Source organism: Kineococcus sp. NPDC059986, from assembly GCF_040702905.1.
GTDB lineage: Bacteria > Actinomycetota > Actinomycetes > Actinomycetales > Kineococcaceae > Kineococcus.
This window is the reverse complement of the sequence record NZ_JBFBND010000031.1, coordinates 1-53,053: the sequence shown is the minus strand read 5'-3', so window position 1 is coordinate 53,053 and position 53,053 is coordinate 1. Positions and strand designations below refer to the sequence as shown.

The window sequence follows — 53,053 nt, the reverse complement described above, 5'->3', positions numbered from 1 at the left end:
GTCCCCATCGCCGACCTCGCCTCCGCCGTGCGCCGCAACGTCATCGCCTCCGTCGAGCGCATGACCGGCCTGCAGGTCACCGAGGTCAACCTCGAAGTCTCCGACGTCCACCTGCCCGAGGACGACGACGACGAGGCCGAGAAGCACGTCGCGCGGGTCCAGTGACCAGCCCCGACACCACCCCGGGCCCTGCGGCCCTCGGCGAGCGGCCCACGGTCGAGGACCTGGCCGACGACCTCGCCGTCGTCGTCCGCGCCGTCCCCGGGGTGAGCGACCTCCACCCCGGTGCCCTCGGCGAGATCGGCACCTACCTGCCCGGCCGCCGCGTCGCCGGCATCCGCCTGCGCGACGAGGTGTTCGGCTCCGACGGTTCCGTCCGGTACCCCGTCGAGGTGCACGTCGTCCTCGCCGCGGGCGCCCCGATCCGGGAGACGGCCCAGGCCGTGCACGCGGCCGTCGACCAGCGGTTGGGTGCCGCCGGTCTCCACCCCGCCGTCCTCGTGAACGTCGCGGACATCGCCGCCGACCTGACGGCACCCACCGCCTGACCCGGGCCCACCGCCCGCACGGCCACGGGCCACGGGAGGTCCCACGGACCCCGTGGCCCACCCCACCCACCACTGCCTCTCGAGGAGTTCCCATGTCGTCGTCCACCACCGGTCTGCTGGCCGGTCTGCTGCTCGCTCTCATCGCCGGCACCGCCGGCGCCGGCTGGTTCCTGCTGGCGTTGCTGTTCGCCGCCATCGGCTACGGCATCGGCGCCCACCTCGAGGGCCGGATCGACCTCAGCTCGCTCATCCCGGGACGTAGCCGTGGCTGACACCCAGACCCTGCGCCCGCAGGGCACGACCGCCGCACCGCACACGACGGGAGCGGACGCGGGCACCCGCGGCCGCACCGACGTCGCCGACCGCGTCGCCGAGCGCATCGCGACCCACGCAGCCGCCGAGGTCCGCGGCAGCACCCGGACCGGCAACGGCTCCGGCGCCGCCGCGACCGGGACCGCCGACCAGGCCCGCAAGGCCGTCAGCGGTGCCGTCGACTCCGTCCTGGGTCGCTCGCTCCCGAGCGTCGACTGCACCCGCGCCGGTGACCGCGTCCGCGTGCACGTCCACGTCGCCGCCGTGTGGCCGACGCCGGCCGCCGACCTGGCCGCCTCCGTGCGCGACCACGTCCGGTCGCAGCTGCAGCGCCTCGGCGGCTACACGGTCGACGCGTGCGACGTCACCGTCGACCGCTACGTCCTGCCCCACCACGACACCGGAAGGAGGGTCCAGTGAGCACCCCCACCGACCTGACCAAGGACGCCCGGCCGTTGACCCCGGCCTCCGCGCCCACCGGCGCGGGCCGCATCGGGGCCATCGGTCCGGTCCTCGCCGTCCTGCTCCTCGCGGTCGCCGTGGTCCTGGGCCGGGAAGCCCTCGTCTCCTGGGGCACGCTGTCGGGCAGCAGCTGGCTGCAGCCCGCCGCCGGCGGACTGGACGGCCTGCAGCGCACCGCCCCCGTCGTCCTCGCGGTCGGGATCGTCGCGGTGGTCGTGGGGCTGTGGCTCCTCGTGAGCGCCTTCGCCCGCCGTTCGCGCCGCTCCCTGACCCTCAGCGGCGCCGGCGCCGGTGTCACCACCAGCACCCGCGACGTGGCCCGCCTCGCGACGAGCGCGGCCCTGGGCACCGACGGGGTCCTCAAGGCGAGCAGCTCCGCGACGCGGCGCTCCCTCGAGGTCCACGCGCAGGCCACCTCGCCGGACGTCCGCGGGCGGCTCGAGCAGTCGATCAACGCTCTCGTCAGCGGGCTGGACCCCCAGCCCCGCGTCAAGCTCCACGTGCACACGCCCCGCGCGGGCGGGAAGGACGGCGACCGATGAGCCGCAAGGTCCTGGGACTCGACCGGTTCCTGACGTTCCTGCTCGGGCTGGTCCTCCTCGTGGGCGGGGCCGCCGCCATCGCCTGGTGGGGCGGTTGGCTGAAGCAGGTGTTCCCGGGGGTGGGCGACCGCCTCGGCTCCGGCGCCGGTGACGCCGTCCGCGCCGGCTGGTTCGCCGGCGCCGCTGCTGCCGCGGCGGTCGTCCTGGCCGTGCTGGCGATCTGGTGGCTGCTGGCCCACCTGCCGCGCCGCGGTACCGGCGACCTCACGCTGAGCGGGAGCGACGCCTCCGGCCGTCTGCGTCTGGACGCCGACAGCCCGGCCCGCACGGCCGCCGACCTGCTGGCGACCCACCCCGGTGTCCGCGCCGCCAAGGGCCGCACCCTGACCGACCGCGGGGAACTGGTCCTGGAACTGCGCGCCACCTGCGAACCGACGGCCGACCTGCACGAGGTGGCGGCCGCGGCGAACAGCATCAGCGCCCAGACCCGCTCGGTCCTCGGTCGTGACGACGTCCACGGTCGCGTGGTGCTGAGCATCGCCCGCAGCGACCGCAGCAGCCGCGTGCTCTGAGGCGCACCGCGCGCACCCCGCCGACGACGGACGCCGCGGTGGATCCCTAGAGGATCCCCGCGGCGTCGTCGTGTTCCCGGGCAGTTCCTCCGGGAGTTCCCGCGACCGTCAGCGCTGCACGAACGGCAGCAGCACGGCGTTCACCTCGGCAGCGTGGGTCCACAGCATGCCGTGCGGCGCACCGTCGATCTCGTGGTACTCCGCCTCGGGGAACGCCGCGTGGAACGGGCGTCCCGTCGCGTCGATGGGCAGGGTCCGGTCGGCGGTGCCGTGGGCGATGAGCGCGGGTTTCCCGCTCTCGCGCACCGCGGCCACGTCGGCGGTGAAGTCCTCGATCCAGGTGGGGACCACGGCGTGGGCGGCGACGGGCGCACTGCCGGCGGCGACGTTCCAGGACGCGTCGACGGCCTGCTGGGAGATCCGCGACCCGAGGTTCTCGTCGAGGTTGTAGAAGTCGGCGAAGAACGCCGTGAACCACGCGAAGCGGTCCTCGCGGGCCTGCGCGGCCAGCCCGTCGAACAGCGACTGGGGGACGCCCTGGCCGAGCATCCCCGGTTCCAGCGACGCGAGGAACGCGAACTTCGCGATCCGGTCGGTGCCGTGCAGACGGGCGTACCGCGCGAGTTCACCGGTGCCCATGGAGAAACCGACGAGCACGACGTCGCGCAGGTCGAGCGTCTCGAGCACCGTGTTCAGGTCACCGGCGAACGTGTCGTAGTCGTAGCCGGTCTCCACCTTGGACGAGCGGCCGAAACCTCGGCGGTCGTACGTGACGACGCGGTGGCCGGCTGCGAGGAGTTCGCGGCTCTGCCGTTCCCAGGACGATCCGTCGAGGGGGTAACCGTGGATCAGCACGACGGGCTGACCGGTGCCGTGGTCCTCGTAGTACAGCTCGACGGGGGTCGAGCCCTCCTGGCCGACGGTGATGGAACCCATGGTCGTCTCCCTCGTGGACGTCTGCTCACTTCGCGGAGAACGAGCGTTCTCCGCCGATGACCAGTACAGTAGAGAACGTTGGTTCTCAGCGCAAGGGGGTAGGCCGTGACCGAGGCGACGACCGACCGGGACCGCGTCGTCGCGGCCGCCGACCGGCTCTTCTACGCCCGCGGGGTGCAGTCCGTGGGGATGGACGCCGTGCGGACCGAGGCCGGTCTGCCGCTCAAACGGCTCTACGCGGCCTTCGGGTCGAAGGACGAGCTCGTCGTGGCGGTCCTGGCGCACCGCAGCCGGACGTGGGACGACGGCGTCGCCGGGGCCTCGGCGGGGGCGAGGACCCCCCGCGAGCGCCTGCTCGCCGTCTACGACTTCCTCGACGGCTGGTTCGGCAGCGACGACTTCCGGGGCTGCGCGTTCATCAACGCCTACGGCGAGCTCGGCGGGGTCTCACCGGCTGTGGCACAGGCCGTCCGGGACCAGAAGCAGGCGTTCGCGCGCTACGTCGAGGACCTCGTGGCCGACCTCGGGGCCGACCGGTCCCTGGCGGCCCAGCTCGTGCTGCTCGCCGAGGGAGCCCAGACGACGGCGGCCATCACCGGGGCCGACCGCGTCGCGGACCACGCGCGGGCCGCAGCGGAGGTGCTCATCGACGCCGCGGTCAGGCGGGACCGGGCGTCCTGACCGGTCGCCCCGAGAGCCGGACGTCCCCGCCGACGACCTCGACCTCGTCGACGTCGAGCCGCAGGGCGTCCGCGATCGTCCCGACCCCGGCGGGCCCCAGCGCGGCCCGGCCCTCGCCCAGCAGCGCGGGGGCGACGTAGGCGACGACGCGGTCGACGAGACCGGCCTGCAGGAAGGCCCCGGCCAGGGTCGGACCCCCCTCGAGCAGGACGGACACGACACCGCGGGAGTGCAACTCCCGCAACAGGTCCCGCGGCGTGGCCGCCGTCGAGACGTGGGTGGGCGCGACGTCGTCGAGGATGCGGGCGGTCGCGGGGACGCGACCCCGCCGGTCGAGGACGACGCGCAGCGGCTGACGCTCGTCGAGCACGCCCTCGGCGGAGCGCGCGGTGAGGTGCGGGTCGTCGGCCAGCACCGTCCCGGACCCGGCGACGATGGCGTCCACGCGCCGGCGCAGGTCGTGCACCTGCGCGCGCGAGGCCTCCGAGGAGATCCACCGGCTCGTCCCGTCGGCCGCGGCGGAACGCCCGTCGAGCGTCGCGGCGAACTTCCACAGGACGTGCGGACGGCCGTGCCGCGCGGCCGTCAGCCACGCCTCGTTGACCCGTTCGGCCTCCTCGGCCAGGACACCGGCGACGACCTCGACCCCCGCGGCCCGCAACCGGTGGGCGCCGCCGCCCTGCACGGCGCCGGGATCGGAGACGGCGTAGACGACGCGACGGATCCCCGCGCGCAGCAGGGCGTCCACGCAGGGACCGGTCCGCCCGGAGTGGTTGCAGGGTTCCAGCGTGACGTAGGCCGTCCCGCCGGCCGCCCGCTCGCCCGCGCCGGCGAGCGCGTTGACCTCCGCGTGCGGACCCCCGGCCCGCTCGTGCCACCCCTCCCCCACGACCGTGCCGTCGGCCGCGACGACGACGCACCCGACGACCGGGTTCGGGGAGGTCGTCCCGAACCCGTGCTGGGCCAGGCCGACGGCGCGCCGGACGAACTGCTCGTCGACCGGGTCGGCCGGCAGGGGAGGAACCACCGTCAGCCCGCCAGGTCCAGGGTGTGGGCGGTGTGGTCCCGCTTGGCGCGCAGGTACCGCGCGTTCGCCGCCGACAGGTGCACACCCGTGGGAACCCGGCGCTCCACGACGATGCCGTGGTCGGCGAGCTGGTCGGCCTTGTCGGGGTTGTTGCTCAGCAGGGCGATGCCCTCCACGTCGAGCGCGGCCAGCATCTGCGCGGCGACGGTGTAGTCGCGTTCGTCCTCGCCCCGGCCGAGCGCCACGTTGGCCTCGTAGGTGTCCAGGCCGCTGTCCTGCAGCGCGTAGGCGTCGAGCTTGGCGTACAGGCCGATGCCCCGGCCCTCCTGGCGCAGGTACAGCAGGACGCCGCCGGCGGTGGAGATGCGCTCGACGGCCTCGCGGAACTGCGGACCGCAGTCGCAGCGCTCGGAGCCGAAGACGTCCCCGGTGAGGCACTCGCTGTGCGGGCGCACGAGCGGGGTCCGACCCTGCCAGTTCCCCAGCGAGAGGGCGAGGTGCTCCTTGCCGTCGACGAGCCCGTCGAAGGTGTGGACGCGGGCCGTCGTGCGGTAGCCGTCCGCGAAGCGCAGCGGGACGTCGACGGCGGTGCGGACGGTCGCGACGGGTGTCTGGGTCACGATCTGTTCCTCTCAGGAGACCTGCAGGGAACGCTTCGCGAACCCCATCTGGAAGTCGTCGATGACGGTCTTCGGCCGGGCGGCCGGGTCGGTCGCCGCGCCCAGTGTGATGAACAGCGGCGTGTAGTGCTCGACGGTGGGGTGCGCGTACGGCATCCCGGGGGCGTGTCGGAAGTCGGCCAGCGCGTCGACGTCGCCCCGGTCGAGACCGTCGGCGACCCAGGCGTCGAACTCCCGCGACCAGGTCGGCACGTCGTTGTACAAGAACATCTCCCGGGTCGCGAACTGCAGACCGTGCGTCATGAACCCCGAACCGACGACGAGCACCCCCTGTTCCCGCAGGGGGCGCAGCCGGCGGCCCAGCTGCAGCAGCCGGACCGGGTCGTGCGTCGGCATGCTGAGCTGCAACACGGGGATGTCGGCGTCCGGGTACATGACCTTGAGCGGGACCCAGGCCCCGTGGTCCAGACCCCGGGTGGCCGTGTGCAGCGGTTCGTCGTCCGGCAGGAGCGAGGCGACCAGGCCCGCGAGCGCCGTGGCGTCGGGGGTGTCGTAGCGCATGCGGAAGTACCGGGGGTGGAAGCCGCTGAAGTCGTGGACGAGCGGGGTGGCGGCCTCGGGGGAGCTGAGCACAGCCCGTTCGGACTCCCAGTGCGCGCTGACGATGAGCACGCCGCGGGGCCGGGGCAGGGACACCGCCCAGTCCGAGAGCTGCCGGATCCACAGCGGGTCGTCGAAGACGGGCGGGGCGCCGTGGCTGACGTAGAGCGCGGGGAGGGGGCCGTCGGCCGGCGTCCAGTCGCGCAGCGCGGGTCGCCCGGCCGCCAGGAAGTCGTCGTACGCGCCGCCCGGGACGGCGGGGGTCATGATCGACACCGGGGTCCTCCCTCTCCTCGTGACTTGATGCTTCAATCGACAGTAGAGCCGAGGACTTGAAGCGTCAAGCATTGGGAGGTGTCCGTGGACCCGCAGTGGCTCGACGACCAGGAGCAGGCCGCCTGGCGCCGGCTCGTCGGCGTCATGACGGCCCTGCCGGCGGCGCTCGACAGCCAGCTCCAGCGGGAGTCGGGGCTCACGCACTTCGAGTACTGGGTGCTGTCGGCCCTCTCCGAGACCCCCGACCGCACGCTGCGCATGGGGTGCCTGGCCGGCATGGCCAACGGCTCCCTGTCCCGCCTGTCGCACGTGGCCGGCCGCCTGGAACGGCGCGGCCTGCTGGAGCGGCGCCCGGACCCCGCCGACGGACGCTTCACCCTCGCGACGCTCACCGGGACCGGCTGGGAGGTGGTGGCCGCAGCCGCCCCGGGACACGTCCGCGCCGTGCGGCGCCTGGTGTTCGACGCCCTGACGCCGGAGCAGACGACCCTGCTGGCCGAGGTCGGCGACCGGGTGCTGCGCACGGTGGAGGCCGAGCGGTCGCCGTGAGCGGGCGGTACGTTCGAGGGGTGGAAGAGCCGCAGGGACGAGCGTTGCGAGCGATCAGCTACAACCTCCACGAAGGACGGGCGACGGCCGAGCTGGCGGCCCTGGCCGAGGTCCACGGCGTCGACGCGCTGTGCCTGCAGGAGTGCGACACGCTCCGGCTTCCCGAGACCGTGGGCCCGCTCGTGCTGGCCGGCGCCACCCAGCGCAACCGCCTCGGCCTGGCGCTCTACTACCGCCCCGACCGGCTGCGCGCCCACGGCCACGAGCTGCGACCGCTGCGCCGCTCCATGCACGACCGCTTCCTGTCCCCCGCGCACGAGCGGCTGCTCGCGGTCCGCTTCGAGGACCTGCAGGACGACGGGGCGCTGCTGACGCTCGCCTCGATCCACACCGCGCCGCTGTCGGCGACGAACGCCATGCGACGCCACCAGATCACCGAGGCCCTCGGCGCCATCCGCTCCGCGGCCCACGGCACGGCGGCGCTGGTCGTCGGGGACTTCAACTACCCCTGGTTCGCGAGCTCGCTGGCGCGCCGGCTGTCCGAGCAGGGGTTCGAGGTCTCGCACAGCGACCTGCCGACGTACGTGCGGCGCCGGTTCCGCGGCCACTTCGACTTCGCGATCTCCGAGGGCATGCACATCGAGAGCGTGAAGACGTTGCAGCAGGCCGGGTCCGACCACCTGCCGGTCCTCGTCGAGGCCCGGGTCAAGGCCCCCGTCCCCGCCTGACGGGCGGTCGGGCGGGCCGTCCCGAAACACCCCGGCGCCGTCGTCACAGCTGCCACACTGGCCTCTCCCGCACCAGCTCCTGGAGGCCTCCGTGTTCCGCTCCACCCTGCGCCGCAGCGCCCTGGCCCCGGTGGCCGCGGCCGCGGTGGCCGTCACCACCCTGGGCCTGGCGGGCACCGCGTCGGCCGCACCGGCCGCCGGCTTCGAGACGCTGACACCGGTCTGCTCCGCGCAGCTGCCGATCACCCACCCCGGCTGCGTCGCGGGCACCACGTACCGCGGGGCTCCCCTGCCCGACGGGACGCCCAACCAGATCGTCCAGCTCAGCGGGGACGACCGCTTCGCGACGGCGACGACCATCGCCGAGCACGGGTTCCCCGAGGCCGACGCGGCCGTCCTGGTCAGCGGCGAGGACCGGCACCTCGTCGACGCGCTGTCCGCGGGGCCGCTGGCCCGCAGCCTCGCCGCGCCCGTGCTGCTCGGCACGCGCGACGCCGTCCCGGCCGCCACGGCCGCCTACCTGCAGAAGCACCAGGTGAAGGCCGTGCTGCTCGTCGGCGGGACGGACGCGCTGGGCGAGGCCACGACGGGTCGCCTGCAGGCGCTGGGCGTCACGAGCGTCGCGCGCGTCGCCGGCGCCGACCGGTACGCCACCTCCCGCGCCCTCGTCGCCCTCATGCCGAAGGCCACCCACGGCTGGGTCGCCTCCGGCGAGGACGCCCACCTCGTCGACGCGCTCGCCGCGGCCGGACCGGCGGCCCGCCTCGCCGAACCGCTGATGCTCGTCGCGGACGCCGACCCGAAGCCCGCGGCCGCTGCGCTCACGGCCCTCGGCGTGACGTCGACGACCGTCGCGGGCGGCCCGGAGGGCGTTGCGCCCGAGGCGCTGGCCCCGCTGCCGACCCCGACGCGCGCCGCGGGCGCCGACCGCTACGGCACGGCGGCCGCGCTGGCCACGGAGTCGGTCGACCGGGGCGTGAACGCCGTCGACCTGCTCTTCGCCCCCGGGGTCACCGGTCACCTCGTCGACGCCCTCGCCGCGGGCCCCCTCGGCCGGGCCACGTTGCTCGCGGGCGACGTCGACTCCTCCTACGACGCCGTCGAGGCGTGGTTCGAGACGTACGACTCCGGTCGGGTCACCGCGGTGGGTGCGGTCGAGATCGAGGGCTGAGCCGCCCGGTGGGGGGTCAGGTCCGTGCGAGCAGTTCCAGCACCCGGTCCACGAACACGACCTGACCCTTCACCAGCTTCGACCGCGCCTCGTCGGGGGAGAACCACTGGGCGCGGTCGACCTCGGGGAACTGCGCCGTCCGTCCCGACCGGGGCGGCCACTCCATGCTGAAGGTCCCCGGGACGACCGCCGTCACGTCGAGGTCGGCCCGCCCCGTCCACACCGTGACGACCTTGCCGGAGGACTGGCGGGCCTGACCGAGGTCCACGAGGTCGACGACGGGAACGGGCAGCCCGAGTTCCTCGGAGAACTCCCGCCGCGCGGCGTCGAGGAGTTCCTCCCCCTCCTCCGGTTCCCCCTTCGGGATCGTCCAGGCGTGCTCGTCCTTGCGCTCCCACAGCGGCCCGCCCATGTGGGCGAGGAGGAGTTCGATCCCGGTCGCGGTTGCCCGGTGCAGCAGGACACCGGCGCTCTGCTTCGCCATCCGTGCAGTCTGCCCGCGGTCGGCGTCGTCAGTCCCGCTGCGGCACGTGCCGCAGCTCGGGCCCGTCGTACTCCGACAGCGGGCGGATGAGGGAGTTCGCGGCCCGCTGCTCGCGGACGTGGGCGGTCCAGCCGACGACGCGGGCGGCGACGAAGACGGGTGTGAAGAGGTCGGTGTCCAGGCCCAGCAGGTGGTACGCCGGACCCGCCGGGTAGTCGAGGTTCGGCTGGATGTCCTTCGCCTGCACCATCGCCGTCTCCAGGGCCTCCGAGAGCTCGAGCAGGTCCTCCCGGCCCCGGGCGGTCGCGAGCTCCTCCAGCGCGGCCTGCATGGTGGGGACGCGGGAGTCGCCGTGGCGGTAGACGCGGTGCCCGAAACCCATGACCTTGCGGCGGTTCTCCAGGGCGTCGGCGAGCCACGCGCGGGCCCGGTCGGGGGCGCCCTCGCCGGGACCGATCTCCTCGAACGCCGCCCAGACGGCCTCGTTGGCACCACCGTGCAGCGGGCCCTTCAGCGCACCGACGGCCGCGGTGACGGCCGAGTGCAGGTCCGACAGCGTGGACGTCACGACCCTCGCCGCGAACGTGGAGGCGTTGAAGGAGTGCTCGGCGTACAGCACGAGGGACGTCTCGAACGTGCGGACGGCCACCTCGTCGGGTTCCTCCCCGGTGACGGCCCACAGGAAGTGCGCGGCGTACCCGAGGTCATCGCGCGGGGCGGGCAGGTCCAGGCCGCGGCGTCGCCGCTGCGCGTAGGCGACGACGGCCGGCAGGGCGGCGAACAGGCGTTCGGCCTTGGCCAGTTCCGCGGCCGGGGAGTCGTCGGCCGCCTGCGGGTCCAGCGCCCCGAGGACGCTCACGGCGGTCCGCACGACGTCCATGGGGTGCGCCGACGTCGGCAGGTCGTCGACGACGCGGCGCACGCGGTCGTCGAGCGCGCGACCGGCGCGTTCCCGCGCCCGGAAGGCGTCCAGGGTCGCGGCGTCCGGCAGGTCGCCGTCCCACAGCAGCCGCGCGACCTCCTCGAACGAGCAGCGCGTCGCCAGCTCCTGCACCGGGTACCCGCGGTAGAGCAGCGAGTTCGTGTCGGGATCGACCTTCGACACGGCGGTCGTGTCGGCGACGACACCCGCCAGACCCTTGCGGACGGTCGGGTCGCTCATCCTCGGTTCCCTTCCAAGCTGAAGTCGTACACGGAGGAGTCGAAGTCGCCGTACCCGGCGTAGTCGACGAGGTCGTACAACTCGGCGCGCGTCTGCATCTGCCCCACGACGGGGTCGAGGGTTCCCGCGTCCTTCAGACCCGCCAGCGCCCGGTCGGCCGCCCCCATCGCCAGCCGCAGCAGGGACACCGGGTGGATGACGATGCGCACCCCGGCGTCGCGGAGCTGGTCGTGGGTGAACAGGTCGGACCGGCCGAACTCGGTCATGTTGGCCAGGACGGGCACCTCGAGCGCGGAGCAGATCGTCTCGAACTCCCCCAGGTCGGCCATCGCCTCGGCGAACACGACGTCCGCCCCGGCGTCGACGAGGGCCTTGGCCCGCCGGACGGTGGCGTCGAAACCCTCGACCCCGCGGACGTCGGTGCGGGCGACGACGAGGAAGTCCGGGTCGCGCCGCGCGTCGACCGCGGCCCGCACCCGGCGGACGGCGGTCGCCTCGTCGACGACCTGCTTGCCCTCCAGGTGTCCGCACCGCTTGGGGTTCACCTGGTCCTCGACGTGCAGCCCGGCGACGCCCGCGTCCTCCATCACCTGCACCGTGCGGGCGACGTTGAGCGGTTCCCCGAACCCCGTGTCGGCGTCGACGAGGACGGGCAGGTCGGTGACCCGCGCGATCTGCGCGGACCGGCCGGCGACCTCGGTGAGCGTCGTCAGCCCCACGTCGGGCAGACCGAGGTCGGCGGACAGGACGGCCCCGGAGACGTACACCCCTTCGAAACCGTGCCGCTGCACGAGCCGGCCGGACAGCGGGTTGAAGGCACCGGGGAACCGCAGCAGGTCCGTTCCGGCGAGGGCCTGGCGGAAGGCCGCGCGCTTGGCGCTCGGCGTCGTCGACGAGTACAGCACGGGGTTCTCCTCAGAACAGGCCGGCGGGCAACGGGACGGTCTCGAGCAGTTCCGGGGGCGCCACGACCTGCAGGTCGCGGACCTCCTCCGCCGTCAGCTCCGGGAGCCGGCGGGCGAGGGCGGTGAAGCGGGCGACCTCCTCGTCCGCCAGGACCCCGGCGGCGAGCGTGGCGAGCTTCGCCTCGTACTGGGACCGGGTGAACGGGTGGGCGCCGAGCGGGTGCGCGTCGGCGACGGCGATCTCGTCGACGATCGTCCGCCCGTCCGCGAGGCGCGCCTCGACGCGGGCGCCGAACGCCTTCCGGGCCGGGTCGGTCGCGTGGTAGCGCTCGGTCCACTCCGGGTCCTCGACGGTGGACACCTTGCGCCACAGGGCGACCGTGTCCGGCCGGCCGGCGCGGGCGGAGGCGTAGCTGTCGACGTGGTGCCAGCCCCCGTCCTGCAGGGCCACCGTGAAGATGTACGGGACGGAGTGGTCGAGGGTTTCCCGGCTGGCCGTCGGGTCGTACTTCTGCGGGTCGTTCGCGCCGGACCCGATGACGACGTGGGTGTGGTGGGAGGTGTGCAGGACGATGCTCTCGACGTTCTCCGGGTCCCGCAGTTCCGGGTGCTCGCGGTGCAGGCGCCGGGCGAGGTCGATGACGGCCTGCGCCTGGTACTCCGCCGAGTGCTCCTTGGTGTAGGTGTCGAGGATGGCCCGACGGGATTCCCCGGTTTCGGGCAGTCCCACGGTGTAGCGCGCCTCGGGACCGTCGAGGAGCCAGGCGATGACGCCGTCCTCCCCCTCGTAGATCGGCGCGGGGCTCGTCTGCCCCCGCATCGCGCGGTCCACGGCCTCGACGGCGACCTTGCCCGCGAACGCCGGGGCGTGCGCCTTCCACGTGGAGATGGCGCCCTTGCGGGACTGCCGCGTGGCCGTCGTCGTGTGCAGGGCCTGGCCGATCGCCTGGTGGACGACCTCGGTGCGCAACCCGAGCATCGTCCCCAACCCGGCCGCCACGGACGGACCGAGGTGGGCGACGTGGTCGATCTTGTGGCGGTGCAGGGAGATCGCCTTCACCAGGTCGACCTGCACCTCGTAGGCCGTGACGATCCCGCGCAGCAGCTGCTCGCCGTCGCACCCCACGTGCTGCGCGACCGCGAGCAGCGCGGGGACGTTGTCGCCCGGGTGGGAGTACTCGGCGGCGAGGAACGTGTCGTGGAAGTCGAGTTCGCGGACGGCGACGCCGTTGGCCCACGCGGCCCACTCCGGCGACGTGGTCTCCGTGGTCCCGACGATGCGCGCGCCCACCCCGCCGCGGGAGGGCGTGTGGTCGAGCGCCTGCGACCGGGCCGCGACCACCGGGGGCCGCAGCAGCGACGCGGCGCTGACGGCGGCGTTGTCGACGATCCGGTTGACGACCATCTCGGCGACGTCGTCGTCGACCGGGCCGCGGACGGCGGTCTCGTCCGTGGCGAGCCGGGCGAGCTGCCAGGCCAGTTCCGCCTCGCGGCCGAACTCCTCGTCGCTGCGGTGGACCCGGACCTCGTGCTGCTTCACGCGCTCTCCTCGTCGTTCTGCTGGTGGTGCGGGGTGGTGAGGTGTTCTCGGAAGTGCGACCGGCTGCGGTGCAGGTGGACGTGGACGGCGTGCGCGGCGAGGTCCGCGTCGCCCGCGGCGAGGGCCTCGGCGATGAGCTGGTGCTCGGAGGCCGCGGCGAGCAGCCGGGCGGGGTCGTGCCGGGCGAGGCGGCGGATGCGCACGAGGTGGGTGCGGACGTCGCTCAGCGCCCGGACCAGCCACGGGTTCGCGACGGCGTCGTCGACCGCGGCGTCGAACTCCGCCGTGACGGCGTAGTACCGGTCGAGCTCCCCCGCCCCGACGAGGGCCGCCGCGTGGCCGAACCGGTCGGCGAACTCCACGAAGACCACCCGCCCGGGCGCCCGGGCCGCGAGCCGCGCGGCCTTGACCTCCAGCGCCTCGCGCACGTCGTAGAGCTGGTCGAGGTCGGCGAGGTCGAGCGGGGCGACGACGAGCCCGCGGCCGCCGACGGGGCGCGCCAACCCGTCGTGGACGAGCTTGGCGAAGGCCTCCCGGACCGGGGTGCGGGAGACACCGAGCCGGGCGCTCTGCTCCAGCTCCGCCAGGACCGCACCGGGGGCCAGCTCGCCGTCCAGCACGTCGGCGCGCAGCCGGGCGTAGACCCGCTCCGTCGCCCCGCCACGCCGCTGTGCATGCACCGGACCACCATCAGCCCTCAAGGGCCCGACGTCAAGCGCTCTGTGCATGCAGAAGGAGAGCCTGCACCCCAGGTAGGTTCGTGGTGTGGACGAGGGCGACGAGACGACGGTCAGGGTGCGCACGGCGTTCGAGCGGGTGGTGCGCCTGCTGCCCGGGGACCCCCTGCTGAACCCACCCGCGACCGGTGAGCGCCTCGCCGCGGCCGAGGAGCACCTCGGGCAGCGCCTCCCCGACGACGTGCGCGCGCTCTACCGCCTCGCCGACGGCCAGGTGCAGTACGAGCACCCGGACCTGCTGCAGGCCGCGGGCCTCGTCGGCGGCGAACCGTTCCTGCCGCTGGCCAGGGTGTTGCTGCACTGGGACCAGTGGGCGGGTTTCGAGAGCGACATCAGCCTGGACGAGTTCGCGTCCTCGACCCCGGAGGGTTTCGTCCGGCCCCGCTACTCGGTGCGGGGGTGGATCCCGCTGACCCACGACGGCGGGGGGAACCACGTCGGCGTGGACCTCGACCCGGACGAGCGCGGCAGGGTCGGTCAGGTCATCACCTTCGGCCGGGACGACGAGGCGCACCGGGTCCTGGCGCCGTCGATCGGCTCCTACCTCGAGCAGCTCGCCGACCTGCTCGACCAGGGACTCGCGGTGCCCGGTGACGACGACGAGCCCTGGAGCCTGCGGGTGCCGCCGGGGACCTCCCCGCACGCGCTGTTCCGCGCGGAGGGGTAGCCAGTGGTCGACGTCGTCGTGGAGGTCGGGGACTGGGAACACGAGTGCTGCGGCCCCGCCTACGAGCGGGGGCAGGTGGTCGACCTCACCTGCATGGTCGTCACAACGCCCGAGGGCGCCACGGTCCTCGTCGAAACGCGTCACGAGATCGGCGTCCACTGGCCGCTGGAGCACGTGCGCGGTCGCGTGGTCGATCTCGAGGTGGTCTGTACGGACGGGACGTCGCAAGCGGTCCTGCGGGTTCCGGACGGCTCCTCACTGTGCGGCTTCGGAGAGGACGACGGACACCTCGAGGACCCGTGGACCGGGGAGGTCGTCGTGAGCTCGCGCAATGAGTTCCGCGTCACGGTGCGGGTGTCCGGAGACCGGGCGCCCGGCGCGCCGTCGTCGTACCGGGACTGATCGACCCCGGGTCAGGACAGGGGGTCGTCCTGGTGCTGCAGCCATCGCGCGAAGTGGGGCCCAGGACGGCCGTTCCATCGTTGTGCAGCGAGATGGCTGCAGCGCTGGCACGGGTCGCGCCGGGTCCCTCGACGACCTCGAACGGACCACGGTCGCCACCCGCACGGAGGACGGACACCGGGAACGCGTCGGGCCGTCGCAGGGGGTCACCGGAACACGACGGTGCTGTGCCCGTTCAGCAGGACCCGCTGCTGGCAGTGCCACTTCACCGCACGGGACAGCGCCAGCGCCTCCGCGTCCCGGCCCACCGTGGCGAGCGCGGTGGGGTCGTAGGTGTGGTCGATGCGGATGACCTCCTGCTCGATGATCGGGCCCTCGTCGAGGTCGGGCGTGACGTAGTGGGCCGTCGCGCCGACGAGCTTCACACCGCGGTCGAACGCCTGGTGGTAGGGCTTGGCCCCCTTGAAACCGGGCAGGAACGAGTGGTGGATGTTGATGGCCCGGGCCCGCAGCGCACGGCAGGCGTCGTCGGACAGGACCTGCATGTACCGCGCGAGGACGACGAGGTCGGCGTCGTGCTCGGTGACGAGTTCCAGCAGCCGCGCCTCCGCCTCGGGTTTGGTCGCCGCCGTCACCGGGACGTGGACGAACGGCAGACCCGCCGCCTCGGCCATCGGCCGCAGGTCCTCGTGGTTCGACACGACGGCGACGATGTCGCCGCCGAGGCTGCCGGACCGCCAGCGGAACAGCAGGTCGTTGAGGCAGTGCCCCATCTTCGACACCATGACGAGGATGCGCGGGGTGCGGTCGCCGCCGATCTGGAAGTCCATGTCGTACGAGGACGCCGTGGCGCCGAACTCCTGCGACATCCGGGCGACGTCGATGTCCCCCGAGACGGTGCTGAACGCCGTCCGCGAGAAGAACCTGCCGCTGCGGGCGTCGTCGAACTGCTGGTGCTCGGTGATGTCGCACCCGTGCTGGTACACGAAGGACGTGACGGCGTTGACGATGCCCGGCCGCTGGGCGCAACTGAGGGTCAGGACGGCATTGCTGGTCATGGCTGCTCCTCAGCACTCGACGATGTTCAGGGCGAGACCGCCGCGGGCGGTCTCCTTGTACTTGTCCTTCATGTCCGCGCCCGTCTCCCGCATGGTCTTGATGGCCTTGTCGAGGGTGACGTGGTGCTTGCCGTCGCCACGGACGGCCATCCGCGCGGCGGTGATGGCCTTGATGGACCCGACGGCGTTCCGCTCGATGCAGGGGATCTGCACGAGACCGCCAACCGGGTCGCAGGTGAGACCGAGGTTGTGCTCGATGCCGATCTCCGCGGCGTTCTCGACCTGCTGGGGAGTTCCGCCGATGATCTCGGCCAGACCGGCCGCGGCCATGGAACAGGCGGACCCCACCTCGCCCTGGCACCCGACCTCGGCGCCGGAGATGGAGGCGTTCTCCTTGAAGAGGATCCCGATGGCGGCCGCGGTGAGCAGGAACCGCACGACGGCGTCGTCGTCGAAACCGTCGAGGAACATCGCGCCGTAGTGCAGGACGGCCGGCACGATGCCCGCGGCTCCGTTCGTGGGCGCGGTGACGACGCGACCACCCGCCGCGTTCTCCTCGTTGACCGCGAGGGCGAACAACGTCACCCACTCCATGGCGCGCAGGGGGTCCCGCTCGTCGGCGTCGCTCTCGAGGCGCTCCTTCAGCGCCGCCGCGCGGCGCCGTACCTTCAGGCCGCCCGGGAGGGTTCCGGTCGTCGCCGCGCCCTTGTCCACGCACTCCTGCATGACCGACCAGATGTGCAGCAGGCCGCTGCGCACCTCCTCCTCCGGACGACGGACGAGCTCGTTGGCGAGCATCACGTCGCTGATCCGCAGCCCGGTGCGCTCGGTGATCGCCAGGAGCTGGTCACCCGTGGTGAACGGGTGCGGAACGGGCGTGGAGTCCGGCACCAGGACCGGCCGGCCCGCTTCGTCCTCGTCGAGGACGAAACCCCCGCCGACGGAGTAGTACTCCCGCCGGGCCACCTCGGCCCCGGCGGCGTCGACGGCCGTGAAGAGCATCCCGTTGCTGTGGAAGTCCAGGCGCTTGCGGCGGTGCAGCACGACGTCGTCGTCGACCGAGAAGTCGATCTCGTGCTTGCCGCCCAGGCTCAGCCTGCCCGTCGTGCGGACCGTCTGCACCATCGGGTCGGCGGCGACGGGGTCGACGAGGTGGGGTTCCTCACCGGCCAGGCCGAGGACGACGGCCTTGACGCTGCCGTGGCCGTGGCCCGTCGCGCCGAGGGAGCCGAACAGTTCGCAGCGCACGGCGGCGACGTCGGACAGGGTTCCCTCCGCGAGCAGCCGCTGGACGAAGAGGAACGCCGCCTTCATGGGGCCCACGGTGTGCGAACTGGACGGCCCGATCCCGACCTTGAAGAGGTCGAAGACGCTGATGCTCACGGGGTCAGCCGCGGATCCGCTGCATCTCGGGGTCGACGAGCGGTTCGGCCGTGACCGTGGCCGCGACCCGGCGCCCGAAGTACTCGATCTCGACGGAGGTCCCCACCGCGGTCGACGCGACGGGCAGCCAGGCGTAGGCGATCGGCTTGCCGATCGTGTGCCCGAACGCCGCGCTCGTCACGTAGCCCTGGACCTGACCGTCCACCGAGACCGGTTCGGACCCCAGCACCACGCTGGTCCCGTCGTCGACGGTGAGGCACGTCAGCTTGCGCGAGACCGTGTCCTCGCTGACGCCCTCGAGCGCGGGACCGCCGCGGAAGGAGTCCAGCGGGGACCGGACGGCGAAGCCGAGGCCCGCTTCGTACGGGTTGTGCTGCCCCGTCACGTCGGTCCCCCAGGACCGGTAGCCCTTCTCCAACCGGAGGCTGTTGAAGGCCGCGCGCCCGGCGGCGACGACGCCGAACTCCTGTCCGGCCTCGAACAGCACGTCCCAGAGCCGGCCGGCGACCTCGGCGCTGACGTAGATCTCCCAGCCCAGTTCCCCGACGTAGGACAACCGCATCGCGGTCACCGGGACGCCGCCGATCGTGGCGTTCTTGCTGCGGAAGTACTTCAGGCCCTCGTTGGTGAAGTCGTCGGTCGACAGCTTCTGCACGACGCGGCGGGCGTCCGGACCCCACAACCCGATGCAGGCGGTGCCACCGGTGGTGTCACGCACCTGGACGGGCCCGAACTCGTCGGCGTACCGCGCGGCCTGCTGCTCGAGGAACACGTCGTCCTGGTGGCCGTTGGCGCCGACCTGGAACACGTCGGCGCCGAGGCGGGCGACGGTCACGTCGCTGCGGACGCCACCGTCCTCCTCGAGGAAGAGCGTGTAGGTGACGGACCCGACGGACTTGTCCATCTTGGAGGTCGTGAGGCGCTCCAGGAGCGCGACGGCACCCGGCCCGGAGACCTCCAGGCGCTTGAGCGGCGTCATGTCGTACATCGCGACGGCGGTCCGGGTCTTCCACGCCTCCACCGCGGCCACCGGGGAGTGGAACTGGGCGGCCCAGGGTTCGCGGGCCGGCGGCTGCCACTCGGCGGGGAGTTCCTCGAGCAGCGCGGCGTTGGCCTCGTACCAGTGCGGCCGCTCCCAGCCCGCCGACTCCAGGAACACGGCGCCGAGGTCGCGCTGGCGGGAGTGGAACGGGCTGACCCGGACGTCGCGGGGAGACGTGCGGGGCTGCAGCGGGTGCAGGACGTCGTAGATCTCGACGAAGTTCTGCTGCGAGGTCTCGCTGACGTAGCTCTCGGCGAGCTGGACCTCTTCGAAGCGGTGGACGTCGAGGCCGTGCAGGTCGTACTCGGAGAACCCGTCGACGAGCGTCTGGGCCAGCGCCTTCGCCACCCCGGCGGAATGGGTCACCCAGACCGCTTCGGCGATGAGGAAACCCGCGACGTCGCGCGACTCACCCACGAGGGAACCGCCGTCGGGGGTGAAGGAGAAGATCCCGTTGAACCCCTCCTCGACCTTGGTGCCGCGCAACGCGGGCAGCAGGTCCTGGCTGTCCTCCCAGCTCGACGCGAAGTCCTCCTCGGTGAACGGCAGCATCGACGGCATGGCCGCCGCGGTGACCTCGCCCTCGGGGAGTTCGTCGAGGCGGACCGGCATGGGCCGGTGGGCGTAGGAACCGATGCCGATGCGGTCGACGTGCTCGCGGTAGTAGAGGTCCTCGTCCTGGTGGCGCAGGATGGGCAGCGAGGCCTCGGAGAGCTCGGAGTTCCTGCCCACGAGATCGGCGACCTGACCCGTCTTGGCGTACTGGTGCGCGAGCGGGAGCAGCGGCACCTTCATGCCCACGAGTTCCCCCACCTCCGGCCCCCAGAACCCCGCGCAGCTGACGACGACGTCGGCGGGCACCGTGCCCTCGGCGGTCCGGACGCCCGTGACCTTGCCGTGGGCGTGCTCGACGGCCACGACGCGCTGCAGACCGCGGAACTCGGCGCCGCGGGCGGTCGCGCGGCGCATGAGGGCGGTGACCGCGCGGTGCGCCTTGGCCAGGCCGTCGGTGCGCACGTGCAGACCGCCGAGGACCTTCTCGACGTCCAGGAGCGGGTGCAGCGCGAGGCACTCGGCCGGGCTGACCAGTTCAGCGCCCTGGACCCCCCACGACTTCGTCCACCCGAGCTTGCGCTGCAGGTCCGTGAGGCGTTCGGGGGTGGTCGCCACCTCGAGCCCGCCGACCTGGTTGAAGCACCACTGCCCGTCCACGTCGAGGCTCTTGAGCTTCTCGACCGTGTACTGCGCGAGGTGGGTCATGGTCCGCGAGGAGTTCGTCTGGAACACGAGCCCGGGGGCGTGGGAGGTGGACCCGCCCGCCAGCGGCAGCGGCCCCTGGTCCAGGACGGTCACCCGCGTCCAGCCCCGCTCGGTCAGCTCGTCGGCCAGGTTGGCGCCGACGATGCCGGCACCGATGATCACCACGCGTGGGGTCGTGCTCATGGGGGAACTCCTCCTCCGCCGGCTGGTTCCGGCTGGTCGGTCGTCGGGCGGTGCGGGGACGGGGCGTGGATCAGCCGAGCGGCCGGAACTCCAGGCACGCGTCGGCCAACCAGGCCGCCAGGTACCCCGCGAAGGACGTGCGGACGAGCACCTCGAAGTCGTCCCCCCGCTCGGACAGGGCCAGCAGGACGACACCCGCCTGCGACAGGGACACCTGCGCGCACGACCCGGGCGGGAAGGACCGCGGGTCGACGTCGAGCGACGTCCCGGACCGCAGGACGTCCCGGGCGTGCGGACCGTTCAGGCGCAGGACGACGCGCTGCGCGGAGACGTCCGTCGCGGCGCCCCCCACCGGCGCGAGGCGGGTTCGCAGCGACGCCTCGAGGTCCCACGGCGCGGCGTGCTCGTCCAGGACGAGCCACTCGTCAGGGCCGAGCCAGAGCACCTTGCCGGAACCCGTGGCGACCCAGGTGTTCGAGCGGGTGGGCAGGTCCACCCCGAGCTGCTCGGCGGCGGCGCGGGCCGCCGCGCTGCCGGAGGCCGCCCGCACGACGACCATCGCGACGAACGGGCGCACGCTCACGTGGCCCGCGGTGAGTTCCCGCAACTGCTCCGGGTCCGCGAACGGGTGGGTGCGGGCGAGGGCGGGGGTCGTCTCAGCCATCGCGGCGAGCTCCTTCGGGGTCGACGACGACGGGGCCGGTCACCTCGACGGCCACCAGGCGGTCGCCGACGGGGACGTGCAGGGTCTCCCCGTGCCGCGCCGATCCGCCCTTGAGGAGGGCGAGGGCGAACGGCCTCTCGAGGAAGGCGCTGCGGTAGCTGGAGGTGACGTGGCCCAGCATGGGCACGGGGGGCGGGGGCAACTGCCCGTCCGCCTGGAAGTCCACGACCTGGGACCCCTCGGGGAGCACCGTGTCCCGGTCCACCGGGAGCAGGGCCACGAGCTGCTTGCGGTCCGGACGCTGGTTCTCGGCGCGGGCGAAGGACCGCTTGCCGATGAAGTCCGGCTTCTTCTTCGACACGACCCACGACATCCCCAGGTCCTGCGGGGTGACGGTGCCGTCGGTGTCCTGGCCGATGATCGGGTACCCCTTCTCGGCGCGCAGGACGTGCATCGTCTCGGTGCCGTAGGGCGTGATGCCGAACCGCTCACCGGCCGCGACGAGCCGCTCCCAGACGGCCGCCGCGTACCAGCCGCTGACGTGCACCTCCCAGGCCAGCTCACCGGAGAAGCTGATGCGGGCCAGCCGCACCGGGACGCCCTCGAACTCGACGTCGCGCCACGCCATGAACTCGAACGCCTCGGCGGAGGCGTCGATCCCGAACACCTCGGCGACGACGTCGCGCGAGCGCGGCCCGACGACGGGGAAGGCCGCCCACTGCTCGGTGACGGAGGCGAGGTGCACGCGCAGCTCGGGCCACTCCGTCTGCAGCCACTCCTCCATCCAGTCCAGGACCTTCGCGGCCCCACCCGTGGTGGTCATCACGAGGAACCGGTCCTCGGCCACCCGCAGGACGGTGCCGTCGTCGAGGACCATGCCGTCGGCGCCGCACATGACGCCGTAGCGGACCTTGCCGACCTTGAGCGAACTCATGAGGTTCGTGTAGAGGCGGTCGAGGAACTCGCCCGCGTCGGGGCCCTGGACGTCGATCTTGCCCAGGGTGGACCCGTCGAGGATCCCGACGCCGGACCGGACGGCGGCGCACTCCCGCAGGACGGCGGTCTCCATGTCCTCCCCGGCCAGCGGGTAGTACCGGGGACGCTTCCACTGCCCGACGTCCTCGAAGACGGCGCCGTGCAGCACGTGCCAGTCGTGCACGACCGTGGTGCGCACCGGGTCGAACAGTTCGCCGCGGTCGCGGCCGGCGAGCGTCGCGAACGCCACCGACGTGTAGGGCGGCCGGAACGTGGTGGTCCCGACGGCCTCCGGCCCGCGTCCGAGGAGCTGGGACAGGATCCCCGTGGCCACGATGCCGGACGTCTTGCCCTGGTCGTGGGCCGTGCCGATCGTCGTGTACCGCTTGACGTGCTCGGGGGAACGGAGCCCGGCGCCGACGGCGCGTTCGACGTCCGCGACGGTGGCGTCGCGCTGGACGTCGACGAACTGCCGACTGGAGTCGCCGGAGGGGTCCGGGACGAACCAGAGCAGCTCCGGCGCGAGGGTCGGGAACGGACGCGCGGCCACCGGCAGGTCGTCGGTGGCGGCGGCCTCCAGACCCATCCGCTCGAGCGCGGAACGGGTCTCCTGACGAGCCTGGAGGAGGGCCCCCTCGAGGGTGAACTCGCCGCGGGCGGCGCCCACGACGGTCAGGCCCTGGAGGTCCTCGGCCGGCATGAACGCCCCGAGGCCCGCGTCGAACCGCAACCGGCCCCGCGCCTGGCTGAACAGGTGGACGGCGGGGTTCCACCCACCGCTGACGAGCAGCAGGTCGCACTCGACCTCGGCGGTCGCCCCGGCGTTCGGCTCGCCGCCGTGCGGGGCCACGAGGGCGGCGCTGACGCGCTCGACCCCGCGGGTTCCCGTGACGACCGCGCCGGTGCGCACCGGGACGTTCCGCGCCGCGAGTTCGGCGGCCCACTCCGCCGGCGCCTGCTCACGGACGTCGACGACGGCCGCGACCTCGACCCCGGCGTCGGCCAGGTCGACGGCAGCGGCGTACGCCGAGTCGTTGGTCGTGAAGACGACGGCGCGCGAACCCGGCAGGACGCCGTAGCGGTGCAGGAACGTGCGGGCGGCACCGGCCAGCATGGTGCCCGGGCGGTCGTTGTCGGTGAAGACGACGGGCCGCTCGTGGGCACCCGTCGCGACGACGACGTGCCCGGCGCGGATGCGGTGCACCCGCTGGCGCGAGACGTTCTCGGGCGCCTGGCCACCGAGGTGGTCGGTGCGGCGCTCGACGGCCAGCACGAAACCGTCGTCGTAGACGCCGAACGCGGTCGTGCGCTGCAGGTGGACCACGTCCGGGTGCTCGGCGAGCTCGGCGGTGGCGCGGGCGACCCACTCCACGCCGGGGGCGCCGTCCAGGAGGTCCTTCGTGCCGAGGAGGGAGCCCCCGGCCTCGGACTGCTCGTCGACCAGGGCCACGCGGGCCCCGGAGCGGGCCGCGGTCAGGGCGGCCTGCAGACCGGCCGGGCCGGCACCGACGACGAGGACGTCGACGTGGTGGTGCAGGGAGTCGTAGCGGGCGGTGTCGGCGACCTCGGCCAGCCGGCCCTGCCCGGGGATCCCCTCGACGGACAGCCCGTCGAACACCTCGACGGTCGTCGCGAGCAGCATCGGCTCGGGGAAGGGTTCCTCGACCTGCAGGAGCCCGCCCGGGTCCTCCGCCCACGCGGCGCCGATGCCGCGGGGGCGCCCGAGCTTGATGCTGGTGCCGGTCTGGTGCCGGCCGTGCGCCAGCAGCGCCGAGGCGACGGTGTCTCCGGGGTGCGCCGTCAGCGTCTCGCCGCCGAAGCGGAACTCGACCACGCGGTCGCGGTCGATGCGGCCACCGGACTCCGTGCGGAACGGGGCGGTGCCCTGGGGGGCGGCGTGGGTACTCACCGGTCCACCGGTCCCTTCTCCTGCGGTGCGTAGACGGTCGTGAACTGGTAGGTGACGGTGTCGCGCTCGGCGTTGAACCACCGGCGGCAACCGGCCGCGTGCGACCAGCGCTCGCGGAACAGGCCCTTGGTGTTGTCCCGGAAGAACAGGTACTCGGCCCACTCGCGGTCGTCCAGGGCCGATGGGTCCTGCGGGTAGGCGACGTGCGCCTGCCCGCCGTAGTGGAACTCGATCTCCTCGCGCGGCCCGCACCACGGGCACTCGATCAACTGCACGTCTGCACCCCTCTCAGTGGGCCACGGCGGCGGCGCCGTGCTCGTCGACCAGTCGACCCGTCACGAACCTGTCGAGCGTGAACGGGGCGTTGTACTGGTGCGGCTCGTCGTGGGCGATGGTGTGGGCGAAGGTCCAGCCCACACCCGGGGTCGCCTTGAACCCGCCGGTCCCCCAGCCGCAGTTCAGGTAGACGTTGTCGTACGGCGTCTTGCCGACGATGGGCGAGGCGTCCGGCGTGACGTCGACGATCCCGCCCCACGTGCGCAGCAGGTGCGCCCGGGCGAAGACGGGGAACAGTTCGACGGCCGCCGCCATCTGCCGCTCGATGATGTGGAACGCGCCGCGCTGGCCGTAGCCGTTGTAGGAGTCCACACCGGCGCCCATGACGAGTTCGCCCTTGTGCGCCTGGGACACGTACACGTGGACGGCGTTCGACATGACGATCGTCGGGTGCACGGGTTCGAGGAGTTCGGAGACCAGCGCCTGCAGCGGGTGCGACTGGATCGGGACCCGGATCCCGAGCTTGTCGGTGAGCACCGACGTCGAACCCGCCGAGGCGAGCGCGACCTGGCCGCAGGCGATGTCGCCCTTGGTCGTGCGGACCCCGACGACGCGGTTGCCCTCGCGGATGAAGTCGGTGACCTCGCAGTCCTGGATGAGGTCGACGCCGGCCTCGGAGGCGCGACGGGCGAAACCCCACGCGACGTAGTCGTGCTTGGCGATCCCCGCGCGCGGCTGGTACGTCGCCCCGAGGACGGGGTAGCGGATGTCGGAGGAGGTGTTGACGATGGGGCAGATCTTGCGGACCTCGTCCGGTTCGACCCACTCGGCGTCGATCCCGTTGAGGCGGTTGGCCTCCACGCGGCGCACGGAGTCGCGGACGTCCTGCAGCGTGTGGGCGAGGTTGAGGACGCCGCGCTGGCTGAAGAGGATCGGGTACTCGAGGTCCTCCTCGAGTCCCTCCCACAGCTTCAGGGAGTGCTCGTAGATCCCGGCGGACTCGTCCCAGAGGTAGTTCGACCGGATGAGCGTGGTGTTGCGGGCCATGTTGCCGCCCGCCAGCCAGCCCTTCTCCAGCACGGCGACGTTCGTGATGCCGTGGTTCTTGGCGAGGTAGTGCGCCGTGGCCAGGCCGTGGCCCCCGCCGCCGACGATGACCACGTCGTAGGACTTCTTGGGGTCGGGCGAGCGCCAGAGGAAGTCGGGGTGCTCCGGCAGGTGCGCGCCGGGGGTGCGCGGGGACGCGGTCTCCGGTGCGGGGGTGTGGGGAACGGCGTCGTCGGGGTCGGTCGAGAACGCGTCGACGGTGGTCACGCGGTCGCCTCCTCGTGGGTGCGGGACAGGTTCCGGGACAGGCTGGGGTAGAGCGGGAAGCGGGCGGCCAGCGTCGTCACCCGGTTGCGCAGGGCGATGAGCCCCAGCGTGTCGGTCTCGGGGCGCAGGGCCGTCGCGATGATCTCGGCGACCTCCGTGAACGCCTCCTCGTCGAGGCCGCGGGCCGCCAGGGCGGGGGTTCCGATGCGGACACCGGAACTCACCATCGGCGGCCGCGGGTCGAACGGGACGGCGTTGCGGTTGACGGTGATGCCGATCTCGTGGAGGCGGTCCTCGGCCTGCTGGCCGTCGAGCGTGGAGTCGCGCAGGTCGACGAGGACGAGGTGCACGTCGGTGCCGCCGCTCACGACGGACACGCCCGCCGCGCGGGAGTCCGCCGCGGTGAGGCGGTCGGCGATGATCCGGGCACCGGCCAGGGTGCGGCGCTGGCGGTCGGCGAAGGCGGGTTCGGCCGCGAGCTTGAAGGCCACGGCCTTGCCGGCGATGACGTGCTCGAGCGGACCGCCCTGCTGCCCCGGGAACACCGAGGAGTTGAACTTCTTCGCGAGGTCGGCGGTGGCGAGGATGACACCGCCGCGGGGGCCGCCCAGGGTCTTGTGCGTCGTCGACGTCACGACGTGGGCGTGGGGGACGGGGTTCGGGTGCAACCCGGCGGCCACCAGCCCGGCGAAGTGCGCCATGTCGACCATGAGGTACGCGCCGACCTCGTCGGCGATGGCGCGGAACCGGGCGAAGTCGAGCTGGCGCGGGTAGGCGGACCAGCCGGCGATGACGAGCTTCGGACGGTGCTCGCGGGCCAGGCGCTCGACCTCGTCCATGTCGACGCGGTGGTCGTCCTCGCGCACGTGGTAGGCCGCGACGTCGTAGAGCTTGCCCGAGAAGTTCAGCTTCATGCCGTGCGACAGGTGGCCGCCGTGCGCGAGGTCGAGGCCGAGGATGCGGTCCCCCGGCGACAGCAGCGCGGCCATGACGGCGGCGTTGGCCTGGGCACCGGAGTGCGGCTGGACGTTCGCGTACTCGGCGCCGAACAGGGCCTTGAGGCGGTCGATCGCCAGCTGCTCGATGACGTCGACGTTCTCGCAGCCGCCGTAGTAGCGGCGTCCCGGGTAACCCTCGGCGTACTTGTTCGTCAGGACGGAACCCTGGGCCTCCATGACGGCCAGCGGGGCGAAGTTCTCGCTGGCGATCATCTCGAGGGTCGACTGCTGCCGGTGCAGCTCGGCCTCGATGGCGGCGGCCACGTCCGGGTCGAGGTCGGCGAGACGGCCGGAGAGGACCGGGTCGCCGGCCGGGGCCGCGGGGTGGTCGAGCTGCAGGGTCACGCCAACCTCCAGGACTGCGACTGAGTGACTGGTATATCAGTTGGCAGCACAGTAGGGCGGCGACGCGGAGGGGGTCAAGGGGTCAGGGTCCGCGGCCGGGGGCTCAGCCGGCGGTCCAGGAGGCGCAACAGGCTGAGCAGCGCCACGGAGAGCACGACGACGAACCCGACGTTCCGCAGCGCGACGGCGTACCCGAGCGCGCTGACGTCGAGGAACGGGTAGGGGTACCAGTCGACGACCGCGCCCCGGACGAGCGTGTAGACGGTCCAGCCGACGGGCCAGACGAACGCCCACCCGAACGTCCGGCCGTCGACGCGCGGTCGTGGCCCGAAGAGCAGCCAACTCGCGACGGCCAGCACGGGCGAGACGTAGTGGAACCCGGCGTTGATCCACCAGGCCACGCCCGTCGGGTGGACGTAGGGCGCGAGCACCGCCCCGAAGACGAGACCCGTCACCGTGATGCCGAGGAGGGCGTCGAGACGGACGACCCGCCAGAACCGACCGTCCCGCGCGGGGTCCAGGACGAGCGAGACCGCGGCGACGAGGACGAGCAGGTTGCTCTGGACGGTGAAGTAGCTGAGGAAGCGGACGAACCGGGTCACGACCGGCACCGGGTCGGCCTGGCCGGAGTTCGCGTCGGCGCCCCCGCCGAGCAGGAGGACCACCTGCGCGCAGAAGGCGGCGAGGACGACCAGCGCCAGGAGGGCGTGGACGGTGCGGGAGGGGCGCTGGGTCACCGGGTCATCCTGCCCCGCGCCGATTTCCACCGGCCCCGATCAGGGGAAGCCGGACTCGAGGACAGTGGCGCCCGAGGAGTCCAGAGCGCGCCAGCTGACCTGCCGCAGCTCGACGTACTCGTCTGCCCGTGCGACGGCCCACCACCGACCACCCTCGAGCTCTGCACGGACGTCCCGGCCGTCGGGCAACTGCAGCAGCACCTGGGTGACGGAGGGTGGGACGAAGCCGAAGGCGGACAGCGTCAGGTCGGAGCTGTCCCCGAGCGAACCGGCCATGAGGAAGTCCCGGGTGGGGGCCTCACCGGTACGACTGTCCTGTGAGAGCGGTCCGTCGGGCGAGACCGCCCCCACCGCTGTGACGCCCCCACCGACGATGGAGCAGAAGGACAGCTGACCGCTGACCGAGCGGTAGAGGACCGCCTCGACGTCGTCCCCCCGTCCACCCCAGAGGGGAACTGCCGCACCGGGCTCCTTCGACCGGTCGGCGCACTGCTGGGCGGCACCCTGCAGCGACTCCGGGTCGACCAGGCGCGCCGAGGACCGCGGCGGTCCTGCAGGCACGACCCGCGTCGCGTCCGTCGGCGGGTGCCACGTGACGGCCACGACGACAGCGGCGGCAGCCCCGAGACCGGCGACGACCGAGCGCCGCACCCGGCGGTGCCGCGTCCGGGAGCGCACGAGGACGACGTTGCGCTCCCAGTCGGCGGACGTCGCCTCCTCCGTGGGAAGCGCCGCGGCGTCGAGGCGCCGCTGCAGGTCGGTGGGGTTCACGAGCGCTCCTCCAGGACGACGGCGAGGGCCCGCTGGGCCCGCTGGGCCCGGGAGATCAACGACTTGGCGGTCCCGACGGGGACGTCGAGGGCGTCGGCCACCTCCGCGACGGGCAGGTCGATCCAGTAGCGCAGGACGAGCGCCTCCCGCTGGCGGGCGGGGAGGGAACGGACGGCGACGAGCAGTTCGTCGACGCGGGCCGCGGCCACGACGGCGTCCTCGGCCGACGCGTGGGTCCGCGGGACGTCTCCGGGGGTGCGGCGGACGACGCGCAGGTGCCGCAGCCGGGAGTTCACGAGGTTCACCGTCGTCCGGCGCACGTAGGCGAGCGCCGCGGCGGGGTCGCGCAGCCGGTTCCCGTGCTGGTGCAGGCGCACGAACGCCTCCTGCGCGCCGTCCTCGGCGTCGTCGGCGCCGAGGAGCTGCGCCAGGCGGACCGTCGCGCGGAAGTGGCGGACGAAGAGCGCCTGGTAGGCGTCCTCCCCGTGGTGGTCCCCCGTCTCGGCGACCAGCCCCGCGGCCGCTCCTGCTGTTCTCACACCCCCTGGACGCCTCACGCGGCGAAACGTTGCACACCTTCCCCGTGTCGGACCGGACGCCTAGGGTCCGGGGCATGACGACGTTCACCGACCGTCCCGGCTCCGCCCTCCTGGTGATCGACGTGCAGCGCGGCGTGATGGCCGCCAGCGTCGAGAGCGACCGCGTGGTGGGGACCATCGCGCGCCTGGTCGAGAAGGCCCGCGCGGCGGACGTCCCCGTCGTGTGGGTGCAGCACTCCAGCGAGGAGCTGCCGCTGGACAGCGAGGTCTGGCAGTACGTCCCCGAACTCGTCGCCGCCGAGGGGGAACCGGTGGTGCGCAAGACGTACGGGGACTCCTTCGAGGACACGGAGCTCGAGGAGGTGCTCGCCGCCCGCGGTGTCGGCCGCCTCGTCGTCGCCGGGGCGCAGACGGACGCGTGCATCCGCTCGACGCTGCACGGCGGGTTCACCCGCGGGTACGACGTGACGCTCGTGACCGACGCCCACACGACGGAGGACCTGTCCGAGTGGGGCGCTCCCCCGCCCGAGCAGGTCGTCGCGCACACGAACCTCTACTGGAGCTTCCAGCGCGCCCCCGGCCGGATCGCGGAAGCCGTCCCGAGCGACGAGGTCGACCTCGTGGGCGCAGCCGGCTGAGGTTCCCGCCCGAGGTCGTTCCTCAGCCGCGGGCCTGCAGCCGCAACCCGGACAGCAGGAGGTCCAGGCCCGCGCGGAACTGCTCGCCGTCGTCGTGGGTGGCGAACTCGTCCAGGACGAAGTGGACGAAGGGGAACTGCTCCACGTCCAGGGCGCGCCAGTGCTCGACGTGCTCCTCGAGCCCGCTGTCCCGTTCGGGACCGTCGGAGGTGGGCTGGCGGCCGAGGTCCGCGGCCGTCCCGACGACGAAGCCCAGGACCGCCGAGACGGCCTCGAAGCTCTGCCGCGGCGGTAGCCCCAGGCGCATCACCTGTTGGCCGAGGCGTTCGTACAGGAGCATGCCGTTCGGCTGCTGCTCGGTGTTGCCGAGGAAGCGGGCTCCCAGCCACGGGCGGACGACGACGGCGTCGAAGAAGGCCACCGCGAGCGCGCGGACGTCGTCGAGGGGGTCCTCGGCGTGGGTCCGGCCCTCGGTGGCCGCGAGCACCGAGGCGATGACGTGGTCGCCGGCGAGGTCGACGAGCTCGTCCTTGCCCGAGACGTACCAGTAGATGCTGCCGACCCCGCCGCCGAGGCGGGCCGCCAGCGCGCGGAAGGTCAGCGCCGACTCCCCCGCCTCGTCGAGCAGGGCGACGGCCTCGCTGACGACGGACTCCAGCGAGTGCGAGGCGCGCCGCCGGACCGCTCCCTCCGCCCGCGCGCCGGTGGGCCTGCTGCCGGGACCGCCCGTGCGGCCGCGCCCGACGTCGCCGGGTCGCCGTCGGGGAGGTGTCCGCGCGTCTGCCATGCCGCTCATCCCACCACACCCTGGACAACGGACCGAACGTCGTTCTATATTACCGAACGTCGTTCGATACCGGGCGGCACCACCGAGAGGAGAGACGCCGTGAACCCCACCCCTGGACCCTCGACGCCGACCACGGCGTCCACCTACACCTCGCTGCGCGCCGCGTGGATCCCGCTGCTCGCGCTCTGCCTGGCCTTCTTCGTCGAGATGGTCGACAACACCCTGCTGACCATCGCGCTCCCGACCATCGGCCGGGACCTCGGCAGCGGGACCACCGCGCTGCAGTGGGTCACCGGCGCCTACTCGCTGACCTTCGGCGGGTTGCTGCTGACCGCGGGCTCGGCCGCCGACCGGTTCGGCCGGCGGCGGGTGCTGGTCATCGGCCTGACCGCCTTCGGGGCCGTGAGCCTGTTCGCCGCGGCCGTCACGACTGCCGGTGAGCTCATCGCCCTGCGCGCCGCCCTCGGCGTCGCGGCCGCGGCCATGGCACCGATCACCAACTCGCTGGTCTTCCGCCTCTTCGAGGAGGAGGCGCTCCGCATGCGCGCCATGACGGCGATGATCGTCGTCGGCATGAGCGGTTTCGTGCTCGGCCCGCTGCTCGGCGGCACCGCGCTGGCCCACGTCGGCTGGCAGTGGCTGCTCCTCGTCAACGCCCCGATCGCCCTGGTCGCCGTCATCGGCGTGCGCCTCGGCGTCCCCGCCGACCGTCGCGAGGACCTCACCGGCGACGCTCTGGACCTGCCCGGCGCGGCGCTGTCCATCGCCACCATCGGCTTCGCCTGCTACGCCCTCACCAGCGGCATCGAGCACGGCTGGACCTCGCTGATCACGATCGGTTCGGCGCTGGGCGCGGTCGGCGCGCTCCTCGCGTTCGTCCGACGCGAGCGGACCGCCGCCCAGCCGATGCTGGACCTCGCCCTGTTCCGCGACGGGACCGTCCGCGGTGCGGCCGTCGCCCAGGTCGGCACCTCGATCGCCATGGCCGCGGTGATGTTCAGCCTGATCCTGCACTTCCAGTACGCCTACGGCTGGAGCCCGGTGCGCGCCGGTCTGGCGAACCTCCCGCTCATCCTGACGATGATCGTGGCGACGCCGGTCTCCGAGAAGCTCGCCCACCGGTTCGGGCACCGGACCGCCTGTCTCATCGGAGCCGGCCTGCTGGCCGCGGCCCTCGCCGGTCTCGCCGTCGGTGTGGACCACGGCTACCCCGTCATCGCCGCCTGCATGGTCGTGCTGACCGTGGGCCTGCGGACGGTCATGACGATCTGCGCGGTCGCCCTCGTCAGCGCCGCCCCGGCGAACCGCACCTCGCTCGCGGCATCGCTGAACGACACCGCCCAGGAGGTCGGCACCAGCGTGGGCACCGCGGTCGTCGGCACCCTGATCGCCGCACTCGTTTCGGCCACCCTGCCGGCGGGCACCTGGAGCGCCGAGCTCGTCCAGTCGTTCTTCCACGGCGAGCGCATCGCCTTCACGGTGCTGGCCGTCGTCGTCGGGGTCGTCGCCGGCCTGGGCGCCTCGTCCCTGACGAACTCCCGCAGCACGGAGGAACCCGCCGCCGCGGAGCCGGTCGGTTCGCCCGCCTGAGGACGTCAGGCGGTGGGGACCTCCTCCGCCAGCCAGGCCCGCAGGGCGGTGGCGATCGCCCGGGGGGAGTCGTGCGGGAGGAAGTGCGTGCCCGGCACGACGACCTCCCGCTGGCGCGGCCACCGGCGGCACGTGTCCAGCACCGCGCCGGTGACGACCGCTCCGGGTTCGCCCCGGACGAGCAGCTTCGGCAGGGGGCTGTCCGCCATGAACTCTGCTCCGGCCGCCACCCGGTCGTGGACCTCGGACGGGTCGCCGTCGATGGGGATCTGCCGGGACCAGGTGAGCATCGCCCGCCGGTCCTCCCCCGCCACCGCGAACGGACGGCGGTAGGCGTCGAGCTCCGCCGGCGTCAAGGTCCGCTGCGTGCCCGCCTGCAGGACGCCTCGACGAAGAGGTTCTCCTGCAGCACCATCCGCTCCCCGTCCGGACCTCGCAACGCCCCGAACAACTCCGGGTCCGGCCCGGTCCCCTCCCGCCACGACACGGGCACGACGCCCGCCTCCGAGTACGCGAGACCACGGACGGCGCCGGGGTGCCGGCGGGCCCAGTCCACGGCCAGCACACCGCCCCAGTCGTGGCCGACGAGCACCACGTCCCGGTCCAGGCCGAGCGCCTCGAGGGCAGCGTCCAGGTACCGCGCGTGCTCAGCGAACCCGTAGCGCGCGTCCCCGGTTCCGGGCAGCCGGTCCGAGTCCCCATCCCGATCAGGTCGACGGCCGTGCAGCGGTAGGCGTCGGACAGGTCGGCGACGACGTCGGCCCACAGCAGCGACGTTGTGGGGTTGCCGTGGAGGAACAGCACGTCGCGACCGCTCCCCGCCCGGCGGTAGGCCATGCGGTGACCGAGGACGTCGACGTGGGGCGGCTGCACCCCGCCACCCTCTCGCGACCGGGCGTCCCGGGACAGCCCCTCGCGGAACTCCCGGAACTCCGTTGAAGCCTGCGACCGAGGGCTCCTACGCTCGACGGGTGCAGCGCGGGACCAGTGTTCGCCACGCCCGGCCCGCCGACGCCCCGCAGATGGCGCGGGTGCACGTCGACGGCTGGCGGCAGACCTACCGGGGCGCGGTGCCGGACGCGGTGCTGGACGATCCCGGACTCCTCGCGTTCCGGGAGCGCTTCTGGCACGGGGCCCTCACCGACGAGCGGTGGGCCCGGAACGTGGTCGCCGTCGCCGAGTGCGGCGGCACCGTCGTCGGGATCGCCATGGCGGGTCCGCCGCAGGAACCCGAGGCGTCGTGGCGGGTGCTGTTGCACGTCCTCTACGTCGACGCCGCCCACCACGGGTCGGGCGCGGCGGCGGAACTGCTGGACGCCGTCGTGGACCCGTCCGCTCCCGCGGCCCTCTGGGTCGCCGATCCGAACCCCCGGGCCCAGGCGTTCTACCGCAAGCACGGGTTCTCCCCCGACGGTCACGGGAGGACCGAGGACGGGGTCCGGGAACTGCGGTGGGTGCGGCCGTGACCCCGGAACTCCACGGTCTCGAGTGCTGGCTGGACCCGCTCGTCCGCGTGGGCCGATCCGTCATCGAGGGGGAAGGTCTCTTCGCGACCGCGCCGTTCCCGTGCGGCACGGTGCTCAGCCGGTTCGGGGGTCGCCTGGTGACGGACGCGGAACTGCGTGACCTCCTCACCGAGGCCGCGAGCACGGGGAGCTACGTCGACACCCTCTCCCTGCACCCCGACCAGAACCTGGTCCTGCCGCCCGGGTCGGCCCAGCACGCCGGGAACCACGGGTGCGACCCGAACACCTGGTGGGTCGACCCCTGCCTCGTCGTGGCCCGCCGAGACCTCGACGCCGGGGAGGAACTGACCCTGGACTACGCCACCATCACGGACGACCCCGAGTTCGCGATGGCGTGCTCGTGCGGGTCGGCGTCCTGCCGCGGTCGGGTGACGGGGTCCGACTGGTGCCTCCCGCACCTGCGGGAGGCCTACGGGGAGCACTGGGTGCCGGTGCTGCGGGAACGCATCGCGGGGTGGCGACCGTGACGGACCTCGTTCAGGCCGGGCTCCGCCGCGCGACCCCGGCCGACGCACCTGCGCTCGCCGACCTCAACGACCACGTGCAACTCCTGCACGCGGGTGCTCGCCCCGACCAGTTCTCCACCGTGGACCACGCCGCGGCGCAGGAGTTCTTCACCTCGATCCTGGCGGACGCAGAGACCCTGGCGTGGCTCGCGGACCACGATGGGAGGCCGGTCGGCTACCTCTACGCGGTCGAGGTCCACCGCGCCGCGAACCCCTTCACGACCGAGCTGCACACCCTCTACGTGCACCACCTCGCCGTCGCTCCCACCGCCCGCCGGCTCGGGGTGGGTTCTGCCCTGCTCCGGGCGGCGGAGGAGCACGCCCAGGGTGCGGGCCTCAGTGGCCTGCGGCTGGACAGCTGGTCCTTCAACTCCGAGGCGCACGCCTTCTTCCGGCTGCTCGGGTTCGAGCCCTTCCAGACGCGGTTCGCGCGCGACCTCTGAGAGGTTGCTCGGTCGGGCCGAGTCACCCACCTCGTTCGCGCCAGGCGCGCAGGTGGGGTTCGACGTCCGACAGACCTGGCACGACCACGTCCGCCTCGGCGAGCTGCTCCGGCGCGTGCGACGTGGTCACCGCGACGACGGACATGCCCGCACGACGAGCGGCCTGCACCCCCGCCGGCGCATCCTCGACGACCAGGCAGCGGTGGGGTGGAACCCCCGCATCCGCCGCAGCCGACAGGTACCCCTCCGGGTCGGGTTTCCCGCGGCGGACGGCGTGGCCGTCGACGAGCAGCTCGGGAACCGGCAGGCCACCTGCGCGCAGACGGGCCCGGACCGTCGAGGCCTCGCCGGACGTGACGATCCCCCACGAACCCGGTGTCAGCGTGGCCAGCAGCGGAGCCGCGTCGGGGAACACGGGGAACACGTCACCGAGTTGGCGGACGAAGCTCTTCAGCCGCAGGTACTCGGCCTCGGCCTCGAGCTCCGGAGCGACCTCGGCGACGGTCTCCGCCGGACGACGTGCGTGCGTGGCCGCCCACACCACGTCGACGTCCAATCCGTGCAGCAGAGCCCACCGGTCCCAGACATGCCGGTAGGCGCGGTGGGAGTCGACGAGGACCCCGTCGACGTCGAACAGCACGAGTCGTTCCGGTCGGGCCGTCGTCGTTCGGCGGTTCACGACAACCTCCCTCCCGCATCCCACACCCGCTGCTCGCACTCCCGGCACAGCCGTTCCAACCGCCGGTTGCCACCGGAGAACGCGAACCCGGCCACGGCCGGCATCACGACCTCGGTGCCGTTCGTCCGGCGGACGGCGAGGCTCACGGTGTCGAGCGAGCTGGCCGAGTCCAGCGCCGTCAGCTCGACGGCCGCGACCTCCGTCCAGGGCACCCGGTGCGTGCGGGCGTAGCCGACGTAGGTCAAGCGCTCGTCCGACAGCCGGACGTGGCTGACGAGGGCACGAGTCCCCGTGCAGAAGGCAGCGGCGAAGATCACACCACCCCCGATCAGTCCCCCGGGACTGTGGTCCTCGACCAGGATCGTCGTGGCCAGGGCCGCGAACACGAACCAGAGCCCCGCCAGCACCCACGACCACGGGCCCTTCGTCCACGTCACGGTCGACCATCCTGGCACTCGAGGCGCCGGTTCCGAGCCGTTCCGGCGCGAGGTCCGGCACCATGGTCGGGTGCTCCTCGACGACGTGTGGCCGGTGCGAGGCGTCCGGGTGACCGGGCCCGTCCTCGACCTCGTGGTCCCCGACGAGGGGCGCCTGTCCGAACTCGCGGCCCTGGCCGCCGACGGCGTGTACGACCCGCAGAACCGGTACCTGCCGCGGTCCCCGGTGGCGGGGTGGGAGGGAGGGGAGCCGCTCGAGGCGCAACGGTCCTTCCTGCGCTACGTCTGGGCCGCGTCGGCCGACTGGTCGCCACGGCGGTGGAACCTGGTGCTCGCCGCCGTCGTCCGGGATCGATGCGTCGGCGTGCAGGAGTTCGGGGCGACGGACTTCTCGGTGGTTTCACGCGCTCTGGGGTACCAGCCCAACGGCACCACCGTCCGGGTGTGGCGTGGACAACGGCACGAACAGGTGGACCTCGTCCTGCACCGCCGCGACTGGGTCGCTCCGGAGGGAGTGGCCACCAGTGGCCTGAGCGACGACGCGCGCCGGTTCTTCGACGCCCCGCGCCGCACGGACGAGGAGACCTGACGCCGGTAGGTTCAGTGGAGTGGACCGCGCCGAACCCGTCCGCACCCGAGGACTCCTGCCGGGGTTCCCCAACTCGGCGGACCTGGGCGGTCTCCCCCTCCCCGGCGGCCTGCGGACGCGGGACCGCCGGCTCCTGCGGGCCGACACGCCGGATCGACTCCTCCCCGCCGAACGCGCGGTCGTCACGTCCTTCGGCCTCACCGCCGTCCTCGACCTGCGGTCCGAGCACGAACTCCTGGACCACCCGCACCCGCTGGCAGCCACGGCCGGGTACCAGTCCCTCCCACTGATCGACCCCGTGGCCGAGGCCGGGGTGGACGTCCACCGTCTGCCCGGCCTGGGCGCGGTCTACGCCAGCAGCTTGCGGCGCAACGCGAAGAACATCGCCGCGATCTTCCGCGCCTTGGCGCTGGCTCCGACGGGCCCTGTCCTGGTCTCGTGCCGTGCAGGACGCGACCGGACCGGCATGGTGGTCGGCACTGCTCCTCGACCTCGCCGGGGTGTCCCGGGACCTCGTCGTCGAGGACTACGTCCAGGTGCCGGCCAGGTCGGAACACCGGGTTCCGGACGGAGCCGACATCCGGCAGATGCTCGACCACGTCACCACGGAGCACGGGTCGACGCGCGGGTACCTGCGGTGGCTGGGCCTGGCGGAGGAGGACGTGACCGCCCTCCGGTCTCGACTCCTGCCCTGAGGGCGGTCACGCGAACCGGCGCGTGAACAGGCGTTCCGGCCGCCCCGCTGAGCCCCGCACCTCGATCCGCTCCGTCCCCACCCAGAACGACCTCTCGTAGAGGGCGATGGCCCGCGCGTTGTCGGCGATGACCCACAACTCACCCCGCTCGAAGGACCCGGCGCGGGCACGCGATCCCACGCCGTCCAACAACGCCGGCGCCACCCCGGAACCCCATGCCGAGGGATCGGCGGCCAGGTAGCGGACCTCCAGGACGTCCCCCTGCGGGACGAGGACGCAGAACCCCACGATCGTCGCTCCGCGCCGGGCCACGAGCAACGACGCACCCGCCTCGCCCAGCGCCTGCTGGACGCCGACGAGCTTGTCCGCGAGGGACGGGACCGAGGGCAGACCGTCGCGGACAGCGGTCGCGCGCGCCCAGACACCGGCGGCCTCGCGCTGAGCGGCGAGGCCGACGCCGGGCTCGACCACGAGGGGGACGTCTCCGCGGTGCACCGGCCCAGCATGCCGGTTCCCGTCGGCTGCGACGTCGACGGAACTCCGTTGGTCCTCCGCGGGCGGGCGGGTGGAGAGGACGTCATGTCCCGCCTGCTCGTCATCGCCGGACCCCCCGGGGCCGGGAAGACGACCGTCAGCACGCTGGTGTCCGCACGCCTCACCCCGAGCGTCCTGCTGCGCGGCGACGCCTTCTTCCGCTTCCTGGACCAGGGGGCCCAGGAGCCCTGGCGTCCCGAGGCGGAGGAGCAGAACCGGACGGTGGTCCGGGCGTCCGGGGCGGCCGCCGGGCAGTTCGTCAAGGGTGGGTACGAGGCGGTCTTCGACGGGGTCCTCGGGCCCTGGTTCCTCCCGACCTTCCTCGCGGCGACAGGACTGGACGCCGTGCACTACGCCGTGCTCCTGCCCAGTGCGGACCGCTGCGCGCGGAACGTGGCCGCGCGGGAGGGCCACGACCGGGACGAGCCCGGGACCCGCTCCGTGCACCGGCAGTTCGAGATCTCACCCCTCGACGACCGCCACCTGGTCGACCCGGTGGGCTCGCCGGAGGAGGTGGCCGCCGTGGTCGCAGCCCGCTACGACCGCGGGGAGTTCGTCCGGGGAGCACGTGACGACGTCTGACCTCGACCTACCCTGAGCACGTGCCTCCCGAACGCCTGCACGCCGGCCCGAACCTCCGCGGGCTCGACGGCGAACTCGTCCTGGTCGACGTCGACTCCCGGGACGCCGCGCTCGCGGCGGTGCGTGACCTCCCGGCCCACGGTGCCGGGTTCGGGGTGCTGCTCGCCTGCGACGCGAGCGCCTGGTCCGTGGACGAGGTCAGCGCCCTGGTGCGTCCCGCGCTGCTCGCCGGGATGCACTGGTTCTCGGCGTGGGGGCCGGGGTGCGAACGGGTCCACGACATCGTCGACGGCGATGTCGTGGACCTCGGACTGGACGAACCCGACCAGGGCGACGTTCCGTTCGGGGGCCACGTGATGACCACCTGGCACGACGACGAACCCCTGGCGGAGACGCTCGAGTTCTTCTGGACCTGCTCGTCGCCCTCCGGTGACCAGACGGACAGCGGACTGCGTCTGGTCCTCACCGTCGGGCTGCCCGCCGCCGCCGACGAGGTCCGTGGTGCGGCGCAACGGCTCGACGACCCCTGACCGGGAGAACCGGACGGGCAGGAGTTGTCCTCAACCGAGGGGCCGCGTCGCCCACCTCGCCTGGTCCGCCTCCAGCAGCGCGGGATCGCGCGGCGGCGCAACCTCGTCGAGGACCTCCAGCCGCCGGATCGCCTCGATGCGGAAACCCCGGATCCCCTCGCGCAGGCGGCACCAGCCGACGAGCAACCAGGCGTCGCCGCCGCGCAGCAGCCCCGTGCACTCGACGTCCCGGACGGTGGGGTCCGGCGAGGCGCTACCGCCCTCCTCGCCTCCGGCGTAGGTGATCCGGACGACGCGGCGGGCGGCGATCACGTCGGACAGCAGGGCCAGGGGGACGTCGGGGTCCACTGCGGCGGAGGTGTCGATGACGCGCACCGAGGCGAGGACCTGCTGCACGGATGCGCGGTGCTCGTCCGGCAGGACGGCGTCGATCTTGGCGCGGGCGCGGCGTGCGGCGCTCTGGTACGGCGAGGAGTCGAGCAGTCCCAACCCGGCCAGCACCGCCAGGGACTCGGCGGCCGTCAGGTTCAGGGGCGGCAGCGAGTACTCGCGCAGGATCGAGTACCCGCCCGCGACCCCGTGGTCGGCGTAGAGGGGAACCCCGGCCACCTGGAGGGAGGCGATGTCGCGTTCGACGGTCCGCGTGGACACCCCGAACTCCCGGGCGAGCCGCGCCGCGGCCACCGGACGTCGCGCTCCGCGGAGCAGGTCCACCAGCGCGTACTGCCGTTCGGCACGTTTCACCCACCCAGCCTGCCAGGGGCCCCGCCGCACCTCAGCTCCGCATGCTGCGCTGCCCGCCGACGGACCAGACCCGGCGGACGCGACCGTCCGCGCCGAAGTCGAACACGTCCACCCCACCCACGAGGAGTTCGCCGGCCCGCATGTCCCACAGCAGCCGGCCGTGCTCGCCGTCGACAGCGTGCGCGACGGACGTGAAGACGACGCCGGGGTGCTGTCCGTGCCACCACTGCAGGTACCGGGCGAAGTCCTCGGCCGACCGGATGTCGTCGGCGGGGGTGGACCCGTCGGGTTCTGTGACCGCGAAGTGGATGCGGAAGTCGTCGGCACAGATCCGTCGGGCGAGGTCGCCCTCACCGTTCCACATGGTGAGCCACTGGTCGAGGGCCTGCCGGGCGGTGAGGTCGGTCGCAGTGTTCCCGGCGTTCCCGGTGTTCGTGGTCATGCGGAGCAGTCTTCGCGCCGTCCCCGACAACGGTGTGTCGGAGTTCGAGGATCAGCTCGCGAGCGCGTCCCGTGGCGGGATGCCGTCGAACGTGCCGCGGTGGGTCCCGCGGCCGCGCAGGCGGACCGCGACCGGGCCGGACCCGGTCACGCCGGCGGCGACGAACTCGCCGAGCTCGTCGTGGGCGCGGGGAGAACTCGCTTGCACCTCGGCGACGTCCGGCGCTGGGATGTCCCCGTGATCGTCCGTCCCGAGGAACCCCGCGACCACGACGCCGTGGCCGCCGTCCACCGTGCGGCGTTCGGTGAGGAGGGCGGGACGGTTGCCGCCGTCGTCGAGGGGTTGCGGCCGGGGCGGCCGGAGTCCCTCGTCGCGGAGGTCGACGGCGCCGTCGTCGGGCACGTGATGACCGGCCGGAACCTCCTCGACGCCCCGCCCCGGCTCGTCGACGTGGGCGTGCTGTCGCCGCTGGGCGTCCTGCCGGAGTTCCAGCGCCAGGGCATCGGAACGGCTCTCGTCGCGGCCGTGCGCGAAGCTGCCGCGGGGCGAGGCTGGCCGGCGCTGTTCCTCGAGGGGGACCCGGCCTACTACGCGGGACGGGGTTTCCACGCGGCCGGGGAGCTGGGGTTCCGCCGTCCCTCGCTGCGCATCCCGGCCGCCGCCTTCCAGGTCGTCCTGCTGGACGGCTGGGAGGACTGGATGACGGGGACCCTCGTCTACGACCGGGTGTTCTGGGACCTGGACGCCGTCGGCCTGCGTTGAGACCGGGGAACGTCAGGCGCTGCGGGTCGTGCGCCGCTTCTCCGCGTACATCGCCGCGTCCGCCTCGGACAGCAGGTCGTCCGGGTCGCAGGGGTGCGAGGCGACCGCGACACCGGTGCTGGCCCCGACGGACAGGACCGTGCCGTCGCCCAGGACGACGTCCTGTTCCAGGTCGTGCCGCACCCCCGCGGCGACCACCGTGGCCTGCGCCGCGTCGGTCAGCCCGGTGAGGACGAGCACGAACTCGTCGCCGCCGGTGCGGGCCACGACGTCGCCCGCCCTCCGACCCCGGGACAGCCGGGACGCGACGACCGTCAGGAGTTCGTCGCCCGCGCCGTGGCCGTGGGTGTCGTTGACGGCCTTGAACCCGTCGAGGTCCACGAAGAGGACGGCCGTCATCGCCTCGGCCGAGGCGGCGGCCGCCGCCCGTGCGAGCGGTTCCTGCAGACCGCGGCGGCCGAGCAGACCGGTGAGCGTGTCGTGGGCGGCCGCGCGCTCCAGCACCTCCACGTGCTCGCGCCGTTCGGCTTCGAGCGCGTCCGCGGTCGCCTGCGCGCGCCGGGAGAACTCCGCGACGTTGTTGAGGACCGGGAAGAAGAAGCTCAGCAGGGCGGTCCCGATGAGCAGACCCGGCAGGACCCCCACGATGCCGTCGACCCAGCCCAGGGCCTGCACGCCGAAGGCGAGGCCCGAGCAGCCGACGATGCACCCGACGGTCTGCAGCAGTCGACGCGGCGTCGGCACCGTGAGGACGCCGTAGACGCCGGCCGTGGCGCAGGCGCCCGGGACGACGACACCGAGCCCGAGCGAGGTGAGGACCGTCCCGATGAGGACGCAGGAGACGACGAGCGGCCACGGCCCCCACGTGGTCGCACCCCAGGGGTCGGTGTGGACGCGCATCCGCGGGGCGCCCTGGACGCCGAGCAGGAAACCGCCGGCCACGGCGGGGACCAGGTGGACGTCGAGGCTGGCCCACCGGGCGAACAGCCCCAGCGCGGCGATGACGAGGGCCACGCCGACGGGCCAGGCCACGTCGGCCGCCCACCCCGCGGCCCGCGGTGCAGCCACCGGATCCTCCCCGTCCGCCCACCCCGACGGTGGTCCCGTCTCCATCATCTGCCGAACTCGTGCACGCGTGCAGGCGAACGGTGCACGTCGCGTCAGGCGGCGGACAGCCGGCCCCGGCCGGCCCGCTTCGCGACGTAGAGCGCGGCGTCCGCGCTGGCGTAGAGGTCCTCGGCACGGGTGGCCGTCGGCGACAGCCACGCGAGGCCGGCGCTGATCGAGAGCGGGACGAGGGCGCCGTCCGGCAGCTGCAGAGGGGTGGAGCGGACGATGTCGACGAACTGCTGGGCCCGGTGGGCCGCGGTCTCGCGCGGGCAGTCGAGCATGAGGACGGCCAGCTCGTCGCCGCCCATGCGGGCGACCAGGTCGGCCTCGCGGCAGCGACCGGTCAGCAGGGACGCGACGTGGGTCAGGGCGGCGTCACCGCCGAGGTGCCCGTAGGTGTCGTTGATGGTCTTGAACCGGTCGAGGTCGATGAGCACGAGCGAGGCCTCGGCGACCCGGTGCTCCACGGCCCGCGCCGTCGCCGTGTCCAGCACGCGCCGGGTCCACAGACCCGTCAACGGGTCGATGCTCGCCTGCTGCCGCAAGCGTTCCACGAGGCGTTCCTGCACGGCCTGGGCGCGGGTGAGCACACCGCTGATGAGCAGGAACAGGACGGTCATGTAGGCGAAGTCGGTGACGGCCTGCTGCGGCTCCAGCAGCGTCCACACGACGACGGCCTCCCCCGCGGTCGTCGCCGCCGTCACCAGCGCGACGCCGCCGACCCGCAACTGGGCGGCGGCCCACACCACGGGAACGATGAAGAAGACCTGTCCGGTGAGGGTGGCGTCCCGCGTCACGAGGTCGAGCCAGACGACGGTGAGGACCCCGACCAGGGGGGCCAGGACGATGAGCGGGCCGACCCGGTCGGCGGGTCGCCGCACCAGCACGACGGAGAGCGCGCCCAGGACGCCGGCGCCGCACAGTTCCGGGACCGGCACCCCGCCCGCGTTGACCGCACCGGTGGCGATGTTGGTGAAGATCGTCACCATGAGGGCGACGACCGCCCACGTGCGGGCCGACCGCGGGTTGCGCGCCTCGAGCGAGTGCAGCAGGCGACGTCGACGGGACACGCGGCTCACGCCGTCGGCCCGTCGGGTTCCCTCCACACCTCCTCATCGGGCCCCGGCGACGCCGCCTCAACCGTTGAAGGCGACAGGAACCCGCTCGGAGCAACGGTGGGAGCGGTGCAACAACGCGACCGCCGCGCCGCTGACGCCCAGGCCGAGGAGCGCGAGGACCGGCGGCGTCCGCCCGGAGAGCGGGAGGGCCCACAGGGTCGTCACCGCGGGGGTCAGGTAGAGGAGCGTGCTGACGCGGCCCGCACCGTCGCGCGCCGTGACGACGTAGTAGAGGGCGTAGCTGCTCACCCCGGCGAGCACACCCCACCCGACGGCGACCCAGAACCCGGGAACCGGCGGCGGCGCGAGCGCGCCGGCGGGGACGGCGAACCCCACCGCGAAACCCGCGGTGACGAGGGACTGCACGGCCAGGCTGGGCAGCAGGGGGACGCTGCTGCCCGAGGGCCGGGACCAGCGCTCCTGCAGCAGCGTTCCGACGGTGAGGGCGAGCATCGCGCCGAACGGCAGGGCCAGCGTGGGCAGGGCGGTGCCGGAGCGCAGGTCGGCCACCGCCGTCAGGGCGACGCCCGCCGTCCCGAGCAGGAGCCCGCCGACCTGGACCGTCGTCAGCCGCCGGCCCGCCGCCAGGGCAGCGCCGACGAGGACGACCGCCGGTTGCAGGGAGGTGACGAGAGCCGACGTGCCCGCGGGGACCCCCGCCGCGGCCGCCTGCACGACGCCGGCGAGGTAGAGCGCCTGGCACAGCACCCCCACGACGGCCTGCCGCACCCAGTCGCGGCGGTCCAGCAGCCGGCAGGCCGCGGGCAGCCACGGCGCGAGGACGACGGCGGTCACCAGGCAGCGCCAGGCCAGGAGCGTGCCGGGGTCCGCGTGTGCGGCGCCGAGCTCGGCGCTGAGGAACCCCGAGCTCCAGACGACGACGAGGGCGGCCCCGCGGAAGGTCGCGGAGTGCGTGGAGGTGGACACGGCCGCAGGTAACCATACCGGTCGGTATACTCGCAGTGCACCCGACAGGAGGCCCCGTGCCGCTCACCACCGTCCCCACCGCGCTCGACGACGCGACGCCGCCGGCGCTGCGCCCCGTGCTCGCACCGCTGCCCGCACTGACCGCGGCGGGCGACCGGCTCCTCGCCGCGGCCTCGGAGCTCTTCTACGACCGCGGCGTCCGAGCGGTGGGCGTCGACCTCATCGCCGACACCGCCGGGACGACGAAGAAGACGCTCTACGACCGGTTCGGCTCCAAGGACGCCCTCGTCGCGCTGTACCTGCTGCGGCGGGCGCACCGCTGGCGCGAGCACCTCGCCGCCCGGCTGGCCGAGGGCGGGGGGCCTCCCGCGCTGACGGTCTTCACGGCGCTCGAGACGTGGATGGGCACGCAGCACCGCGGTTGCGCCTTCGTCAACGCCTACGCCGAGCTCGGCGGCGGGCCCGGAGCGCAGGAGCACCCCGCCGTCGCGGTGATCCGGTCCGAGAAGGCGTGGATGCGGGCGCTGTTCGACGACCTGACGGGCGAGGCGGTGCTGGGCGGCCGCGTGCACCTCGTCTACGAAGGGGCGCTCGTGCTGCGCACCGCGGGCGGTGACCCGGACGCGATCGCCGCCGGCCGGGACGCGGCGGCGGCCCTGCTGGCCGGAAGGTCCGACCCGCCGCGGGAGTTGTCCCCGACATGAGCACCCGCAAGCACCTCGAACCCGGCCCGGCCCACCCGATCACCGTCACGCCGACCGACGGCGAGGTCGTCGTTCGCGTCGGCGACACCGTCGTGGCCCGCACGACGTCGGCCCTGACACTGCAGGAGGCCGACTACCCGCCCGTGCAGTACGTCCCCCTCGCCGACGTGGCCCCGGACGTGCTGCAGCCCAGCGGCACCCGCACCTGGTGCCCCTACAAGGGCGAGGCGTCGTACTGGTCGGTCAGCGTCGACGGCACCGACCTCCCGGACAGTGCGTGGGGTTACCCGGACGCCTCCCCCGCCGTCGTGCGGATCGCCGGGCACGTCGCGTTCTACCCCGACCGGTGTCCGTCACCGTCGGGTGAGCAGCGCCCGGCAGGGTTCCGGTGACGCGCGACGTCGGTCGCGTCCGCTGAGGTCGAGCGGGAGGTCGCCGTCCGCGAGCCCGACCGGCGCGGGCCCCTCGGCACGGTCGTCGCGGACGTGGTGACCTGCCGTGGGGTTGCTGCCCGAGGACTCCAGCGAGCACCTGGTCAAGCGGGTCATCGGGCTGCCGGGGGACCACGTGGTGTGCACCGACCCCCACGGTCCGGTGAGCGTGAACGGGGTCGCGGTCGTGGAGCCGGCCCACCTGGAGCCGGGGGCGGCCCCGTGCCGGTAAGGCGTTCGACGTCACCGTCGCGGCGGACCAGTTGTGGGTACCGCGGGTGCGGGCTCGACCGGGTGCAGGATGCGGGCGTAGGCGAGGGCGCCGCGTGGGACGGCGAGGGCGTGTGCCAGCGCGCCATCTCGCCAGCAGGTCACCTCGACCACACCGTGCACCAAGAGGTTCTTCCAGTTCGGAGGCCACGTGATCACTCCTTGACGCTGCCGCTCGACAGGCCGCTCTGCCAAAACCGCTGCAGCACGACGAACGCCACGACCAGCGGGACGACGCTGACGGCCGAGCCGGTGATGACCGTCGAGAACAGCGCCTGCGAACCGCCCCCGGCGGCGCTGGCGGCCTGCTGCTGGGCCAGCCCCACTGTCAGGGGGTAGAGCGAGGACGTGTTCAGCATGATGAGCGGCAGGAAGTAGTTGTTCCAGGAGGCCACGAGGGCGAAGAGGAACACCGTCACCATGCCGGGGGCGAGCAGGCGCAGGGACACCTGCACGAAGGTGCGGAACTCACCGGCCCCGTCCACGCGGGCCGCTTCCAGGAGGGAGTCGGGGATCGCGTCGGCGGCGTAGACCCGCATGAGGTAGACGCCGAACGGGCTGACCAGGGACGGCAGGATGACCGCCCACGGGGTGTTGGTCAGTGCCAGTGAGTTGAAGAGCAGGTAGGTCGGCAGTGCGAGTGCCGTCAACGGGATCATCACCGCACCCAGAGAGATGCTGAACAACAACCGGTCGCCGGCGAACCGGTACTTCGCGAAGGCGTACCCGGCGAGAGTCGCGAGCAGGGTGGCACCGGCCGCGCTCGTCCCGGCGTAGAGCACGGTGTTCACCGACCAGCGGAGGAAGATCCCGTCGCCCGCGCTGAACACGTCGTGCAGGTTGTCCCAGAGCGCGAAGTGGTGGCCGAACGAGAACCCGAAGGTGCTGAACAGGTCGGAGTTGTCCTTGGTCGCAGCGATCAGGAGCCAGAGCAGCGGCAGCACGAAGTAGGCCGCGACGAGCCAGAGCAGGACGCTCAGCAGTCGGTGCCCTGAGCGCGGGGAGCTGCGTCGGGACCTCGCGGCCGGATCGGTCGCGGACGGGACGCCTGGGCGGGTCCGCAGGGTCTTCAGGGTGCTCACTGGGCGCCTCAGTTCGCGGTGCCGCCGCGGTTGACCCGCAACTGCACGAGGTAGGAGATGACGGCGATGACCAGACCGAGGAGGAACGCGACCGCAGCCGCGTAGTTCACGTCCTGGTTCACGAAGGCCAGGTTGTAGGCGTAGAAGTTCGGGGTGAAGCCGTTCGAGATCGCGGTGGGCGCGATGCCCTTGAGCAGCGCGGGTTCGTTGAACAGCTGGAACGTCCCGATGATGGAGAAGATCACCGTCAGGACGATCGCCGGTCCGATCGCGGGGATCTTGATGCTCCACGCCTGTCGGACCAACCCGGCGCCGTCGATCGAGGCGGCCTCGAGGAGTTCGGCGGGGATCGTGCGCAAGGCGGAGTACATGATGATCATGTTGTAGCCGACGAACTCCCACGTGACGATGTTCATCATCGACCCCAGGACCGTGCCTGGAGCCAGGACGTCGGGGGCGCTCGCTCCGAAGGCCCTGAACACCTGGGCCAGCGGGCCGAAGTCGCGGCCGTAGAGGTACCCCCACATCATCGTCGCCACCACACCAGGTACTGCGTACGGGACGAAGTACAACAGGCGGAGAACTCCGGCCCCCCGGGCCCGGCCACTGTCCAGGGCCAGCGCCAGGAAGAGGGCGCCGCCCAACATCACAGGTACCTGGACGAGCAGGAACAACCCCATCCGGCCTACCCCGGCGAGGAACTCCGGATCGCTGAGAGCGGTGAGGTAGTTCTGCGCGCCGACGAACGAGGTACCACCGATCAGCCGCGTTCGGAAGAGACTGAGGTAACCCGAGTACCCGAGGGGAATGACGAGCATGGCCAGGAAGACGACGAAGAAGGGTGCCAGGAAGAGGTACGCGGCTCGAGCCCGGCGGCGATCTCCGGCCGACCGAGCAGGGGGGCGAGGCCGGGCCGGCGGGACAGTGAGGGCCGTGTCGGAGGTCATCGACCTGTCACCGTGAATCCCTGGTCCTTCGCGTACTTCTCCAGAACGCCCTGCCAGTCGTCCAAGGCGGCCGACAGGTCGCCCTTGGCACCGATCGCCTTGCCGACCACTTCGGTGTACTGCGAGGCGGCGTAGTCGGTGAACGGGAGCCACGCGAACTCGGTGTCGACGGTCCCGGAGATCTCGGCGAACAGCTCGTTGACCTTCTGGCCGCCGAAGAAGTCGACCGGCTGGTCTGTGAACGTCGGGTCCTTCAAGACGCCCTCGGCTGCTGGGAACAACGACTGCTCGAGGGCCAGCTTCGTCGTCGATGCCGGGTCGTGGTTGATCCACTTCGCCAGTTCGTAGGCGGCGATGCGGTTCTGGGTGGTGGACAGCACGGCGTTGGAGGAGCCGCCCCAGTTGCCCGAGACGTTCTGTCCCGCCGACCACTGGGGCAGTGGCGCCGCCCGCCACAACCCCGTGGTCGACTCGACCGTGCCCTGCAGGAACACCGGGGCCCAGGCGGCGGTGAGCCAGCCGGCGTACTTCCCTGAGTTCAACGCCTGGTAGTAGGCGTCGTTGAAGTCGGCGTCGACGGAGACCAGGTCGCGTTGGATCAGGTCCTGCCAGTAGGCGATGACCTTCTTGGCTCCGGTGCTGTTGACCGAGATCGAGACGCCCTTGTCGCCGTCGTAGGCGAATGGTTTCACGCCGGCCTGCCACAGCAGGCCGATGAACGGACCGAAGTCGTTGTTGGCGAAGTTGCTGATGTAGCTGCCGGTGCTCCGGACCTTCTCCGCGGCCACGGCGTAGTCCGCCCAGGTCACCGGGGGTGTCTCGACCCCGGCCTTCTGGAGGAGGTCGTAGCGGTAGAGGTTCCCCATCGGCCCGGTGTCCTGCGGGATCGCCCACACGGACTCGCCGGTGGAGACCTGCTTCCAGACCCAGTCGACGTAGTCCGCGGAGAGGTCGCCGGCGCCGAGGGGGCCGAGGTCGAGGAGGGAGTCGTTGACCTCGAAGGAGCTGAGGTACTGGTACTCGATCTGCACGACGTCGGGGGCACCGTCCTTGGACTTCACCGCAGTGCGCACCTTCTGGTAGTGCGCCAGGCCCTGGCCGACGTTCTCGACCTTGACCTTGATCTTGGGGTACTTGCGCTGGAACAGGTCCACTTCCTTCTGGATGTCCGGCACCCATGTCCAGAAGGTGAGCTGGGTGTCGGTGTCCAAGGCCTTGCGGACGTCGTCGCTGGACACCGGTTCGGTGTCACCGGTGCCGCTGGAGCAGGCGCTGAGCGCGAGACCGGTGAGGAAGGTGCCGGCGAACATCGCCGCGGCTGCGCGTCGGGTGGGGTTCATGGTCGTCTCTCCGTCGAGAAGGGTCCGCACCGGTGGGGGCGGGCGAGGGGGTGAGCGTGCGCGGTGCGCGGCTCCGCGTGGCGAGGGTGCACGCGAGAGGGGGGTGGGACCTGCGGGTCAGGCGTCGAAGACGAGGACGCGGACCGACCAGGCGGGGAGCTTCAGCAGGGTGCCGGCGCTGATCCGAGCTCCGTCGATCAGGTCGTCGGCGTCCAGGACCAGCCGTGCGCGTCCCTCCTGCCATCCCCAGGACGTGACGACCACGACGATCCGCCCGTCGGGCAGGGACCCGCTGGTGGTCCGGACGGCTCCGCTCACGGGGAGTACGAACGCCGCCGCGAGGGGAGGAACGGCGGCGGCCTGCTCGATCAGCGCGGCGGCCAGTGCGGGGGACGGTACGCATCCCACGGTAGTGACCCGCCCGTCGCCGGCCCGGTGGGTGGTGACGGCGGCGAAGTCGGCGAACCGGGGGTGGTCGTAGCGAGCCAGGACATCAGCTCCAGCGGTCATCAGGCCGTCGATCCACCATCGGGCGGTGGATCCCTCTGGCAGGTCGGAAAGGGGTCGGGTCGGGGTCTGGGGCGAGGGTTGGGTCGCGATCACCGGTACCTCCCCGTCGACCGTCGAGAACTCCTCGTACCAGGCACCCGCGAGGTCGGTCAGTCCCGGTGGGGCCACTTCCGTACGGGCTCGCGCCTCCTGATCCGCGTAGGCCGTGCGGGGCGTCAGGACCAGGTGTCCGCCGGCCAGGGCGTAGCGGCGCAGCAGATCGAGCTGCGCGTCGGTGAGGACGTAGGTCCCTGCGGCGACGAGCAGGGGGTGGTGGGACACGACCTGGGCGATGCCGACATCGCTCGTGAGCTCCTCGAGCTGTTCCACGTGCAGGAGGCGGGCTTGTCGGCCGGAGTCCACGGTGCCCCGGTGGAACGCGTCGACGAGGTGCTCGTAGGACTCCGGATCCGGCACCCCGCCTGTCTGGAACGGGGGTTGGAACTGCAGGGCGTGCCGGCTCGCAGTCGACCAGAGGATCGTGACGTCGGAGTGCGGGACGTATCCGTCGAGGGTGTTGCCGGCGGCCGCGAAGTCGGCGCCGATCTGTTGGATCTCGGCGTAGACCCGACCCGGTCGCAGGCTGTGCGGAAGCACACCACCCCAGTAGGTCTCCGCTCCGAAGGGCAACGTGTGCCAGTGCCAGTACTCGATCATCGAGGCCCCGCGGGAGACGAACGTCCACGCGATCTGGCGCAGCTGGCCCGGGTACGGCGGGCGACCGTCGTCGATGGTGCCGATCGACTGGGCGTTGGTCTCGGTGACGAGGAAGCGGGCCTGGCGCGAGGCGTAGGTGCGGTCGGCCTGACGCAGCAGACCGGCGACGCCGGTGGTGGTCCAGTGGTTGGGCTGGTCCTTGGTCACACCGATCTCGAGGTGGTCCTGAACGCCGTAGTAGGGATTCCCCGCCGCGACGTCGAGCACCTCGTTGACCGTGCGCTCGTCCAGCCCGGGCCGCGGGTACTGCAGGCAGGTCGTGACGAACTGACCTGGCGTGCGGTAGTCATCCACGATGGAGGCCTGCCAGGCGATGAACTCGGTGGTCTGCTCGGTCTGGAACCTGCGCCAGGCGAGGTCGTACTGCGGGAAGGAGTTCCCCTCCGGGCGCCACAGTTCTGACCAGTCATCCAGGCGGTGCGACCAGTAGGTCAGACCCCACTCGGCGTTGAGGTTCTCGACGGTCGCGTACCGACGTCGGAGCCAGCGCACGAACCGGGTGAAGACGGCGCGGTTGTGCAGCAGTTCCAGGCCTGGCTCGTTGTCGACCTGGAAACCCACCACGGCCGGGTGGCGGGCGTAGCGGTCCAAGATGGACCGGATCACCCGTTCGGCGTAGAAGCGGAAGGCCGGCTGCGTGTAGTCCAGTTCCTGTCGCGCGCCCCAGGGGACCGGCTCGCCGTTTCGGCGTTCCGCGGCGATCTCGGGATGGGAGACCTGCAACCACGGCGGCACCGCGTAGGTGGGCGTCCCGAGGATCACTCGGACACCGCGGTCGTGGGCGGACTCGAGCACGGGGGAGAGCCACTCCAGGTCGAACTCACCGTCACGGGGTTCCCAGGTCGACCAGACGGATTCCCCGACGCGGATCACGGTGATGCCGGCCCGGTGCATGAGGTCCAGGTCGAGCTCGGTCCGGGGCCTGCGGTGGTACTCGGGGTAGTAGGCGACGCCGAGCTGGAGACCGGGTGGCACTGCGGTCTCGGCGGTGTCGGGAGGGGGAGGAGGCGGCATCGGGGCTGGCTCACTTCGTCGTCGGGCGTCCAGGTGAGAGCACCGTAGACGCTGATGTTCTCGATAACAAGCGGGTGGGCTCCTTGCCCGGTCGCGGCGACCCGCAGCCGGCTCCGGGTCGCCGTAGGGTTCTCCTCGCTGGAGGACGCAGGCGAGATGGAGCGGGGGACGGCATGGCGGCGGGTGCGGCGCGGGGAAAGCCGGCGACGATCTACGACGTCGCCGAGCTGGCCGGGGTCTCGCACATCACCGTCAGCCGGTTCCTCAGCGGATTCAGCGGGATGCGCGCGGCGACCCGCGAGCGGGTCGCCGCCGCGGTGGCCGAACTCGACTACACGCCGAACCCGATGGGACGCAGCCTGCGCCTGCAGCGCATCGACCGCATCGCCTACCTCGCCGACCGCCTCGATGAGTACGGCCCCTCACAACTGCTCCTGGGTGCTCTGTCGGCCGCTCGGGCCCGCGGCTACATCCTCGACGTCGTCCCGACAGGGGAAGGGGTGCTGTCCGTCGACGCCGCCGTGGACCTGGTCGGGCGCGAACGGGTCGCGGGGATCGTCCTGTCTGGCCGCACCGAGCCCGCCCGCTCCGTCCTGACCCGACGGGCATTCTCCGTGCCCGTGGTCGAGGACTTCGAACTCCACGTCGCCGGGACGTCGACGCCGGTCGACGAGTGGGTGGGCCAGATCGCAGCCGAGCACCTGCTCGCGCAGGGCCACCGGCGAGTGGCCCTGCTGGAGGGTCCGGCCGCCTGGGCCGCCTCCAGCAGTCGTGCCGGTGGGTTCCGCGCAGCCCTGGCGCGAGGGGGTGGTTCGGTCCTGGTGGTCGAGACGGGCGACTGGTCTCCGCGATCTGGCTACGAGGCGACCACCCGGATGCTCTCCGCTGGTCTGGGGGACGCTACCGCGCTTGGCGTCGCCAACGACGCGATGGCCCTCGGCGCTCTCTCCGCACTCTTCGACGCGGGCATCCGTGTGCCCGAGGACCTGGCGGTCATCGGGGTCGACGACCTTCCGCAGGCCGCGTACGCGAGGCCAGGTCTGTCGACCGTCGCCGTGGACCACGCAGCCGAGGGACGCCACGTCGTCGACGCCCTCGTCGACCGCATCGAGGGCGTCGCGCCCCCGGGCGTGCCGAGCCAGGTGCCCGCCCCGCTGCTCGTCGTCAGAGGGTCGACCACCCGCGCCTGACGGGGTCAGACCGCGAGGGACCCTTGACCACGATTCGGAAACCCTTGTATGTTCTCGAAAACATCAACCGGCCGTGAGGCTCTCTCCGCCGGCTCCCTGGTTCGTCGTTCGAAGGAGAACACCGTGACGACCCTCCCTTCCCGCCGCCGCGTCGGGCGCACTCCGGCCCGGGCCGCCGGCCTCCTCGTGGGCCTGGGCCTGGTCGCAACCCTTGCGACCGCCCCTCCCGCCGCCGCCACCGACCGCACCCGGAACGCAGCCAGTGGCGGGGTGACGTACGACAACCCTGTCTACCCCGCGAGCGGGTTGCCCGATCCCCAGGTGACCCTGGGCGACGACGGGTACTACTACCTCACGGGAACCACCACCAGTTCCTCGATCGAGATCATCCGCTCGGCCTCGCTGACGGACATGCGTGGCGCCGTCCGGAAGATCGTCTACGTACCGCCGGCCCCTTTCAACAAGGACGTGTGGGCGCCGGAACTTCACCGGATCGACGGGGTCTGGTACATCTACACGACCGCCTCGGACCTGGACTACGGGACCGTCGGCAACCCGGCCGTGGGACGCAACCGGATCCAGGTGCTGCAGAACACGTCCTCCGACCCGCTGGCCGGGAACTGGACCAGCCTCGGGACGGTCAACGGCATCGACACGTCCATCGGGTCCCTCGACGGCACGATCTTCGAGAGCGGGGGTTCTCGGTACTTCGTCTTCGTCTACTCCCAGAACGGCAACCACGTCTACATCGCCAGGATGAGCAACCCCTGGACCTTGAGCACGACGCCGGTCGAGATCATCCGCCCGACGCAGGCATGGGAGGGGCAGTGGACCACGGAAGGTCCAGCCGTTCTGGTCCGCAACGGCCGCGTCTTCATCTCCTACTCCGCGAACGACTGTGGGTCGGACGACTACTCGATGGGACTCGTGAGCGCAGACCAGGGCGGCGATCTGCTGAACCCGGCCGCCTGGACGAAGGCGAATGGTCCGGTCATGCGCACGAACGCCGCGGCGGGGGTCTTCGCGCCCGGGCACAACTCGTTCACGACGTCCCCGGACGGCAGTGAGGACTACGTCGTCTACCACGCGAACTCTGCTGCAGGGCAGGGCTGCGGGAACCACCGCACGGCCCGCGTGCAGCGTCTGACGTGGGGAACCGACGGAGCCCCAGCGTTTCCGACCCCGGCCTCCACCGGTCTGCAGACACCGGCATGGGACGTGGGGGCCGATGCCCTGGTCCGCAACGCGGGATTCGAGCGCGACCGGGGAGCTCGCTCGCTCCCGAGCGGTTGGACCACGACCGACCGCGACCAGTCTGCGTTCTACACCGAGCCCGGTGGGCACACGGGCGCATTCCAGGGAACCCACTGGGCCGCACGCCCGTACCGCGTCTACACCTACCAGACCATCCCGGACCTGCCTGCCGGAAACTACACGTTGACGGCCTGGGTGAAATCCAGCGGCGGTCAGGCTGAGGCTGGAGTCGAGGTGAAGGACTACGCAGGCAACGGCAGCAAGAACTACCTCCCGATCGGCCCCGCCGGGGAGTGGACCCAGGTCACCATTCCAAGCGTTTCGGTGACGGCCGGCCAGGCGACCGTCGGGTTCTGGTCGAACGCGTCGGCGGGCCAGTGGCTGAACTTCGACGACGTGAAGCTGACGCCCAGCAGCTAGTGTCGTGAGTCGATGATTCGTCGGCGGTAGTCGCCGAGCGACTCCAGGATCTGCTCGGCGGTCTTGACCCAGACGTAGGGACGAGGGTTCTCGTTCCACGTCGTGATCCAGGACCGGATGT

General features: G+C 72.6%; 62 protein-coding genes and 2 pseudogenes. 27 read left to right on the top strand and 37 right to left on the bottom strand.

Annotated elements, in window-relative coordinates:
- The 6 genes from AB0637_RS19485 to AB0637_RS19460 all read left to right on the top strand — a co-directional run.
- Nucleotides 1–165, top strand: a 165-nt coding sequence (locus AB0637_RS19485) for an Asp23/Gls24 family envelope stress response protein (RefSeq protein WP_366174344.1), incomplete at its 5' end; no start/stop codon positions are given.
- Nucleotides 162–548, top strand: coding sequence for a hypothetical protein (locus tag AB0637_RS19480; RefSeq protein ID WP_366174340.1), 387 nt, complete (start codon nt 162–164; stop codon nt 546–548). The genes AB0637_RS19485 and AB0637_RS19480, both read left to right, overlap by 4 nt.
- Nucleotides 549–640: 92 nt before the next feature.
- Nucleotides 641–820, top strand: a complete 180-nt coding sequence (locus tag AB0637_RS19475; protein WP_366174339.1) for a DUF2273 domain-containing protein — start codon at nt 641–643, stop codon at nt 818–820.
- Nucleotides 813–1,280, top strand: a complete 468-nt coding sequence (locus AB0637_RS19470) for a hypothetical protein (RefSeq protein ID WP_366174338.1) — start codon at nt 813–815, stop codon at nt 1,278–1,280. Before AB0637_RS19475 ends, AB0637_RS19470 begins: the two co-directional genes overlap by 8 nt.
- Nucleotides 1,277–1,864, top strand: coding sequence for a DUF6286 domain-containing protein (locus AB0637_RS19465; RefSeq protein WP_366174337.1), 588 nt, complete (start codon nt 1,277–1,279; stop codon nt 1,862–1,864). The genes AB0637_RS19470 and AB0637_RS19465 overlap by 4 nt, the downstream gene beginning before the upstream one ends.
- Nucleotides 1,861–2,436, top strand: coding sequence for a hypothetical protein (locus AB0637_RS19460; RefSeq protein WP_366174336.1), 576 nt, complete (start codon nt 1,861–1,863; stop codon nt 2,434–2,436). Before AB0637_RS19465 ends, AB0637_RS19460 begins: the two co-directional genes overlap by 4 nt.
- Nucleotides 2,437–2,544: 108 nt before the next feature.
- Here AB0637_RS19460 and AB0637_RS19455 read toward each other — a convergent pair whose 3' ends face one another.
- A complete protein-coding gene (locus tag AB0637_RS19455) occupies nt 2,545–3,372 on the bottom strand; it encodes an alpha/beta hydrolase (RefSeq protein ID WP_366174335.1) in 828 nt (275 codons plus the stop codon).
- Nucleotides 3,373–3,477: 105 nt separating this feature from the next.
- Here AB0637_RS19455 and AB0637_RS19450 point away from each other — a divergent pair, with 105 nt between their 5' ends.
- On the top strand, nt 3,478–4,053 hold the full coding sequence (locus tag AB0637_RS19450) for a TetR/AcrR family transcriptional regulator (RefSeq protein WP_366174334.1): 576 nt from the start codon (nt 3,478–3,480) through the stop codon (nt 4,051–4,053).
- Here the strand turns inward: AB0637_RS19450 and ribD are convergent.
- Genes ribD through AB0637_RS19435 form a run of 3 tightly spaced genes read right to left on the bottom strand, consistent with a single transcriptional unit; the run spans nt 4,031 to nt 6,567 of the window.
- Complete coding sequence (gene ribD, locus AB0637_RS19445; RefSeq protein ID WP_366174333.1) at nt 4,031–5,080, bottom strand: bifunctional diaminohydroxyphosphoribosylaminopyrimidine deaminase/5-amino-6-(5-phosphoribosylamino)uracil reductase RibD; 1,050 nt, start codon at nt 5,078–5,080, stop codon at nt 4,031–4,033. The two genes, AB0637_RS19450 and ribD, sit on opposite strands and share 23 nt — an antisense overlap.
- A 2-nt stretch (nt 5,081–5,082) precedes the next feature.
- Nucleotides 5,083–5,700, bottom strand: a complete 618-nt coding sequence (ribA, locus tag AB0637_RS19440) for a GTP cyclohydrolase II (protein ID WP_366174332.1) — start codon at nt 5,698–5,700, stop codon at nt 5,083–5,085.
- A gap of 12 nt (nt 5,701–5,712) precedes the next feature.
- Nucleotides 5,713–6,567, bottom strand: a complete 855-nt coding sequence (locus tag AB0637_RS19435; protein WP_366174343.1) for a class III extradiol ring-cleavage dioxygenase — start codon at nt 6,565–6,567, stop codon at nt 5,713–5,715.
- Nucleotides 6,568–6,654: 87 nt separating this feature from the next.
- On the opposite strand from AB0637_RS19435, the gene AB0637_RS19430 reads away from it, so the two are divergent.
- The 3 genes from AB0637_RS19430 to AB0637_RS19420 all read left to right on the top strand — a co-directional run bounded on the left by AB0637_RS19430 (nt 6,655) and on the right by AB0637_RS19420 (nt 9,024).
- Nucleotides 6,655–7,125: a MarR family transcriptional regulator gene (locus AB0637_RS19430; protein ID WP_366174331.1), complete on the top strand. Its 471-nt coding sequence runs from the start codon at nt 6,655–6,657 to the stop codon at nt 7,123–7,125.
- A 20-nt stretch (nt 7,126–7,145) separates the two neighbouring features.
- Nucleotides 7,146–7,853 (top strand): endonuclease/exonuclease/phosphatase family protein, encoded by a 708-nt coding sequence (locus AB0637_RS19425; RefSeq protein ID WP_366174330.1) that lies wholly within the window; start codon nt 7,146–7,148, stop codon nt 7,851–7,853.
- Between the two features lie 91 nt (nt 7,854–7,944).
- A complete protein-coding gene (locus tag AB0637_RS19420) occupies nt 7,945–9,024 on the top strand; it encodes a cell wall-binding repeat-containing protein (protein WP_366174329.1) in 1,080 nt (359 codons plus the stop codon).
- A 16-nt stretch (nt 9,025–9,040) separates the two neighbouring features.
- On the opposite strand, the gene AB0637_RS19415 is transcribed toward AB0637_RS19420, so the two are convergent.
- Genes AB0637_RS19415 through AB0637_RS19395 form a run of 5 tightly spaced genes read right to left on the bottom strand, consistent with a single transcriptional unit; the run spans nt 9,041 to nt 13,795 of the window.
- A complete protein-coding gene (locus AB0637_RS19415; protein ID WP_366174328.1) occupies nt 9,041–9,508 on the bottom strand; it encodes an NUDIX domain-containing protein in 468 nt (155 codons plus the stop codon).
- A gap of 28 nt (nt 9,509–9,536) precedes the next feature.
- Nucleotides 9,537–10,670, bottom strand: a complete 1,134-nt coding sequence (locus AB0637_RS19410) for a bifunctional 2-methylcitrate synthase/citrate synthase (RefSeq protein ID WP_366174327.1) — start codon at nt 10,668–10,670, stop codon at nt 9,537–9,539.
- Entirely contained in the window at nt 10,667–11,575 is a 909-nt protein-coding gene (gene prpB, locus AB0637_RS19405) for a methylisocitrate lyase (protein ID WP_366174326.1), read from the bottom strand. The genes AB0637_RS19410 and prpB overlap by 4 nt, the downstream gene beginning before the upstream one ends.
- A gap of 10 nt (nt 11,576–11,585) precedes the next feature.
- Nucleotides 11,586–13,115, bottom strand: coding sequence for an MmgE/PrpD family protein (locus tag AB0637_RS19400; RefSeq protein WP_366174325.1), 1,530 nt, complete (start codon nt 13,113–13,115; stop codon nt 11,586–11,588).
- A complete protein-coding gene (locus AB0637_RS19395; RefSeq protein ID WP_366174324.1) occupies nt 13,112–13,795 on the bottom strand; it encodes a GntR family transcriptional regulator in 684 nt (227 codons plus the stop codon). The genes AB0637_RS19400 and AB0637_RS19395 overlap by 4 nt, the downstream gene beginning before the upstream one ends.
- Before the next feature lie 85 nt (nt 13,796–13,880).
- On the opposite strand from AB0637_RS19395, the gene AB0637_RS19390 reads away from it, so the two are divergent.
- Both AB0637_RS19390 and AB0637_RS19385 read left to right on the top strand, forming a co-directional pair.
- Entirely contained in the window at nt 13,881–14,519 is a 639-nt protein-coding gene (locus tag AB0637_RS19390; protein WP_366174323.1) for an SMI1/KNR4 family protein, read from the top strand.
- A 3-nt stretch (nt 14,520–14,522) separates the two neighbouring features.
- Nucleotides 14,523–14,921 carry a hypothetical protein gene (locus tag AB0637_RS19385; protein WP_366174322.1) on the top strand — a complete coding sequence of 133 codons (399 nt, stop codon included), beginning with the start codon at nt 14,523–14,525 and terminating at the stop codon, nt 14,919–14,921.
- 206 nt (nt 14,922–15,127) lie between these two features.
- On the opposite strand, the gene purU is transcribed toward AB0637_RS19385, so the two are convergent.
- From purU to AB0637_RS19330, 11 genes are all read right to left on the bottom strand, one after another.
- Nucleotides 15,128–15,979 (bottom strand): formyltetrahydrofolate deformylase, encoded by an 852-nt coding sequence (gene purU / locus AB0637_RS19380; RefSeq protein WP_366174321.1) that lies wholly within the window; start codon nt 15,977–15,979, stop codon nt 15,128–15,130.
- 9 nt (nt 15,980–15,988) lie between these two features.
- On the bottom strand, nt 15,989–17,362 hold the full coding sequence (locus AB0637_RS19375; protein WP_366174320.1) for an L-serine ammonia-lyase: 1,374 nt from the start codon (nt 17,360–17,362) through the stop codon (nt 15,989–15,991).
- A 4-nt stretch (nt 17,363–17,366) separates the two neighbouring features.
- A complete protein-coding gene (locus AB0637_RS19370; RefSeq protein ID WP_366174319.1) occupies nt 17,367–19,847 on the bottom strand; it encodes an FAD-dependent oxidoreductase in 2,481 nt (826 codons plus the stop codon).
- 70 nt (nt 19,848–19,917) lie between these two features.
- Complete coding sequence (locus AB0637_RS19365) at nt 19,918–20,511, bottom strand: sarcosine oxidase subunit gamma family protein (protein WP_366174318.1); 594 nt, start codon at nt 20,509–20,511, stop codon at nt 19,918–19,920.
- The gene (locus AB0637_RS19360; protein ID WP_366174317.1) at nt 20,504–23,395 is read right to left on the bottom strand and encodes a 2Fe-2S iron-sulfur cluster-binding protein; all 2,892 of its coding nucleotides are present in this window, start codon (nt 23,393–23,395) and stop codon (nt 20,504–20,506) included. The genes AB0637_RS19365 and AB0637_RS19360 overlap by 8 nt, the downstream gene beginning before the upstream one ends.
- Nucleotides 23,392–23,670 carry a sarcosine oxidase subunit delta gene (locus AB0637_RS19355; RefSeq protein ID WP_366174316.1) on the bottom strand — a complete coding sequence of 93 codons (279 nt, stop codon included), beginning with the start codon at nt 23,668–23,670 and terminating at the stop codon, nt 23,392–23,394. Before AB0637_RS19355 ends, AB0637_RS19360 begins: the two co-directional genes overlap by 4 nt.
- A 13-nt stretch (nt 23,671–23,683) precedes the next feature.
- Complete coding sequence (locus tag AB0637_RS19350; protein ID WP_366174342.1) at nt 23,684–24,889, bottom strand: sarcosine oxidase subunit beta family protein; 1,206 nt, start codon at nt 24,887–24,889, stop codon at nt 23,684–23,686.
- Between the two features lie 92 nt (nt 24,890–24,981).
- Nucleotides 24,982–26,322 carry a serine hydroxymethyltransferase gene (gene glyA / locus AB0637_RS19345; protein ID WP_366174341.1) on the bottom strand — a complete coding sequence of 447 codons (1,341 nt, stop codon included), beginning with the start codon at nt 26,320–26,322 and terminating at the stop codon, nt 24,982–24,984.
- 80 nt (nt 26,323–26,402) lie between these two features.
- A complete protein-coding gene (locus tag AB0637_RS19340; RefSeq protein ID WP_366174315.1) occupies nt 26,403–27,065 on the bottom strand; it encodes a Pr6Pr family membrane protein in 663 nt (220 codons plus the stop codon).
- Nucleotides 27,066–27,104: 39 nt separating this feature from the next.
- Nucleotides 27,105–27,836, bottom strand: coding sequence for a hypothetical protein (locus tag AB0637_RS19335; protein WP_366174314.1), 732 nt, complete (start codon nt 27,834–27,836; stop codon nt 27,105–27,107).
- Nucleotides 27,833–28,375 carry a sigma-70 family RNA polymerase sigma factor gene (locus AB0637_RS19330; protein ID WP_366174313.1) on the bottom strand — a complete coding sequence of 181 codons (543 nt, stop codon included), beginning with the start codon at nt 28,373–28,375 and terminating at the stop codon, nt 27,833–27,835. The genes AB0637_RS19335 and AB0637_RS19330 overlap by 4 nt, the downstream gene beginning before the upstream one ends.
- A 74-nt stretch (nt 28,376–28,449) precedes the next feature.
- Between AB0637_RS19330 and AB0637_RS19325 the strand changes: the two genes are divergently transcribed.
- On the top strand, nt 28,450–29,013 hold the full coding sequence (locus tag AB0637_RS19325; RefSeq protein WP_366174312.1) for a cysteine hydrolase family protein: 564 nt from the start codon (nt 28,450–28,452) through the stop codon (nt 29,011–29,013).
- Between the two features lie 22 nt (nt 29,014–29,035).
- Here AB0637_RS19325 and AB0637_RS19320 read toward each other — a convergent pair whose 3' ends face one another.
- Nucleotides 29,036–29,809, bottom strand: coding sequence for a helix-turn-helix domain-containing protein (locus AB0637_RS19320; RefSeq protein WP_366174311.1), 774 nt, complete (start codon nt 29,807–29,809; stop codon nt 29,036–29,038).
- Between the two features lie 90 nt (nt 29,810–29,899).
- On the opposite strand from AB0637_RS19320, the gene AB0637_RS19315 reads away from it, so the two are divergent.
- A complete protein-coding gene (locus AB0637_RS19315) occupies nt 29,900–31,390 on the top strand; it encodes an MFS transporter (RefSeq protein WP_366174310.1) in 1,491 nt (496 codons plus the stop codon).
- Nucleotides 31,391–31,395: 5 nt separating this feature from the next.
- Here AB0637_RS19315 and AB0637_RS19310 read toward each other — a convergent pair whose 3' ends face one another.
- Entirely contained in the window at nt 31,396–31,746 is a 351-nt protein-coding gene (locus tag AB0637_RS19310; protein WP_366174309.1) for a hypothetical protein, read from the bottom strand.
- Nucleotides 31,743–32,156, bottom strand: a complete 414-nt coding sequence (locus tag AB0637_RS19305) for an alpha/beta fold hydrolase (RefSeq protein ID WP_366174308.1) — start codon at nt 32,154–32,156, stop codon at nt 31,743–31,745. The genes AB0637_RS19310 and AB0637_RS19305 overlap by 4 nt, the downstream gene beginning before the upstream one ends.
- Before the next feature lie 205 nt (nt 32,157–32,361).
- On the opposite strand from AB0637_RS19305, the gene AB0637_RS19300 reads away from it, so the two are divergent.
- From AB0637_RS19300 to AB0637_RS19290, 3 genes are read left to right on the top strand one after another with little or no spacing between them, the layout of a single operon-like run.
- Nucleotides 32,362–32,856: a GNAT family N-acetyltransferase gene (locus AB0637_RS19300; RefSeq protein ID WP_366174307.1), complete on the top strand. Its 495-nt coding sequence runs from the start codon at nt 32,362–32,364 to the stop codon at nt 32,854–32,856.
- Nucleotides 32,853–33,383, top strand: coding sequence for an SET domain-containing protein-lysine N-methyltransferase (locus tag AB0637_RS19295; RefSeq protein WP_366174306.1), 531 nt, complete (start codon nt 32,853–32,855; stop codon nt 33,381–33,383). The genes AB0637_RS19300 and AB0637_RS19295 overlap by 4 nt, the downstream gene beginning before the upstream one ends.
- Nucleotides 33,380–33,865 carry a GNAT family N-acetyltransferase gene (locus AB0637_RS19290; RefSeq protein ID WP_366174305.1) on the top strand — a complete coding sequence of 162 codons (486 nt, stop codon included), beginning with the start codon at nt 33,380–33,382 and terminating at the stop codon, nt 33,863–33,865. Before AB0637_RS19295 ends, AB0637_RS19290 begins: the two co-directional genes overlap by 4 nt.
- A 22-nt stretch (nt 33,866–33,887) precedes the next feature.
- Here the strand turns inward: AB0637_RS19290 and AB0637_RS19285 are convergent, their stop codons facing one another.
- Both AB0637_RS19285 and AB0637_RS19280 read right to left on the bottom strand, forming a co-directional pair.
- Complete coding sequence (locus AB0637_RS19285) at nt 33,888–34,544, bottom strand: HAD-IA family hydrolase (RefSeq protein ID WP_366174304.1); 657 nt, start codon at nt 34,542–34,544, stop codon at nt 33,888–33,890.
- Nucleotides 34,541–34,981 (bottom strand): PH domain-containing protein, encoded by a 441-nt coding sequence (locus AB0637_RS19280; protein WP_366174303.1) that lies wholly within the window; start codon nt 34,979–34,981, stop codon nt 34,541–34,543. The genes AB0637_RS19285 and AB0637_RS19280 overlap by 4 nt, the downstream gene beginning before the upstream one ends.
- A gap of 70 nt (nt 34,982–35,051) precedes the next feature.
- On the opposite strand from AB0637_RS19280, the gene AB0637_RS19275 reads away from it, so the two are divergent.
- On the top strand, nt 35,052–35,570 hold the full coding sequence (locus AB0637_RS19275; RefSeq protein ID WP_366174302.1) for a hypothetical protein: 519 nt from the start codon (nt 35,052–35,054) through the stop codon (nt 35,568–35,570).
- 19 nt (nt 35,571–35,589) lie between these two features.
- Nucleotides 35,590–36,265, top strand: a pseudogene (locus AB0637_RS19270) (tyrosine-protein phosphatase).
- Between the two features lie 6 nt (nt 36,266–36,271).
- Here the strand turns inward: AB0637_RS19270 and AB0637_RS19265 are convergent.
- Nucleotides 36,272–36,760, bottom strand: a complete 489-nt coding sequence (locus AB0637_RS19265; protein WP_366174301.1) for a GNAT family N-acetyltransferase — start codon at nt 36,758–36,760, stop codon at nt 36,272–36,274.
- Between the two features lie 84 nt (nt 36,761–36,844).
- Here AB0637_RS19265 and AB0637_RS19260 point away from each other — a divergent pair, with 84 nt between their 5' ends.
- Together AB0637_RS19260 and AB0637_RS19255 are read left to right on the top strand one after the other, a co-directional pair.
- The gene (locus AB0637_RS19260) at nt 36,845–37,381 is read left to right on the top strand and encodes an AAA family ATPase (protein ID WP_366174300.1); all 537 of its coding nucleotides are present in this window, start codon (nt 36,845–36,847) and stop codon (nt 37,379–37,381) included.
- A 20-nt stretch (nt 37,382–37,401) separates the two neighbouring features.
- Nucleotides 37,402–37,911: a hypothetical protein gene (locus tag AB0637_RS19255; protein WP_366174299.1), complete on the top strand. Its 510-nt coding sequence runs from the start codon at nt 37,402–37,404 to the stop codon at nt 37,909–37,911.
- Between the two features lie 30 nt (nt 37,912–37,941).
- Here the strand turns inward: AB0637_RS19255 and AB0637_RS19250 are convergent, their stop codons facing one another.
- From AB0637_RS19250 to AB0637_RS19240, 3 genes are read right to left on the bottom strand one after another with little or no spacing between them, the layout of a single operon-like run.
- Nucleotides 37,942–38,655 carry a WYL domain-containing protein gene (locus AB0637_RS19250; protein WP_366174298.1) on the bottom strand — a complete coding sequence of 238 codons (714 nt, stop codon included), beginning with the start codon at nt 38,653–38,655 and terminating at the stop codon, nt 37,942–37,944.
- A gap of 31 nt (nt 38,656–38,686) precedes the next feature.
- Entirely contained in the window at nt 38,687–39,097 is a 411-nt protein-coding gene (locus AB0637_RS19245; RefSeq protein ID WP_366174297.1) for a nuclear transport factor 2 family protein, read from the bottom strand.
- A gap of 51 nt (nt 39,098–39,148) precedes the next feature.
- Nucleotides 39,149–39,304 carry a hypothetical protein gene (locus AB0637_RS19240; RefSeq protein WP_366174296.1) on the bottom strand — a complete coding sequence of 52 codons (156 nt, stop codon included), beginning with the start codon at nt 39,302–39,304 and terminating at the stop codon, nt 39,149–39,151.
- Between the two features lie 30 nt (nt 39,305–39,334).
- On the opposite strand from AB0637_RS19240, the gene AB0637_RS19235 reads away from it, so the two are divergent.
- Nucleotides 39,335–39,859, top strand: a complete 525-nt coding sequence (locus AB0637_RS19235; RefSeq protein WP_366174295.1) for an N-acetyltransferase — start codon at nt 39,335–39,337, stop codon at nt 39,857–39,859.
- A gap of 12 nt (nt 39,860–39,871) precedes the next feature.
- On the opposite strand, the gene AB0637_RS19230 is transcribed toward AB0637_RS19235, so the two are convergent.
- The 3 genes from AB0637_RS19230 to AB0637_RS19220 all read right to left on the bottom strand — a co-directional run bounded on the left by AB0637_RS19230 (nt 39,872) and on the right by AB0637_RS19220 (nt 43,014).
- The gene (locus tag AB0637_RS19230; RefSeq protein ID WP_366174294.1) at nt 39,872–40,927 is read right to left on the bottom strand and encodes a GGDEF domain-containing protein; all 1,056 of its coding nucleotides are present in this window, start codon (nt 40,925–40,927) and stop codon (nt 39,872–39,874) included.
- Nucleotides 40,928–41,019: 92 nt separating this feature from the next.
- Nucleotides 41,020–42,039: a GGDEF domain-containing protein gene (locus tag AB0637_RS19225; protein WP_366174293.1), complete on the bottom strand. Its 1,020-nt coding sequence runs from the start codon at nt 42,037–42,039 to the stop codon at nt 41,020–41,022.
- Between the two features lie 66 nt (nt 42,040–42,105).
- Nucleotides 42,106–43,014 (bottom strand): DMT family transporter, encoded by a 909-nt coding sequence (locus AB0637_RS19220; protein WP_366174292.1) that lies wholly within the window; start codon nt 43,012–43,014, stop codon nt 42,106–42,108.
- A 56-nt stretch (nt 43,015–43,070) separates the two neighbouring features.
- Here AB0637_RS19220 and AB0637_RS19215 point away from each other — a divergent pair, with 56 nt between their 5' ends.
- The 3 genes from AB0637_RS19215 (at nt 43,071) to AB0637_RS19205 (ending at nt 44,381) form a co-directional block, all read left to right on the top strand.
- Nucleotides 43,071–43,718, top strand: a complete 648-nt coding sequence (locus AB0637_RS19215) for a TetR/AcrR family transcriptional regulator (protein ID WP_366174291.1) — start codon at nt 43,071–43,073, stop codon at nt 43,716–43,718.
- The gene (locus AB0637_RS19210; protein ID WP_366174290.1) at nt 43,715–44,110 is read left to right on the top strand and encodes a DUF427 domain-containing protein; all 396 of its coding nucleotides are present in this window, start codon (nt 43,715–43,717) and stop codon (nt 44,108–44,110) included. The genes AB0637_RS19215 and AB0637_RS19210 overlap by 4 nt, the downstream gene beginning before the upstream one ends.
- Nucleotides 44,111–44,216: 106 nt before the next feature.
- Nucleotides 44,217–44,381, top strand: a complete 165-nt coding sequence (locus AB0637_RS19205) for a S26 family signal peptidase (protein ID WP_366174289.1) — start codon at nt 44,217–44,219, stop codon at nt 44,379–44,381.
- A 193-nt stretch (nt 44,382–44,574) separates the two neighbouring features.
- Here AB0637_RS19205 and AB0637_RS19200 read toward each other — a convergent pair whose 3' ends face one another.
- The 4 genes from AB0637_RS19200 to AB0637_RS19185 all read right to left on the bottom strand — a co-directional run bounded on the left by AB0637_RS19200 (nt 44,575) and on the right by AB0637_RS19185 (nt 50,029).
- The gene (locus tag AB0637_RS19200) at nt 44,575–45,501 is read right to left on the bottom strand and encodes a carbohydrate ABC transporter permease (RefSeq protein WP_366174288.1); all 927 of its coding nucleotides are present in this window, start codon (nt 45,499–45,501) and stop codon (nt 44,575–44,577) included.
- Nucleotides 45,502–45,509: 8 nt separating this feature from the next.
- Nucleotides 45,510–46,448 (bottom strand): sugar ABC transporter permease, encoded by a 939-nt coding sequence (locus tag AB0637_RS19195; protein WP_366174287.1) that lies wholly within the window; start codon nt 46,446–46,448, stop codon nt 45,510–45,512.
- Nucleotides 46,445–47,788: an extracellular solute-binding protein gene (locus AB0637_RS19190; protein ID WP_366174286.1), complete on the bottom strand. Its 1,344-nt coding sequence runs from the start codon at nt 47,786–47,788 to the stop codon at nt 46,445–46,447. The genes AB0637_RS19195 and AB0637_RS19190 overlap by 4 nt, the downstream gene beginning before the upstream one ends.
- A gap of 117 nt (nt 47,789–47,905) precedes the next feature.
- Nucleotides 47,906–50,029, bottom strand: coding sequence for a beta-galactosidase (locus tag AB0637_RS19185; protein WP_366174285.1), 2,124 nt, complete (start codon nt 50,027–50,029; stop codon nt 47,906–47,908).
- Nucleotides 50,030–50,241: 212 nt separating this feature from the next.
- Here AB0637_RS19185 and AB0637_RS19180 point away from each other — a divergent pair, with 212 nt between their 5' ends.
- The gene (locus AB0637_RS19180; RefSeq protein WP_366174284.1) at nt 50,242–51,258 is read left to right on the top strand and encodes a LacI family DNA-binding transcriptional regulator; all 1,017 of its coding nucleotides are present in this window, start codon (nt 50,242–50,244) and stop codon (nt 51,256–51,258) included.
- Nucleotides 51,259–51,381: 123 nt separating this feature from the next.
- Nucleotides 51,382–52,932, top strand: coding sequence for a glycoside hydrolase family 43 protein (locus AB0637_RS19175; protein WP_366174283.1), 1,551 nt, complete (start codon nt 51,382–51,384; stop codon nt 52,930–52,932).
- Here AB0637_RS19175 and AB0637_RS19170 read toward each other — a convergent pair.
- Nucleotides 52,929–53,053: pseudogene (locus tag AB0637_RS19170) on the bottom strand (IS630 family transposase); the annotation flags it as partial. The gene AB0637_RS19175 and the pseudogene AB0637_RS19170 overlap by 4 nt on opposite strands.

Coding starts and splice junctions, on each gene's coding strand:
- AB0637_RS19475 (WP_366174339.1), top strand. CDS start 641: ATGTCGTCGTCCACCACCGGTCTGCTGGCCGGTCTGCTGCTCGCTCTC.
- AB0637_RS19460 (WP_366174336.1), top strand. CDS start 1,861: ATGAGCCGCAAGGTCCTGGGACTCGACCGGTTCCTGACGTTCCTGCTC.
- AB0637_RS19455 (WP_366174335.1), bottom strand. CDS start 3,372: ATGGGTTCCATCACCGTCGGCCAGGAGGGCTCGACCCCCGTCGAGCTG.
- AB0637_RS19435 (WP_366174343.1), bottom strand. CDS start 6,567: ATGACCCCCGCCGTCCCGGGCGGCGCGTACGACGACTTCCTGGCGGCC.
- AB0637_RS19415 (WP_366174328.1), bottom strand. CDS start 9,508: ATGGCGAAGCAGAGCGCCGGTGTCCTGCTGCACCGGGCAACCGCGACC.
- AB0637_RS19410 (WP_366174327.1), bottom strand. CDS start 10,670: ATGAGCGACCCGACCGTCCGCAAGGGTCTGGCGGGTGTCGTCGCCGAC.
- purU (WP_366174321.1), bottom strand. CDS start 15,979: ATGACCAGCAATGCCGTCCTGACCCTCAGTTGCGCCCAGCGGCCGGGC.
- AB0637_RS19370 (WP_366174319.1), bottom strand. CDS start 19,847: ATGAGCACGACCCCACGCGTGGTGATCATCGGTGCCGGCATCGTCGGC.
- AB0637_RS19365 (WP_366174318.1), bottom strand. CDS start 20,511: ATGGCTGAGACGACCCCCGCCCTCGCCCGCACCCACCCGTTCGCGGAC.
- AB0637_RS19325 (WP_366174312.1), top strand. CDS start 28,450: ATGACGACGTTCACCGACCGTCCCGGCTCCGCCCTCCTGGTGATCGAC.
- AB0637_RS19320 (WP_366174311.1), bottom strand. CDS start 29,809: ATGAGCGGCATGGCAGACGCGCGGACACCTCCCCGACGGCGACCCGGC.
- AB0637_RS19260 (WP_366174300.1), top strand. CDS start 36,845: ATGTCCCGCCTGCTCGTCATCGCCGGACCCCCCGGGGCCGGGAAGACG.
- AB0637_RS19245 (WP_366174297.1), bottom strand. CDS start 39,097: ATGACCACGAACACCGGGAACGCCGGGAACACTGCGACCGACCTCACC.
- AB0637_RS19210 (WP_366174290.1), top strand. CDS start 43,715: ATGAGCACCCGCAAGCACCTCGAACCCGGCCCGGCCCACCCGATCACC.
- AB0637_RS19195 (WP_366174287.1), bottom strand. CDS start 46,448: ATGACCTCCGACACGGCCCTCACTGTCCCGCCGGCCCGGCCTCGCCCC.
- AB0637_RS19190 (WP_366174286.1), bottom strand. CDS start 47,788: ATGAACCCCACCCGACGCGCAGCCGCGGCGATGTTCGCCGGCACCTTC.
- AB0637_RS19180 (WP_366174284.1), top strand. CDS start 50,242: ATGGCGGCGGGTGCGGCGCGGGGAAAGCCGGCGACGATCTACGACGTC.